This is a genomic window from Flavobacterium bernardetii (assembly GCF_011305415.1).
In the GTDB taxonomy this organism is placed as follows: Bacteria; Bacteroidota; Bacteroidia; order Flavobacteriales; family Flavobacteriaceae; genus Flavobacterium; species Flavobacterium bernardetii.
Genome location: NZ_JAANOQ010000001.1, coordinates 920,464 through 978,134, shown reverse-complemented (window position 1 = coordinate 978,134; position 57,671 = coordinate 920,464). Strand labels below are relative to the sequence as shown.

The window sequence follows — 57,671 nt, the reverse complement described above, 5'->3', positions numbered from 1 at the left end:
ATAATTTTATCTTTTAAAACTCGAGTACTTGAAGAATCTGTAATGATGTCAATTTCAAAATCGCAAGTTTTATCTTGTGAAAATGAGAGGTTACTTAATAAAAGGAATGCTGCTAATTTAAAGAATGTGTTCATTTTGGGTTTTTATATTTTATTGCAAATTAAAACAATTTTTTCGTCATTGATGTTGGTACTGAAAAAAGTATACACCTTTCCACCTTCAGCAATTTTATATTTCTTTCTAATTTCTTCTACGGCTAAAGGGAAATTACGTGTGGTAATATTCATTTTTTTGCCTTCTATGTGTTTCTTTAATTCTTCTTTTTTAAAGGGAATAACGGTTTCTACGATAAATCTTCTTCCAGGGAAATCTATCAATTTCATATTCGTGAACAAATGTGAATGTGGATGTAACTTGTCAATTCCCAGTGTTTTACTTAAATTATCAGAACAGCCCGATTTTAATAATGGCGCGTTTGGTTCGTATAAAAACATATTGGGTAAAGCAAATGAAGCGGGTGTATTTTGACCTAAAATAAAACTATTTGAATCTGTTTTTTCTTTTTGAATATTTATCGAAGTAATTTCAATTTCTCCAACATAATCTTTTTCTAAAATCCATAATAATTCTTTTACCTCGTTGTCTATGGCAATAATATGAATGGATTTGATGTGATTTAATTCGTTAATTCCAGCTGTAATATCTAAAATAGGTGCAGTTTTAATTATGATATTTTTACTTTTCGAAAAATATAAATCTAAATTAGCTGGAACATTTGGTAAGCAATCTTTTAATAAAAAAACTTTGCCTTTTATATCGCTTCTTCGACTCGGATCAATATAAATCCAATCGAAATTAGTTTTTGTATTGGATAGCACTTCAGTACTGTTTTCGCCAATGCATTCAATGTTTTTAACGTTTAGTTTTTCGTAATTGTGTTTGACAATAAATGAAAGTTCTGTGTTTTTTTCACAATGAGTAACTTTTTCAAACTTTTTCGAAAAATAATAACAATCTACACCAAATCCACCTGTTAAATCGATAATAGATTTTCCTGAAAGCAATTCTGATTTATATTTTGCTGTGATTTCTGAAGAAGTTTGTTCAATAGAAATACTTGGTGGGTAATAAATTCCATTAGTGGAAAACCAAGTGGGTAATTTACTTTTCGATTTGTTTTTAGAAACAATTTGATTAATCACTTCTTTCCAATCTACTTCAGGAAAAGGATTTTTAGACAATGCTAACTTTGAAATGTTGGCTTGTAACGAATTACTTATAAAGTCCTGAATTTCAGTTGTGAGTATGCTTAAATTCATTATAAACCTCTGGTTAAAATTTCAATAAAAGTATTTTTAGGATAAAATTCTTTTAAAACTACTTTAGCAGCTGTATAAAGAGGAACGGCAACTATCATTCCTACAATTCCAAGTAAAGTACCTGAAATAATAGTAACTAAAAATATTTCTAAAGGATGCGAATTTGTACTTTTTGAAAAAATTATTGGCTGACTGAAATTATTATCTATCAATTGCACAATGAAATAGCCAATAATCACATATAAAGTTGTTGGTAAAACTACAGTTTGAAAATCTTCGTTAATATGGCCCAACATGGTTAAAAACGCCGTCATTACTAATGCAATAATAGGTCCGATGTAAGGAATGATATTTAAAATAGCACCAAGTAAAGCAATGATAAAAGCGTTTTCTACTCCAAAAATCAACAATACAATTAAATATAATATAAAAACAATTAATAATTGCAATAATAATCCAATGGCATATTTAGCAAGCATATTTTTAATTCGCAATAAGGAAGCAATAATACGCCATCTATTATTATCGGGTAAAACAGCTCTTAAATTATCAGTAACTAATTTTTGATCATTTAAAATAAAGAAACAAATGAAAAATATGGAGAACAAAGCCATTCCGAAATTCCCAATAGAACCAATAATTGAGTTTAAAATATCTGTAATGAAGTTGAAATTAAAGGATTGTGTAATTTTCTGAACATTAAAATATTTTTCATAATTAATACCATATTCTTGTAGAGAAATATCTACATTATCTATAAAAACAGTGTAGTTTTTTTCTAAGGAATTAATATCAAGTAAGGATAAATTTTTACTTTGCCCTAAAATTAAGGGAACAAATAACATTATTATTCCAAAAATGATTAAAATAAAAAAGACTAACGAACAAACAATGGCTACTGTTCTGTTGAATTTAAATCGTTTTTGGAGAAAAAAACATATAGGTTCAGCAACAAAGCTTAACAATATTGCTGTGATAACATAGATAATAATAGATGAAATTGAAAACAAGAAATATCCACATATTAAAATTCCTAAAAGGATAAATATGGTTCTAAGCAAAGCGTTAGAAATGTCTTTTGATTTTATCATCGTTATTTTTTTCAAATATAAAAAATCCCGAATAGCTTTTCAACTATTCGGGATTAATTTATTGATTATATTTTTTTAAATACTATCTGAAAGAAGCTCTAGAACCACCAACGTTAAAAATAGCTAACATTCTAGTTTTTTGACCTCCAGAGAACATATACATTCCTCTGTCATCAGTGTAGTCCATGTAGTTCATGTACATTTCTAATGGTGTACCAGAACAAGTACTTCTGTGTCCAACTGCAGGAACTCCGCTATTTGCAGCATTGTGAACTGGAGTATCAGAAACTAAATCTGATCCACAAGTTGCATCACCCCAAATATGACGTAAATTCATCCAGTGTCCAACTTCGTGAGTTGCAGTTCTACCTAAGTTAAATGGATACGTTGCAGTACCAGTTGTTCCAACATATTTTCCATCACAAACTACACCATCAGTTGCAGATGCACCACCAGGAAATTGAGCATAACCTAAGATTCCACCACCAATTGTACAAACCCAAAAGTTAAGTTTTGTAGTAGGTGAAGTTGGATTTAAACCACCTTGAGTAGATTTTTTCATAGCGTCATTAGTTCCCCAAGAAGTCTTAGTAGTAGACTTTCTGATAACTTGGTCTAAAACGAAACGAATTCCAACATTAGCTCTTACACTGCTGTAAGGATTGTTTGCTGTATTGTAATCTGAGTTAGTTGCATTAAAATCTTTATTTAATACATCAATTTGTGATTGAATTTGAGCTAGAGAAATGTTTTCGGCAGTAGTTCTGTATAAAACATTTACAACTACAGGAATTTCTAAAACTCCGTTAACGATTCTACCTTGTGCAATTGCCTCAGCAGCTTTTAATTCAAACTCTTCCATTCTATTTGCTAAAGTTGGATCTGCAGCAAGTTGATTTTTCAAATGTTCATCTGAAAAACAGCCTCTTTTTCCAACGGTTTCTGCTAAATTTCCATCAGTAGTAGTGATAGAGTCTTCTTGTTTGTTACAAGAAAAAAGCAAACTTACAATAGCAAGTGATAAAACAATTTTTTTCATAAAAATTTAATTAATTGGTTAATTGGTTATGCAATATTAATTGTAAGAATTTTATTTTCAAAGAAAAAGTTTAATTTTTAGGGAAAATTCAATAAAAACACTAAAAAATAACAATTTCATCCATTTTAATGATATTTTTTTATTATTAATTTAATAAATTTTATCTTTATTTTTTGTGGAATACTAAATTTTAAAGTTTTAAAATTGATAATTTCATATTTTTGAATTCATTTTATTGAATTATATGTTAATTAATACAAAAATGAATCCTACTTTTTTAACAATTGTCTAAAATTATTTTTTTCTTACAAAAAAAAATCTCTTTAAAGTTATATGGGTTTAAGAAAAAGGCATAAACAATTCCAAATTGATATTTTCAATTTGAAAAAAATAGTATAAATTTTAAGTTTTTTTTTAAACTTAAAACACAATCAAGTTAATATCTCTATGTTCTAAATTAAACCAATCGGCTATTGGTTTGTTGGTTAAAATTCCATGATAAAAGTAAATTCCGTTTTTTAATCCTTTGTTGCAACGAATAGCAGCTTCAATTCCGCCGTCTTCTGCAATTTGAATCAGTATAGGAGAAATAATATTACTTATAGAAATACTCGCTGTTTTAGAATAACGCGAAGGAATATTTGGTACACAATAATGTATTACGTTACTTTTTATAAAAGTCGGATTTTCATGGGTGGTAATTTCTGAAGTTTCAAAACAACCACCAGTATCAATACTTACATCTACAATTACAGCACCTTTTTTCATATGATCCACCATAGATTCGGTAACCACAATTGGCGTTCTGTTTTTACCGCGAAGCGCACCAATAGCAACATCGCAACGACGAATCGCTTTTAAAAGTGCTTTATCATGAATCGTAGAAGTGAAAATTCGTTGGTTTAAAGTATTTTGTAAACGGCGTAATTTCGTAATCGAATTATCAAAAACTTTTACGTTGGCACCTAAACTTAAAGCGGTTCTTACAGCATATTCTGCGACAGTTCCAGCGCCTAAAATAACAACTTCGGTTGGTGGAACTCCAGTAATATTTCCAAAAAGCAACCCTTTTCCGTCATTATTATTAATCATTAATTCTGCTGCAATTAAAACCGAAGCTGTTCCTGCAATTTCACTTAACGATTTCACCGCTGGATAAGAACCATCGCTATCTTTAATGAATTCGAAAGCTAATGAGGTAATTTTCTTTTTGGTAATCGCTTCGAAATATTCCTTTTTTTGAGTTTTTAATTGAATGGCTGAAATCAGAATCGCTTCCATATTCATCATATCAATTTCCTCCAAAGTTGGTGGTTCGACTTTTAATATAATCGGACAAGAAAATATTTTTTTCGTATCATGAGTCACCTCAGCTCCAGCATCCGAATAATCTTTATCTGAAAAACTGGCGTTTTTTCCAGCACCACATTCTACCATTACGCGGTGTCCATGACTAACTAATGAACTTACAGCGTCTGGTGTTAAACAAATACGACGTTCTTGGTATGAAGTTTCTTTTGGAATTCCAATAAACAATTCACTTTTGTGTTTGGCAATTTCCAATTTTTCTTCTTGCGGAAGTAATTGTTTGGCTGAAAATGGAGAATAGATAGACATGGTTATTTCGAATTTGTAGCCAAATTAAGTAATTTTCTCAAATATGACAAATGTATAGTCATAAAGTTCTTAAGAAGTTTTTGAGAAAATATAAAAAAATAAAAATCAGCGTTTATCAGTTTTAATCTGCTAAATCCGTGTACCTATCTAATCATTTTTTAAAAGCAATTCTCTTTTTCCATTTGGTAAACTTCTAATTACAATCGATGCATGATCTAAAGGTAACAAATGCGGTACTTTTTCTGGCCATTCAATAAAACACCAATTTCCAGAATAAAAATATTCGTCAATTCCCATATCGTACGCTTCTAATTCATTATTTATTCGATATAAATCAAAATGATAAATAATTTCTCCAGTTTTAGACTCATATTCGTTAACTAATGAAAAAGTCGGACTACTAGAATTTCCTGTAACGCCTAATTCTTTAACTAATTCCTTAATTAAAGTGGTTTTTCCAACGCCCATTGTAGCGTGAAACGTAATTACTTTTTTTAAATTAGGTGTGGCTAATATGTCTTTGGCTACTTTATTTATTTCTTCTAAGGTAAAAGTTGCAGTCATTTTTTCTTTTATTTAATGGTGACTTCGAGAGCCTCAGTCACCATTTATTAAGATTTTATTATTTCGGATTTAAAACTATACATGGAATAATCATTTCTTCTAACGAAATTCCTCCGTGTTGATACGTATTTCGGTAATAACTTACATAATGATTAAAGTTGTTTACGTAAGCTAAAAAGTAATCGCTTTTTGCAAAAATATACGAACTGGTCATGTTAATCGAAGGTAAGCCAATTTTCTTAGGATCTTTTACAGCATAAACGTCTTTATCTTCGTAAGTTAAACTTCTACCGGTTTTGTATCGTAAATTTAAACTTGTATTTTTATCACCAATGACTTTTGATGGATTTTTACAATTAATCGTTCCGTGATCGGTTGTGATAATTAGTTTGAAACCCATTTGTTGCGCTTGTTGAATCATTTCTAACAACGGCGAATTTTTAAACCAACTCAACGTTAGAGAACGATAGGCTTTGTCATTTGAAGCAAGTTCTTTTACAACATCCATTTCCGTTTTGGCATGCGATAACATATCTACGAAATTGTACACAACAGTAGTTAAGTCGTTGTTTTTACATGCTTTAAAATTATCGACTAGTTTCTTTCCATCACGTAAATTGGTGATTTTATAGTATTCACTTTTAATATTTAAACCTAAACGTTTTAATTGTTCGTTTAAGAAATCGGCTTCATGTAAATTTTTTCCACCTTCTTCTGTATCATTTTTCCAATATTGAGGGAATTTTTTCTCCATTTCTAAAGGCAATAATCCTGAGAAAATCGCATTTCTGGCATACTGAGTCGCCGTTGGTAAAATAGAGTAGTAGTTGGCTTCTTTCTCCACTTTGTAATGATTAAATACAATGCTTTCAAAAATTTTCCATTGATCCAAACGTAAATTATCAATAACTACGAAAAGAATTGGTTTGTCTTTTTTACGAATTTCTGGCGCTACAAATTCACCAAATAATTTATGTGAAAGAATTGGTTTATCCGCTTTTTCATCGAACCAATCTTCGTAATTACGTTCAATAAATTTTCCGAATTGTAAATTGGCTTCTGCTTTCTGACTTTCCAAAATCTGAATTAAATTTTGGTCTTCAATAGTTTCTAATTCTATTTCCCAATACACTAATTTTCTGTAGAATTCTGCCCATTCGTCAAAAGAATTCACCATCGACATTTCCATGGCAATTTTTCTGAATTCCTTCTGATAATCTAAAGTTGTTTTTTCAGAAATTAAACGCGAATGGTCTAAGTTTTTCTTCAAACTCAATAAAATCTGATTAGGATTTACAGGTTTTATCAAATAATCGGCAATTTTACTACCGATAGCTTCTTCCATAATATATTCTTCTTCACTTTTTGTAATCATAATTACCGGTGTAGAAGATTTATATTCTTTCATTTCAGAAAGTGTTTCTAATCCCGAAAGTCCTGGCATATTTTCATCTAAAAAAACCACATCAAAAGCGGTTTCTTTATATAAATCAATTGCATCTTGTCCGTTATTGCAAGTAGTTACGTCGTAATTTTTCTTTTCTAAGAATAAAATATGTGGCTTTAATAAGTCGATTTCGTCATCAACCCAAAGTATTTTTATGTTGTTCATCGTGTCTCTGTTTTAAAAGTGCAAGTTACTATATGTTTAACGTAATTTTTCTTAAAAATTGTGTAAAAGTTTTATATTTGATGAAAATAGTATAAATAATTATTCTGATTTAAGTTAATTATTTTTACAAACTAATAAATTATGAAAAAACTTTTAACATATATTTTATTCTTTGCCGCTTTTAGTGCTTTCTCCCAATCTTTTCAATGGTTAAAACGAGGAGGTAGTGTAGAGAACCCATATGCAGATAATGAAGCTACTTACAGTATTGCTACAGATAGTGAAAAAAATTATTATGTATTATCAAAAGTAGCAATGAGTGGTTTAAATGTTGATGGTTATCCTAAAATTAATTTTGATAATCCAGGATCAACTCCAAAAGATGTAGTTTTAGCTAGTTTTGCTTGCGATGGCACTTATAGATGGAGTAAAATTTTTGGTGGCAGTGGAGATGAAACTATTAACTCAGTTGTGGTAGATAGCCAAGACAATGTGTATGTTGGAGGTAGTATGGGGGACTGTCATCCTTATCCTGGTACACCAACCGAGCCATATCCCTCACGTATTGATAGTGAGTATTTTTTTTCAAATACTGGTTCAGCTTGTTCCTTAACTTTTTTTGCTAAATTCAATAAAAATGGTGTTTTACAATATGTAAAACGACCTTCTCTACCTACACTTAATGGTAGTGGAAGTGGATGGACTTTTAACTTTCAGATGCAAAATGATATCATTTATTGGTATTTATGGTTGAAACCTGGTACTTACGCAGATGGTGGTTTTACTAATAGTAATACTGATTCATATACTCCTTATGTTTTAAAATATAATTTAGATGGCACATTTATTAGTGCGACTCAATTAGGTACAGTTCAAACTTATGATTCCTCGGTTGTAAAATATTATAGAAACCCTCACAATGGGTATTATTATGCTACTATAATTAAAGAAAGCTCTTTTAGCACTTTTTATATTAATGGACAGCCAATAGTGAATTTTGCGGCTTTGGTTTGTTATGACAACAATGGTACTTTTTTATGGAAACGCGAAAACACCTATACTGATTCAGGCTCAATGAAGTTTTTTGGTTTGGAATTTGACTCATTAAATAATATTTATATAGCGGGTGGAATCACTGGATTAAATATGGATTCCTTTTTAGGATTTAGTAATTCCTCGTTTGGAACTGCTTTTGTTATGAAAACGAATCCAACAGCTATAAGTTCTTTATGGGTGTCAAATCCTAATAATTCAGGTGGATTTGGAAGCTTTGCAGGTCTTTTAATAAATAATTCGGAAGTAGCATTTACAAGTGGTTTTGCAAGTTTATCTATGAATCTTACTTGGGGTAGCCAATCTATATCTGTTCCCGGAGCTAATCAGGGTTCAGATGTTTTATTAGCTCGTATTAATAGTGCAACTGGTGCTTGTTTGAGTTTGAATAAAATTACTAGTAATACACCTTCTACAGATTTTGGTGCTGCGATAGTAAAAGACGCTTCAGGTGATTATATAATTGGCGGTGGTTTTGGCGGTACATTATATGATGTAAACAATAACACTGTAGTCAATGAAGGTGGAGATTCTGATTTTTTTATTAGTAAATTTTCTACCCAAGCTTGTTTACCACTAAGTAGTGAAAGTTTTGAAGAAGCAAAAATGAACATTTATCCAAACCCAGTGCAAAATGTATTTACAGTTCCTGTAAAAGAAAACACTACTTATCAATTATTTACTCTAACTGGTGTTTTAATCAAACAAGGTAGCATTAATACAACTGAAAACACAATTTCAATTTCTGAATTTGCAAGCGGTTGTTATTTATTACACTTACAATCTGAAACAGGTAAAAGAGAAAGTGTTAAGGTGATTAAGGAGTAAGTAATTGTCATTTCGACGTAAGGAGAAATCACATAAAGTTAAAAAGTTTTCCTATGAATGAGATTTCTCCTTACGTCGAAATGACAAAGTTTGCGTTTAGTGTAATTTTTCTTAAAAATTGTGTAAAAGTTTTATATTTGATGAAGAAATTTATTTTTTATGTGTTTTCATTACAAACAAACAAAAGAAGGTTTAGTATTAGAAAAACAGTTTAATGCTAAGAAAAAACCAGGAATAAATATAGAACCTGTTGCCTATGTTAATGGTTTTGAACATCCTAAATCAGTTATTATTACAGATAAAAATCCAGATGTACTTGATCAGGGAATTTGGGGATTATTACCCAATTGGGCCAAAGATGAAAAGCATCAAGATTTCACATTAAATGCCAGAGTTGAAGATATTACAACTACTAATTCTTATAAAGACGCCATACAAAATAGATGTTTAATTGTAGCGGATGGGTTTTACGAATGGCAATGGTTAAATAAATCAGGAACCAAAAAAGAAAAATATGTAATTGAAATCGAAAATGAAAAGTCCTTTGCCTTTGCTGGAATTTATTGTTTTAATGAAAAATTAAATGCGCTTACTTTTTCCATGTTAACTACACAAGCTAATGCGTTAATGAGTGAAATTCATAATATTAAAAAAAGAATGCCGATAATTTTAAAGCCAAATGATGAAAAAGCTTGGTTAGCCGGAGCAAATTACAACGATTTTGCATTTCCGTATGAAGTAAATCTAAAAGCCACTTCTTTAGATGCTCAATTTAGTTTGTTTTAGATTTCGTTGTATTGAATTATTAATATTGTGGCTTATTTATTTTAAATAGGCAAAAGTTTTATATTTGATGAAAATAATCTTTATTATGAATTATAGTTTTTTATTAATTGGAATTATATGTTTGTTATTAAGTATTTGTCTTTTATTTACTAATAAATTTTATAAACGGAAGGAACGTGATATGATATGGGCTTCAGGTTCTAATTTTTATGGGAGTTCAATTGTTTTAGCAATTTTTGCAATATTAATATTGATTAATGAATTGAGAAAACTATTTTAACTAATAAGACTTAAACCAAATCATTAAAAAACATATTCTATTTTTTCTTACATTTGTTATACAAAAACATATTCTGTGAGCCAAATCAACAAATTAAAAATACTTAACGATCCTATTTATGGTTTTATAACCATTCCCAATACCTTAATTTACGATTTAATTCAGCATCCGTATTTTCAGCGCTTGCGACGCATTTCTCAAATGGGCATGTCGTATTTGGTGTATCCAGGTGCGCATCATACCCGTTTTCATCACGCTTTAGGTTGTATGCATATTATGCAAAAAGCCGTACAAACTCTTAAGTTTAAAGGTGTAGCTATTTCTGATGAAGAAGAAAATGCTTTATACGTTGCCATTTTATTACATGATATAGGTCATGGTCCTTTTAGTCACGCTTTAGAAAATAGTGTGGTAGAAGAAGTGCATCACGAAGAATTGTCGTTGTTGTTTATGGAGCAATTAAACGCCGAATTTGACGGAAAATTGTCATTAGCTATCCAAGTTTTTAAAGGCGAATACCATAGAAAATTCATGTTGCAATTGATTTCTAGTCAGTTAGATATGGACAGAATGGATTATTTAAAACGCGATAGTTTTTACACAGGTGTGAATGAAGGAAATGTAAATAGTGAGCGTTTAATTCAGATGCTAAACGTACAAGATGACGTTTTAGTAATGGAAGAAAAAGGAATTTATTCTATTGAAAAGTTCCTAATGGCGCGCCGATTAATGTATTGGCAAGCGTATTTACATAAAACCAGCGTTGTTGCCGAGTTGACTTTAACCAAAATCTTAAAACGCGCGAAAGAATTAGCTATAAAAGGCGAAGTGCTTTTCGGAAGTCCGTTTTTATTGTTTTTCTTGAATAACAAAATCGAATTAAATCAAATTGATAAAACGATCTTAGATAAATTTTCTAATTTAGACGATTATGATGTGTTGGGTGCGATTAAACAATGGCAATATCATGATGATTTTGTGCTGAGTTCATTAAGTAAAATGATCATCAATCGTAATCTACTAAAGATTGAGCTAAGCGAAGATAAAATAGATAAAATCAAATGGTTAGATTTAAAAGAAAAGTATGCAAAGCAATATAATCTTTCCGATAAAGATGTAGAATATTTTGTGTTTAAAGGAAAGATAAAAAACGAAGCTTACAGCAAATCATCAGAACCGATTCGCATCTTAAAAAAGGATAAAACTATTGAAACGGTTGTGGAAGCATCAGACCAAATGCATTTAAAAGCATTGTCTAAAACGGTAACCAAATATTTTATTTGTTATCCGAAAGTTATAGATTAAGGTTAATTTTTATATTTTTGCACAGATGAAATGGACAAAAATTAGTTTTTTTGTTAATGAAATAGAGAAAAAAAGCGAGTTCTATCTTATACAGATAGTAATTTTAAGCATAATAGATGAAATTTACAGCAGAACAAATAGCAGGCATTTTAGAAGGAGAAGTTATAGGAAATCCGAATGCTGAAGTATATAAATTATCTAAAATTGAAGAAGGAATTGAAGGTTCTTTGACTTTTTTAGCTAATCCAAAATATGTCAATTATATTTACACAACAGCAGCTACAATTGTTATTGTGAATAAAACTTTTGAAGCAGAACAAGAAGTAAAAGCCACTTTAATTAAGGTGGATGATGCGTATCAAGCTTTTTCAAAATTGTTAGAATATTACAATCAAGTAAAATTGATGAAGTCTGGAATAGAACAGCCTTCCATGATATCAGAAGGTGTTCAATACGGCACGGATTTATATTTGGGAAGCTTTTGTTATTTAGGCCAAAATGTAAAAATTGGGAATAATGTAAAAATATATCCAAATAGTTTCATTGGTGATAATGTGGTTATTGGAGATAATTGTGTTTTCTTTGCAGGCGTTCGAATTTATTCGGAAACGGAGATTGGAAATAATGTAACCATTCATTCCGGAACTATTATTGGTTCGGACGGTTTTGGTTTCGCACCACAAGAAGATGGAACGTATATTAAAGTACCACAAATTGGAAATGTAATCATTGAAGATAATGTGGAAGTAGGCTCATGTTCAACTGTGGATAGAGCCACACTAGGTTCTACAATTATTAGAAAAGGTGCCAAATTGGATAATCAAATACAAGTTGCCCATAATGTTGAAATTGGAGAAAATACTGTAATTGCAGCGCAAACAGGTATTGCAGGTTCTACAAAAATTGGTAAAAATTGTATGATTGGTGGTCAAGTTGGTATTGCAGGACATTTAGTAATTGGCGACAATATTAAAATACAAGCGCAATCTGGTATTGGTAAAAGCTTAAAAGATGGTGAAGTGGTACAAGGAAGTCCAGCCTTTAATTATGGTGATTTCGCAAAATCATTCGTACATTTTAAAAACTTGCCAAAAATTATAAAAGATTTAGAAGAATTAAAAAAAGATAATAAATAAAATCATGTTAAAACAAACGACTTTAAAAAGCGAAATTTCATTAACAGGTGTAGGATTACATACTGGTCAGGAAGTAACAATGACTTTTAAACCAGCACCAGTTAACAACGGATTTACATTTGTACGTATCGATTTAGAAGGTGCTCCAATTATCGAAGCCGATGCCAATTATGTAGTAAATACACAACGTGGTACTAATTTAGAAAAGTTAGGTGTAATGATTCAAACTCCTGAGCATGTATTAGCTGCTTTAGTTGGTTGTGATTTAGATAACGTAATTATCGAATTAAATTCATCAGAGTTACCAATTATGGATGGTTCTTCAAAATATTTTGTGGAAGCATTAGAAAAAGTAGGTTCAGTAGAACAAGAAGCAGAAAGAAAAGTATACGTTGTAAAAGATGTTATTTCGTATTTAGATGAAGCAACAGGTAGCGAAATTACTATCATACCAAGTGAAAGTTATTCGGTTACGGCAATGGTTGATTTCGGTACGAAAGTATTGGGAACTCAAAATGCCAACATGAAGAATATTTCTGATTTCAAATCTGAAATCTCAGCTTGTAGAACGTTTAGTTTTTTACATGAATTAGAAGCGCTTTTAAATAATGGTTTAATTAAAGGAGGCGATTTAAATAACGCAATTGTGTATGTAGATAAAGAAATTTCTTCAGAAACAATGACAAGTTTAAAGAAAGCTTTCAATAAAGAATCTATTTCTGTTACAGAAAACGGAATTTTAGATAATTTGACGTTGCATTTTCCAAACGAAGCTGCTCGTCATAAATTATTAGATATTGTGGGTGATTTGTCTTTAATTGGAACAAGAATTCAAGGTAAAGTGATTGCTAATAAACCAGGACATTTTGTAAATACTCAATTTGCGAAAAAACTATCAAAAATTATTAAACTAGAAGAGAAAAACAACATTCCAGTTTACGATTTACATAAAGAACCTGTTTTAGATATTCATGGAATTATGGATTTGTTACCACACAGACCACCATTCTTATTAGTAGATAAAATTTTAGAATTATCAGATACGCATGTAGTTGGATTGAAAAATGTAACTATGAACGAACCTTTCTTCGTAGGACATTTCCCAGGAGCACCAGTTATGCCAGGTGTTTTACAAGTTGAAGCTATGGCACAAACAGGAGGAATCTTAATTTTAAGTACTGTTCCAGATCCAGAAAATTACCTTACATTTTTTATGAAAATAGACAATGTAAAATTCAAACAAAAAGTTTTACCAGGCGATACCTTAGTGTTTAAATGTGAATTGATTACTCCAATCAGAAGAGGAATTTGTCACATGCAAGCTTATGCTTATGCGAACGGAAAATTAGTTTCAGAAGCAGAATTAATGGCACAAATTGTAAAAGTTAAAAACGATTAATTATGAATCAACCCTTAGCATACGTACATCCAGGAGCAAAAATTGCAAGAAATGTAGTTATCGATCCTTTTACAACCATTCATAATAATGTAGAAATTGGCGAAGGAACTTGGATAGGTTCTAACGTAACCATTATGGAAGGCGCTCGTATTGGTAAAAATTGTAATATTTTTCCAGGAGCCGTAATTTCTGCCGTACCACAAGATTTAAAATTTGGTGGAGAAGATTCATTAACTGTAATTGGTGATAATACTACAATTAGAGAATGTGTAACCATAAATAGAGGTACAGTTGCTGCAGGAAAAACAGTAGTTGGTAATAATTGCTTAATTATGGCAACGGCACATATTGCCCACGATTGTATTATTGGTGATAATGTAATTATTGTAAATGGAGTACTTTTAGGCGGACACGTAACTGTTGGGAATTATGCTGTAGTTGGAGGTTTATCTGCAGTGCATCAGTTTATTTCAATTGGAGATCACGCAATGATTTCTGGTGGTTCTCTATTACGTAAAGATGTACCACCTTTTTCAAAAGCAGCAAAAGAACCTTTGTCTTACGTTGGAATAAACTCAGTAGGATTAAGAAGAAGAGGCTTTTCGACTGAAAAAATTAGAGAAATTCAAGATATTTACAGAATCTTATACCAAAAAAACTACAATACTTCTCAAGCTATGAGTATTATTGAAGCAGAAATGGAAGCCACTACAGAAAGAGATGAAATTTTAGATTTTATCAGAAATTCTTCTCGTGGTATCATGAAAGGTTATACTGGAAGCGTATAAATTATTAAAAACATAAAATTAAAACAAACAAAATGGCAAGTACATCAGATATTAGAAATGGTTTATGTATAAAATTTAACCACGATATTTATAAAATTATTGAATTTTTACACGTTAAACCTGGAAAAGGACCAGCGTTTGTAAGAACAAAATTAAGATCATTAACTAATGGAAAAGTGTTAGATAATACTTTTTCAGCAGGTCATAAAATTGATGTGGTAAGAGTAGAAACTCAAACGTACCAATTTTTATATCCTGAAGGAAATGATTTTCACTTTATGAATATCGAATCTTTTGAACAAATTACCTTGAATAAAAACATTTTAGATGCACCAGATTTATTAAAAGAAGGTACAAATGTGATGGTTCAAATTAATACTGAAACAGATTTACCTTTATCAGTAGACATGCCAGCATCTATTATTTTAGAAGTTACATATACGGAACCAGGTTTAAAAGGAAATACAGCTACAAATGCAACAAAACCTGCAACTGTAGAAACTGGAGCAACAATAAATGTACCTTTATTTATTAATGAAGGTGATAAAATTAAAATTGACACAACCTCTAGTTCTTATATGGAACGTGTAAAAGAGTAATTGAAATAAATGAAATTTAACAAAACATACACCTTAAAACAAATTGCTGAAATCATCAATTCTAAGTATATTGGAACTGATGATTTTCCAGTTCGTGGTATGAATGAAATTCATGTGGTGGAACCTGGTGATATTGTTTTTGTAGATCATCCTAAATATTACGACAAAGCCTTGCAATCTGCGGCAACAATTGTACTTATTAATAAAGAAGTAGAATGTCCTGAAGGAAAAGCTTTATTGATTTCTGATGATCCGTTTAGAGATTTTAATGTGTTAACCAAATATTTCAGACCTTTTCAATTTTCAAATGTTTCTATTTCAGATTCAGCAAAAATCGGAGAAGGAACAAAAATTCAACCGAATTGTTTTGTTGGACATAACGTTCAAATCGGGAAAAATTGTTTAATTCATTCTAATGTTTCCATTTATGATAATACTGTAATTGGTGATAACGTAATTATTCACGCTGGAACTATTTTAGGAGCCGATGCTTTTTATTACAAAAAACGCCCAGACGGTTTTGATCAATTGCTTTCTGGTGGGCGAGTAGTGATTGAAAATAATGTTGGAATTGGTGCACTTTGTACAATTGACAAAGGCGTTACAGGCGACACAACTATCGGCGAAGGAACTAAAATTGACAATCAAGTTCATGTTGGACACGATACTGTAATCGGTAAAAAATGCTTAATCGCTTCTCAAACCGGAATCGCAGGTTGTGTAATTATTGAAGACGAAGTCACACTTTGGGGACAAGTTGGAACCACTAGCGGAATCACTATTGGAGCGAAAGCTGTAATTATGGGACAAACTGGCGTAACAAAATCTGTTGAAGGTGGAAAATCGTATTTTGGAACTCCAATTGAAGAATCAAGAGAAAAATTAAAACAACTGGCAAATATTAAACGAATTCCTGAAATCATACAAAAACTAAAATAATGACTCCAAAAGAAATTGTACAAGAATTATATGCTAATGATGGTTTAAGAAACAGAGATTTTTTAAATGATGTGCTACATGATAATGTGCTTTTAGAATGGCACAGTTCTGAAGGTTTATTAGTTAAAGATAAAAAATCATTATTAGATTTAGCTACAGAACTAAAAGACAATTTCTCTATTTTCAACTCAGAAATTTTACATTTAATATCTGAAAATGATTCAGTTTCAATTACTTTTAATCATTTTGGAGCAAGTATAGAAAATCAGAAAGATTTGATTTTAATCGGAAGATTTATCGCTATTTGGGAATTCGAAAACAATAAAATCATAAAAGGTTATCAAATTAGCCGACCAGCTTAAAAAAATATTTAAAAAAATTAAATTATTACTCGCAAAAAACTTACTTTTGCTCAACTTTTAAAAAACAAATAACATCATGAGTGTTTTAGTAAATAAAAATTCAAAAATTATAGTTCAAGGATTTACAGGAAGTGAAGGAACTTTCCATGCTTCTCAAATGATTGAATATGGTACAAACGTTGTTGGTGGAGTTACTCCAGGTAAAGGTGGAACTTTACATTTAGACCGTCCAGTTTTTAACACAGTAAAAGATGCTGTAAAAACTGCCGGTGCTGATACTTCAATTATTTTTGTTCCGCCAGCATTTGCTGCAGATGCTATTATGGAAGCTGCCGATGCAGGTATTAAAGTAATTATTTGTATTACTGAAGGAATTCCAGTTGCAGATATGATTAAAGCGTACGACTTTATCCAAGGTAAAGATTGTCGTTTAGTTGGTCCTAACTGTCCAGGTGTTATTACTCCAGGTGAAGCTAAAGTTGGTATTATGCCAGGTTTCGTTTTCAAAAAAGGAAATGTAGGTATTGTTTCTAAATCAGGAACTTTAACATATGAAGCTGCTGACCAAGTAGTAAAACAAGGTTTAGGAATCACAACTGCTATTGGTATTGGTGGAGATCCAATTATTGGAACTACAACTAAACAAGCTGTAGAATTATTAATGAACGATCCTGAAACAGAATGTATCATTATGATTGGTGAAATTGGTGGTCAATTAGAAGCTGATGCTGCGCATTGGATTAAAGCTGATGGTAACCGCAAACCAGTTGTTGGTTTTATCGCTGGAGAAACTGCTCCAAAAGGTAGAACAATGGGTCATGCTGGTGCGATTGTTGGTGGTGCAGATGATACTGCAGAAGCTAAAAAACGTATCATGAGAGAATGTGGAATTCACGTAGTAGATTCTCCTGCAGAAATTGGTAAAAAAGTAAAAGAAATTATGGGATAATATCCTGTATTTAAAATACATAGTAATAAAAGCTCCTTTTTATGGAGCTTTTATTAATTATATTAATCAAGTTCACAAAACAATTTTTTGCCTTTGTGAAAATTCAAACAATATCACTTAGCGCCTTTGTGTCTTCGTGGCAAATTAAAAAAAATGGAAAAAGAATTAAAAAAATACAAATCAACAAATAGTTTTTTATTTAATACAGATTTAAATTTAGAAGAAGTTTGTAATGCTCCAGATGGTGCAAGTGGTGTTTTCTTAGTGTACGATACAACTAACGAAGCAAAAGAACTAATCATGGTTGGTTCAACTGGAACAGTACAAAACGATGGAACTTTAAAAGTAAAAAGCGGTGGTTTGTACGATAAAATCGTAAACGGACACCAATTTGCTAAAACAGGAAGAAAATATTCTTGGCCAGCACAAATGAAAAAAGAAGAAATTGAATCTTTAGAAGTTGTTTGGTATGAAACATTTACTGAAAAAGTAAAAGGTATTCCAACATTTGTAGAAGCAACAGTTTTACAAAGTTATTTAGATGAAAATGGTGCACTTCCAAAATGGAATGTAGCTTTCTAAGTAATAAATAGATATGATAAATCCCGCTCTAAAATAATTAGAGCGGGATTTTTGTTTTTAATTAAAAGGGTTTGACCATTTTGTATTCGTGTAAACATCAGTTCCAGAAAGCGTTCTTAAAAACGCAATTACCGCATTTACTTCTGTTGCATTTAAGTTCAATTGTTGTCCAAATCCGCCTGGTGTTAATCTTGGGTCTAAATTGGTATTTCCTGGTGCAATTGTAATCGTACCATAATGTCCAATCGCCGCTTGAAGTGAAGTAATTACTCCAGTATGCATTATTTGTCCATTTAAAGTACCATCGACTTTTACTAAATCTCTTAAAGAAGGAGCTCTAGTATTGGTAATATCAATTCCAACACCTGAAATAGTTCCAATTATACCGTTGTTTCTAGAATTAGGATCAATATCAAATTCTGGAGCTCTATGACAGCCTGCACAACCAATTCCACCTCCAGTTCGCACACCAGATGCATTAAAAGCTGGAGGAGTTAAAAACAAATTTTTACCTTGATTTTCTTGAGCTGTAAAATTAGCAAAATTCACACCATCATTTGGGGCGCTTGCTCTTCCAATGTCATATTTAGAATCAAAAGATTGGATACTTCTTATGAATTGTGCCAAAGCAAATTGAATTTTAGTTTCCGTAATTTCTTCAGAACCATAAACAAATTTGAATAATTCTTTATAATAATCAACTGCAGATAACTTTATAATCAAATCATTAAAAGATAAATCTCCACCAGTGCCACTAAATCCCATTTCACCATGATCTTTAATTGGCATCGTAGTTTGAATTTCTAAACTTGCCGCTCTTTCATCCCAAAAGAATTTAGATTCCGTAGCAAATCGAGTATTAATCAATCGCATCGAATGTCTTCCTGTTGTTCCGTTTACTCCCGTACTAGCAACAACATTATCACCAAAAGCAACTTCTTGTTTATGACAACTTGAACAAGAAATAGTATTGTTTGCTGACATTTTGGTGTCATAAAACAAAACTCTTCCTAAAGTCGCACCTTTATCTGAAATTGCATTTAATCCGCTATTGTCTTTTGTAATATAAGCTGGGATGGTTTGATTAGCATAATTGGCTAAATTCTTCAAATCTACTGAGCTACCAAATTCTGCTTCAACCGCAGGATAAGTTGCTGTAATTTCAGTATAAGTTTCTTCATTAGTATCATTACAAGAAGATAAAGTAACAATAAGTACACAGAATTGTAAAATTTTAGTTAGTTTCATAAAAGTAAGTTTAGGTTGGTAAGGATTAGACTAACAAAAAACAAAAAGGTTTAATACAAAAGATGTTTTTTATTACTTTAAATTATTATTATATTTGACTTTTATTAGAAACTAAAAATTTAATTAATATAATATGAAATTATTAGAAGGTAAAGTTGCTATTATTACTGGCGCTAGTAGAGGAATTGGAAGTGGAATTGCAAAAGTTTTTGCACAAAACGGAGCAAATGTTGCATTTACATATAGTTCGTCTGCAGAATCTGCGTTGGCTTTAGAGAACGAATTAAACGCTTTAGGAATTAAATCTAAAGGATATAAATCAAACGCTGCTGATTTCAACGAAGCTCAAAAACTAGTTGATGATGTAATGGCTGATTTTGGAAATATCGATATTTTAATCAACAATGCCGGAATTACAAAAGATAATTTATTAATGCGTATGTCTGAAGAAGATTTTGACGCCGTAATGAATATCAACTTAAAATCGGTTTTCAATATGACAAAAGCAGTTCAAAAAATCATGCTTAAAAATCGTAAAGGTTCTATCGTAAATATGAGTTCTGTTGTTGGAGTAAAAGGAAATGCTGGTCAAGCCAATTACGCGGCTTCTAAAGCTGGTATGATTGGTTTTACTAAATCTATCGCATTAGAATTAGGTTCACGTAACATTCGTTGCAACGCTATCGCTCCAGGTTTCATTGAAACTGAAATGACTGCTAAATTAAACGAAGATGTAGTAAAAGGATGGAGAGAATCTATTCCATTAAAACGTGGTGGAACTCCAGAAGACGTAGCTAATGTTTGTGTGTTCTTAAGTTCAGATATGAGTGCTTATGTAACAGGACAAGTTATTAACGTTGATGGTGGAATGTTGACTTAAGATTGTAAAAAAGGTTTAAAAGTTTATATGGTTAAAGGTTTAAAAGGTTTTGTGTTGAAAAATTGTAAATATTAAATTGCAATGAGAATATTTAGTTTTGAAAAGTTAATAGCTTGGCAAAAAGGTAGAGAATTAGCAATTTTGATTTACAAAACAACTAAAAATTTTCCAAAAGATGAAATATTTGGTTTAACCAGTCAAATGAGACGTTGTTCCATTTCAATTGCATCAAATTTAGCGGAAGGCTCAGGAAGAAGCTCTATGAAAGATAAAGCCAGATTTTCTGAAATAGCTTATAGTTCTTCATTAGAGTTATTAAATCAAGTTATTTTAAGTCACGATTTTGAATATGTAGATGAAAATCAATACATTCAAATTAGAGAAAAAATTACAGAAGTAAATATGCTAATTGATGGCTTACATAAGTCACAAGTTTCAGCTATAAAATAATTTTCACACAATCCATAACCACAATACCTTTTAAACTTTTAACCATATAAACTCATAAACTAAATAAATGACAACAAGCACCATTCTTTTAATTCTACTTTCAGTAATTATTTCTGGAGCTGTTGCCTTTTACCAATATTTATTTAAAGCCGATAACCAAAACAAAACAAATTGGTTATTGGCTTTTTTGCGTTTTATTTCGGTGTTTTCTTTGCTTTTATTGCTAATTAATCCAGTAATTTCTAGAAAATCGATTGAAACTAACAAAATCCCACTTGCCATTGTCGCAGATAATTCTCGTTCAATATCCGAATTAAAAGCCAATGATGTAGAAAAAGAAGTATTCGAAAAATTAACTTCCAATTCAGCATTAAAAGAAAAATTCGAAATTCAAACGTATTCTTTTGATGAAGAGTTTTTTGCTGGTAAACCGCTAGATTTCAAAGGAAATCAATCTAATATTGACAATGTTGCTACGAATTTAAAGCAATTGAACAAAAATACTTTTTATCCTGTTGTTTTATTAACCGATGGAAATCAGACTATTGGAAACGATTATGTATATAGTTTTCAAGAAACAGCAAATGTTTTTCCAGTTGTTTTAGGTGATACAACCACGACTTTCGATATAAAAATAAATCAGCTTAACGCGAATAAATACGCATTTCTAAAGAATAAATTCCCAGTGGAAGTGTTCTTGCAATACAATGGAAGCAAAGCCATTTCAGCGAATTTTTCTATTGAAAAAAATGGTAAGAAAATCTCAAGTCAAGCTATTAATTTCGATAAAAAGATTAAAGTACAATCGGTTCAAATTTTATTAGAAGCGGATAGAGTAGGATTGCAAAAATATAAAGCAGTAATTTCTTCTGCAACGAAAGAAAAAAACACGTATAATAATGTCAAAAATTTCGCAGTTGAAGTAATTGATCAAAGAAAAGAAATCGCTATCATTTCGGATATTTCTCATCCCGATTTAGGTGCTTTAAAGCGCGCAATTGAATCTAACGCACAACGTAAAGTAACTTTGCTTAAAACGAATCCAGTCAGTGATTTAAAAAAATATAACTTATTAGTTTTATATCAACCAACAGCTTCTTTTAGAAAAGTTTTTGAGGCAAATAAAAACTTAAGAATAAACACGTTTACTATAACCGGAATGTCTACTGATTTTAATTTATTAAATCAAATGCAATCCGATTTAGAGTTCCGATTAACGAACAAAAAAGAAGATTTCACTTCGTCATTTTTGACTGGTTTTAATCTTTTTGCACAAAACGATATTCAGTTTGCTCAATTGCCACCGTTAGAAAATCCTTTCGGAAAAATTACGGAAAAAGGGAATTTAAATACTTTATTAACTGCCAAAGTAAACGGAATTGATGTTGGAAATCCTATCTTAACTTTTTCAGAAAAAGGAAACAGTAGAAGTGCGTATTTATTAGGAGAAAACTCTTGGAAATGGCGAATGGAAAGCCATGTTATCAATCAATCTTATGAAAAATACGATCAGTTTATTGATAAGATAATTCAATATTTATCTACAAATTCGGCTAAAAAATCACTTTTAGTAGAACATGAAAGTTTTTATAATTCTGGTGAAACGATTGAAATTTTCGCGCAATACTTCAATAAAAGCTATGAATTGGAAGAAAACGCCAATCTTTCTATCAACCTAACGAATAAAAACACGAAGTCGACCAAAAACTATAATTTCTCTAAAGCCAATAATGGTTATCAAGCTATTTTTGACGGTTTAGAACCAGGAAATTATGCGTTTAAAGTGAAAGAATCAACTAGTAATGCGAGTTATAACGGAACTTTTGAAGTGTTAGATTTCGATGTAGAAAAACAGTTTGTGAATCCAGATGTATCGAAATTACAACAATTAGCCAATCAGAATAAAGGAGAAGTTATTCATCCAAACCAAATCGATAAATTGATTCAGAAATTACTTGAAAAAGACACCTATTTACCTGTAGAAAAGTCACTTATCAAAAATTCACCACTTATTGATTGGATTTTTTTATTGATTATTTTAGCCGTATCTTTAACTACAGAATGGTTCACCAGAAAATATAACGGATTATTATAATATTATAAATTCACCTATGATTAGTTTAAAAAGTATTCAGACTGAAATCGACGCGAGTTATTTATATGGTATTTTAGTCGAAAAGGAAGAGGATGAAGCTGTTGCTGAAGTTTTTAAGCAAATGAGTGAAATTGAATACAGTCACGCTGTGGCTTTCATTCAAAAAAATAATCTAACGGAATCCGATTTGCCATTACCTTCATTTCGAGCAAAAACTATTAATTCTATTGGAAAAATTTTTGGTTACGATTATATTTTGGGTATTTTGTTAGATACTGAAAAAAGTATTTCAAATTCAGTTATTGGTGCCAGAAAAAAATATAGTTCTGCACAATCTATCTCTGATACAGCACACGTAACTATTTTAAAAAATATTCTTGAAAACAATACTAAAGTTTCAGGTTCTAACTTAGCACGTTTTGAAAAAAGACATCGTTCTGTTGGAGGAAATGCTTTAAGAGCTGCTGTTTTAGGAGGAAATGATGGTTTAGTTTCCAATTTTAGTTTGGTCATGGGAATTGCTGGCGCCACTAGTGGTCAAAGTGAAGTTTTATTAGCGGGTTTAGCAGGTTTGTTGGCTGGAGCTTTGTCAATGGCTTTAGGTGAATGGATTTCTGTGAAAAGTTCGCAAGAATTGTACGAAAATCAAATGCAATTAGAATTGGACGAATTAGAAGCAAATCCTGAAGGTGAAAGAAAAGAAATTGCTCTAATTTATATGTCGAAAGGAATTCCGCAAGAACAAGCGAATCAAATGGCAACAGAAATCATTTCAAATAAAGAAACTGCTCATGATTTTTTAATAAAAGAAGAATTAGGAATTAACTCAGAAGATTTAAAAGGTTCAGCAATGGAAGCAGCCATAACTTCTTTTGTGCTTTTTGCTATTGGAGCAGTAATTCCAGTAGCTCCATTTTTCTTTTTTGGTGGAATGAAAGCTGTGATTATTAGTACATCATTAAGTGCTGTAGGATTATTTTTAATTGGTGCTATCATAACTTTATTTACAGGAAAAAGTATTTGGTATTCTGGATTTAGACAAGTTCTTTTCGGATTATTAGCAGCAGCTATTACTTTTGGAATTGGTAAATTAATTGGAGTTTCTGTAATTGGTTAATTTTAACTTAATTTTTTAATGTTTTAGGTAAGATTTAACTAATTTTGTACAAGTGAAAAAGTATATAACTATATTTCTATTATTATGTTATATGTTTTCAATGACTGAATTACATCAGATTTTGAAAGCTCCATTGCTTGTGGAACATTATTACGAGCATAATGATAAAGAAGAATTATCAGTACTTACTTTTTTAGAAATGCATTATTTAAACGGAAATGTGAAAGATGCAGATTACGAAAAAGACATGAAATTACCTTTCAAAAGTTTCCAAGACAATCATCCAAATGTGGTTTTAAGTTTACCTGAAACTACTAATTTTTTCAATTTTATCGTTTATTCAGTTTCAGTACAAAAACCTTTTTGTTTTGAAAGTCAAGTAAATACATCCAGTTTTCTTACTTCTATTTGGCAACCGCCGAAAACTATTTTATCGTAATAAATTATATCACCTGCTATAGTTGATAATTTTATTATTCATATGTTTAAAATTTATTTTTTAGTTGTAACATATGTATCACCTTTTTAATTAATTGGTGTTTGCTTGCGCAAACTTTTTGTTATTGGTGATTTCATAAATTAAAAACATTCTCATGTTAAATAAAATAATAGAGCTTTCTGTAAAGAATAAACTCATCATTGCGTTATTTACCCTTGCATTAATAGCTATTGGTATTTACAATGTAAGAAAATTGCCAATAGACGCAGTTCCAGATATTACTGATAATCAAGTTCAAGTTATTACTATTGCGCCTTCTTTTGGAGCTACTGATATTGAACGTTTAGTAACTTTTCCAATTGAACAAGTCAATAACAACATTCCTGGATTAAAAGAAATTAGAAGTTTCTCTAGATTCGGATTGTCATTAGTCACCATAGTTTTTGATGACGATACAGATATTTATTGGGCGCGTCAACAAGTTTCCGAAAGGTTGCAACAAGTCCAAAGCCAACTTCCAAAAGGAATGGGAACTCCTGAATTAGGACCCGTTTCTACAGGTTTAGGAGAAATTTATCAATATGTTGTACGCCCAGAAAAAGGCTACGAAAAAAAATTCGACGCTACAGAATTAAGAACCATACAAGATTGGATTATTAAAAGACAATTATCTGGTGTAAAAGGCGTGGCTGAAGTCAGTAGTTTTGGTGGAAAACTAAAACAATTAGAAATCAGTATTCAACCAAATAAATTAAAAGCACACGGCATTACGATTAATGAAGTTTTCGATGCTTTAGAGAACAATAATCAGAATACAGGAGGAAGTTACATCGAAAAGAATGAAACGGCCTTATTCATTAGAACAGAAGGTTTACTGCAATCTAAAGAAGATATTGAAAACATCGCGCTAACTTCAAAAACTGGAAATCCTTTATTTTTAAAAGACATCGCAGAAATCAAAAACGGATTTGCTACTCGCTACGGCGCGATGTGTTATAACGATCAAGGCGAAGTTTCTGGAGCTATTGTGATGATGCTAAAAGGCGCAAACAGTAGCGAAGTTATCAAAAATGTAAAAGAACGAATTGCTCAAATTCAAAAAACACTACCAAAAGGTGTCATCATCGAACCTTTTTTAGATCGAACCAAAATGGTGAACAACGCCATCGGAACGGTTGAAAAAAACTTAATTGAAGGAGCTTTAATCGTAATTTTTGTTTTAGTACTTTTCTTAGGAAATTTTAGAGCTGGACTTCTAGTAGCTTCCGTAATTCCATTAGCGATGCTTTTTGCGATTATAATGATGAATTTATTCGGCGTAAGCGGAAATTTGATGAGTTTAGGCGCGTTAGATTTCGGTTTAATTGTCGATGGCGCCGTAATTATTGTCGAAGCCGTCATACATCAAATTTATTCGCATCATAAAAAGGAAAATGCCATTGCCTTAACGAAAGAAAATGTAGATCACGAAGTGGAATCCTCTTCTAAAAAAATGATGAACAGTGCCGTTTTCGGACAAATTATCATTTTAATTGTGTATTTACCTATTTTTTCACTTGACGGAATCGAAGGAAAAATGTTCAAACCAATGGCGCAAACAGTTGCTTTTGCTTTAATTGGCGCATTTATCTTATCACTAACTTATATTCCAATGATGAGCTCAATTGTGTTGAAAAACTTAAAACACAATCCAAATAATTTCTCTGAAAGAATGATGGCGTATTTGGAAAATATCTACCAAAAACGATTAGTTCAAGCGATTAACAACAAAAGAAAAATCATTATTTCAACAATTGTCGTGTTTTTTGCTTCGATTGTAGTGATGTCATTTTTAGGTGGAGAATTTATTCCAGCTTTGGAAGAAGGTGATTTTGCTGTCGATACAAGAGTTTTAACAGGAAGTAATTTAAATACGACAATGGCTTCGACACAAAAAGCCGCTAAAATCTTAAAAGACAGATTTCCAGAAGTTGAAAAAGTAGTGACTAAAATCGGTAGTGGTGAAGTGCCAACCGACCCTATGCCAATGGAAGCTAGCGATATGATGGTAATTCTGAAAGATAAAAGTGAATGGACTTCCGCTTCAACTTTCAATGAATTATCCGAAAAAATGAGCGAAGCTTTAAAAGATGTTCCCGGAATTACAGCCGGATTTCAATATCCAGTTCAAATGCGTTTCAACGAATTAATGACGGGTGCACGACAAGACGTTGTATGTAAAATATTTGGAGAAAATTTAGATACGCTTTCTATTTATGCTAGTAAAGTCGGAAAAATTGTAAAAACCATTCAAGGAACAAAAGATTTATACGAAGAACCAATCGGTGGAATGCCACAAGTGGTTATTAACTATAAACGCCCAATAATGGCGCAATATGGTTTAAGTGTAAATGAAATTAATAGAGTAGTGAATACCGCTTTTGCTGGGCAAACTGCAGGTTTACTTTTTGAAGGTGAAAAACGATTTGATTTGGTAGTGAAATTAAGTAATACAGAGAAAAAAGACTTAATTGACATCGAAAATCTATTAATTCCAACCAAAACGGGAACAACTATTCCGCTTTATGTTTTAGCTGATGTTAAAATTATTAGCGGTCCAAATCAAATTCAACGTGAAGATGCGAAAAGAAGAATTGTAGTAGGATTCAATGCCGATAGAGATGTACAAAGTTTAGTGGGCGAATTAGAAAAAGAAATCAATGCCAAAATTAAATTTCCACCAGGTTATTATATTACGTACGGCGGAAGTTTCGAAAACCTAAACGCTGCAAAAGACAGATTGATGATTGCAGTTCCTATATCTTTACTTTTAATCTTTTTGATGTTGTATTTTGCTTTCAAATCAGTTAAACAAGCCTTGTTAATTTATACGGCAATTCCTTTATCTACAATTGGTGGAATCTTATTTTTAGCCGCTCGCGGAATGCCTTTTAGTATTAGTGCTGGAATCGGATTTATCGCTCTTTTTGGTGTCGCCGTTTTAAACGGAATTGTGCTTATTGCCGAATTTAATTCGCAAAAAGCTAGCGGAAATTTAGATACTATTAAAGTTATTATGAACGGAACTAAAAAAAGATTACGACCAATTTTAATGACGGCATTCGTAGCTTCATTAGGATTCTTACCAATGGCAATCAGTAACGGTTCTGGTGCAGAAGTACAACGTCCGTTAGCCACTGTAGTAATTGGTGGTTTACTAATTGCAACATTTTTAACCTTGTTTATTTTACCGATTTTATACTTGGTATTCGAACAAAAAACAGAAATAAAAATGAATAAAAATATAGTAGTATCTGTTTTACTTTTATTAGGAACTTCGACTTCATTTTCACAAAATAAAATGACATTAGAACAAGCCTTAACCATCGGAATTTCAAATAATATTCAATTGAAAACCGAAAAACAAAAAGCGGAAGCCGCTAAAGTTTTAATTCGTTCTGCTAATGAAGTACCGAGTTTAAATTTAGTTGGAGAAATCGGTCAATTAAATAGTGCTTACACAGATAACAGGTTTGGCGTTTCTCAAAATATTAGTTTTCCATTTGTAAACGCTAAGAAAAAAGAATGGTTCGAAAAACAAGCTGAAATGGCTCAAATGAACTATAAATTTTCAGAAAATGCCATAAAAAAGGAAATTACGCAAGCTTTTTACGATTTAGTAGTGGTTTCAGAAAAAGAAAAAGTAATAAAACAAACGGATTCTATTTTCGCAGCTTTTATCCAAAAAGCTAATTTGCGATTGAAATATGGGGAAAGCAATGCTTTAGAAAAAAGTTCAGCGGAATTGTATATGGTAAAGATTAAAAATCAAGTCAAATTAATTCAGGAAGAAAAATTCAGAGTGGTGGCTCAGTTACAATATTTACTACAAGTCACTGAAAATATTGAACCGATTTATAAATCTGCCAAAATTGAAAATTTACCTTCACAAGATTTTGTTTCGAATAATGTTGCGTTGCAAATGTTAGCATTGGAAAAACAAGCTAATTCTTCAGTTTTAAAAATAGAGAAGTCAGCTTTAATTCCAGATGTTGCGGTCGGATATTTTAGTACAACCATGCAAGGAAATGGCGCAGATAATAATTTTTATGGGAAAAACGACCGATTTCAATCGTTTCAATTGAGTTTAGGAATTCCTGTTTTTAATTCGGCCAACAAAGCCCGACAAAAAGCAATTCAAATGAACGAAACCATTTTAACCGATAAAACAACGATGCAACAACAAGAATTGCAAAAAATATGGAATACATATGCAGTGAAACAAGCTAATAATCAAGAAGTTTTGACTTATTACGAAACGGTTGTTTTGCCAAATACCAATTCAATTATCGCAAATGCGAACAAACAAATTTTAAACGGAGATATCAATTTTATGGAATGGTCGTGGACAATGAACCAAGCGCTTGAAGCAAAATCAGATTATTTCGATAAAATTCAATCGTACAATAACAATATCATCCAAATCTTGTATTTCAATTAAAATTTAAATCGAAACAAATGAAAAATATATATTTAGTACTGATTTTGGCTTTAACCATAGCTTGTCAGTCGAAAAAAGAAGAAACAGCAACAGAAACTGCTGTTAAAGAAAATGTAGTGGAATTGACTAAAAATCAATTAGATAATTCGAAAATTAAAATCGGAAATTTAACAAATACTTCACTTTCAAGTACGATAAAAGTAAACGGTAAAATTACTTTAGCACCAAATGCAATGGCAAGTGTAAGTATGCCACTTGGTGGATATATTAAAACTATAAAAGTCATGCCTGGAATGGTAATTGGAAAAGGGCAAATTTTGGCGGTTATTGAAGACCAATCTTATGTGCAAATTCAACAAGATTATTTAACTACGAAACAGCAATTGGCTTATGCTTCAAAAGATTTTGCTCGTCAAAAAGAACTAAATTCCTCACAAGCCGTTAGTGAAAAGAATTTCCAATTGGCTGAAAGTGAATTCGCCAAACAAAGAATCACGTTAAAATCATTAGAAGAAAAATTGAAGTTAATTCATATCAATCCGACTTCATTAACTGCGAATACGATTTCAAAATCGGTAAATATTTATGCGCCAATTTCTGGAATGATTACTAAAATTGATGTAAACATTGGAAAATATGTGAATGCAACAGACATGTTATTTCAAATTATGGACAACCAAAGTATGTATGCGAAATTAAACGTATTTGAAAAAGATGCTGCTAATTTAGCCATCGGACAGAAGATTAAAGTCTATACAAATACACAACCAGATGTTTTTTACGAAACTAAAATTGAGTTTGTAAACAAAAGTTATTCCGATGAAAATGCCATTGAAGTGTATGCGAAAATTTCTAATACAACTAAAAAACTAATTCCTGGAAATTACATAAACGCTAGTATTCAAATAGATAATAACAATGCGTTTGTTTTAAGTAATGATGCGATTATAGATTTTGAAGATAAGAAATTCGTATTCGTACAAGATGCAAACAAAAATTCTTTCTCCATGCAAGAAGTTCAAATAGGAATTGTAACTGATAAAGTTTCAGAAATTAGAAATTATGAAACCTTACAAAACAAAAATGTAGTTATTAGTGATGCGTATACTTTGTTAATGGTTTTGAAGAATAAAGAAGAATAAATAATTTGAAAAAAAACAGATTTGTTACAATTACTTAATATATTTATACGGACAAGAACTTATAAAAACTAAATATCATGAACGACGCGCATTTACACATGGTAGTAAACCATTTTCCTATTATTGGATTATTTTTTGGATTATTAATTCTTTTATTCGGAATTATTAGGAACAATGGAACATTAAAATCAACCGCTTATATCATTTTTATTTTCTGTATGATTATGGGAAAAGTCTCTATGATGACAGGTGACAAAGCCGAACATGCTGTTGAAGAAATGGCAGGTTTTTCTCATGATTATATTCACGAACACGAAGAAGCGGCTGAACTTTTTATGAAACCGCTTTATGTTTTAGGTATAGTTTCTATTTTCGGATTTGTAACTGTTGCAAAAAAACGTAGCAGTGAAAAAATTGTTTCTATTTGTGCGCTATTAATTGCAGCAATTTGTCTATTTCTGTCTAAAGATGTTGGAACAACTGGTGGGGAAATCCGTCATACAGAAATTAGAGAAAACACTAGTAATAGTAATGCTTCGGAAGGAAATGCTGAGACTGAAACTACTGAAGATAAAGATTAAACAAATTATAAATTTTAAAAATAATTTGTTTAATTGAAATTAATCACATTATATTTGCACATTAATAAAACAAAAATGTTTACAAACTCTTTACATCATATCCATCATTTTTCCCACGCTCAAGCGAGGTAATTTTGATATGTGTGTAAAACAAATATAAATTACAAACCCGTTTGAGTCAAATCAAGCGGGTTTTTTTTATTCCTTCTCTTTTGGCTCAAACTCAATTTTAAAACAAAATGAGTAAATTAAAAATCGCCATTCAAAAATCAGGTAGATTAAATGAAGAAAGCATTCAATTGCTTAAAGACTGCGGAATTTCTATTTATAATGGAAACGATCAACTTCGTGTAACCGCATCCAATTTTCCTTTAGAAGTTTATTTTCTAAGAAATTCAGACATTCCTCAATATTTAATTGATGGTGTGGTAGATATTGCCATCGTTGGTGATAATTTACTTGTCGAAAAAGGAAAAAACATTCAAATTGCAGAAAAATTAGGCTTTTCAAAATGTAAAGTTTCTGTTGCAGTTCCTAAAAACTTCACGTATAATTCCATTCAAGATTTAAACGGATTACGAGTTGCAACTTCTTATCCAAATACTGTAAATCAATTTTGTGCCAAAAATGGAATTGAAGTGGATATTCACCAAATTTCTGGTTCAGTTGAAATTGCACCAAACATCGGACTTTCAGATGCTATCGTAGATATTGTTTCAAGTGGAAGTACGCTTTTCAAAAATGGTTTAAAAGAAGTAGAAGTCATTTGTTGGAGTGAAGCTGTTTTAGCGGTTTCTCCTTTAATTTCTGAAGAAACTAAATCCATTTTAAATAAATTACAATTCCGAATCCAAGCGGTTTTACGTTCTAAACAATCGAAATATATTTTAATGAATGTTCCTAATTCTAATATAGAAAAAGTTTCAAATATTTTACCAGTATTAAAAAGTCCAACTGTTGTACCTTTAGGAGAAAGCGGTTGGAGTAGTGTGCAATCCGTTATTGATGAAGAACAATTTTGGGATGTATTAGACAAACTTAAAGAAGCTGGCGCAGAAGGTATTTTAATTTGTCCAATCGAAAAAATGGTATTATAAATTATAAAAAAATCATTGCGCTCTTTGCGGTTAAATCAAACAAAATGAAAAAAATAAACAACCCAACAAGAAATACTTGGTCAGAAATTTTAAAACGACCAACACAATCCTTTGCTGATATTGAGGAAACGGTAAAAGGAATTTTTAAAGAAATCCAACAAAAAGGTGATGTAGCTGTACAAAAATATACGTCTTTATTTGATGGAAGCACTTCAGTAAATAGTTTAGTTACTAAAGAAGAAATGGAAGAAGCAAATGCTTTAGTTTCTAAAGAATTAAAAATGGCAATTGAATTAGCAAAAAACAATATTTTCAAATTCCACGAAGCGCAAAAATCACAAAAAATTGAAGTTGAAACGACTGAAGGTGTATTTTGTTGGCAAGAAAAACGTCCAATTCAAAAAGTTGGATTATACATTCCTGGTGGTTCTGCGCCTTTGTTTTCAACGGTTTTAATGTTAGCTATTCCTGCTAAAATTGCAGGTTGTACTGAAATTATTTTATGTTCGCCGCCAAATAAACAAGGAAAAATTAATCCAGCTATTTTATATGCAGCCAATTTGTGTGGTGTAACTAAAATTTTCAAAGTTGGTGGAATTCAAGCCATCGGAGCAATGACTTTCGGAACAGAAACCATTCCTCAAGTGTATAAAATATTCGGACCAGGAAATCAATTTGTAACCGTTGCCAAACAAGTTGCTACGCAATTTGGAGTGGGAATTGATATGCCAGCCGGACCAAGTGAATTGTTGGTTTATGCAGATGTAACGTGTGTTCCAAGCTTCGTAGCATCCGATTTATTGAGTCAAGCGGAACATGGATCGGATAGTCAAGTCGTTTTAGTTACGACAAATAAAGAAGTTTTAGAAGCGGTTGAAAAAGAAGTGTATTTGCAATTAGAAAAATTACCGCGTAAGGAAATCGCCGCTCAAGCTATTGAAAAATCGAAATTAATTTTAATAGAAAACGAACAGTTAGCTTTAGAATTAATCAACGAGTATGCTCCAGAACATTTTATTATTTGTTCTAAAAACGAAGAATTCTTCATTAACGGAATTCAAAACGCAGGTTCTGTTTTTATTGGAAACTTTACTCCAGAAAGTGCTGGAGATTACGCTTCAGGAACCAATCATACTTTACCAACAAATGGTTTTGCTAAAACCTACAGCGGTGTGAATTTAGATAGTTTTATGAAGTCGATGACCTTTCAGAAAATCACAGAAAAAGGCATTCAGAATATTGGAAAAAGTATTGAAATAATGGCGGAAGCCGAAGGTTTACAAGCGCACAAAAATGCAGTAACACTAAGATTGAATAAAGTAAATTAATATATTATTCTGACAATGGAAAAGTATTTAAAAGAAACGAAAATGGATTTAGATAAATTAATCAGAGATAACATAAAAACCATGCAATCTTATTCTTCTGCTCGTGATGAGTTTCAAGATGCTGAAGAAAAAATGATTTATTTAGATGCGAATGAAAATCCAAATGAAAATGGTATCAATCGCTATCCAGATACACAGCAAAAATCGGTTAAAAAATTGCTTTCTGAAATTAAAAAAGTATCAAAAAATCAAATTTTATTAGGTAATGGAAGCGATGAAGTATTAGATTTATTATTTCGTGCATTTTGTGAACCTAATAAAGATAATGTAATCACGTTGCCACCAACTTACGGAATGTATGGCGTGTTAGCGAATTTGAATGCTATAGAAAATAAAGAAGTTTTACTTAATGATGAGTTTGAACCGAATGTAGAACAAATTTTATCTGAAGTTAACGAAAATACAAAAATCATTTTTCTATGTTCACCCAACAATCCAACTGGAAATTCAATTTCAGATGAAAGTATCGTAACTTTACTTAAGAACTTCAATGGTTTAGTAGTTTTAGATGAAGCATATATTGATTTTTCTTCGAAAGAAAGTTGGCTAACTGAAATTAACGATTATCCTAATTTAGTCATTTTTCAAACCTTGTCAAAAGCATATGGAATGGCTGGAATTCGATTGGGAATTTTATATGCATCAATAGAAATTATTGCGGTTTTAAATAAAATTAAACCACCTTATAATGTAAATATTTTAACTCAAAATAAAGCGTTAGAAAAGTTAGAAAACACGAAAAAAATATTTAAACAAGTATCTGGTATTCAAATAGAAAAAGAGTTTTTATTTAAACAGTTACTTCAGGTTAAATTTATTGAAAAAGTATATCCTTCTGATGCTAATTTTATTTTGATAAAAGTAGATAATGCGAATAAAAGATATCAGCAATTATTAGAAAATGGTATTGTAATTAGAAACAGAACTACTCAACCATTATGTGAAAATTGTTTGCGAATTACTATCGGAACATCAGCTGAAAATTTAAAATTAATCAACACCTTAAAAGTATTATAATGGCAAAGAAAGTATTATTTATCGACCGAGATGGAACTATGATCAAAGAAGTTTCCGATTACCAAATTGATGCTTTTGATAAAATGTATTTCTATCCAAAATGCTTGTCGTTTTTAGGTAAAATTGCCAAAGAATTAGAGTATGAATTGGTTTTAGTTACCAATCAAGACGGATTAGGAACGGATATTTTTCCAGAAAGTACGTTTTGGCCAGTGCACAATTTTATTATGAAAACGTTTGAAGGTGAAGGCGTGTTTTTCTCAGAGGAATGCATCGATAAAAGTTTTCCAGCTGAAAATTCTCCAAACAGAAAACCAAGAACCGGAATGCTAACCAAATATTTTTCAGAAGACTACGATTTAATAAACTCTTTCGTAATTGGCGACAGATTAACAGACGTAGAATTAGCTAAAAACTTAGGTTCAAAAGCCATTTTTATCAATGATAATACCAATTTAGGAACCGCTGAAATTTCTCTTAATGAAACACAAATTGCAGAAACAATTGCCTTTGAAACAAACGATTGGGAAAAAATATACGAATTCTTAAAATTAGAAAACCGTTCGGCTTCAATTATCAGAAAAACGAATGAAACTGATATTTCTATTGCTGTCAATTTAGATGGAACTGGAAAAAGTAATATTAACACAGGTTTGCATTTCTTCGATCACATGTTAGACCAAATCGCACGTCACGGCCAAATGGATTTAGATATTCAAGTGAAAGGCGATTTACAAGTCGATGAACACCACACTATTGAAGATACTGCGATTGCTTTAGGAGAAGTTTTCGCCAAAGCTTTAGGAAATAAATTAGGAATAGAACGTTACGGTTTTTACTTGCCAATGGACGATTGTTTAGCCCAAGTTGCTATTGATTTTGGTGGAAGAAACTGGTTGGTTTGGGAAGCCGATTTCAAACGTGAAATGATTGGTCAAATGCCAACAGAAATGTTTTATCACTTTTTCAAATCGTTCACTGATGGTGCCAAAGCCAATTTAAACATCAAAGCTGAAGGAACCAACGAACATCATAAAATTGAAGTCATTTTTAAAGCTTTCGCAAAAGCCATAAAAGTAGCTGTTAAAAGAGATGTGGAGAAAATGATTTTGCCAAGTACAAAAGGAATGCTTTAAATTTTGTTTCAAGTTTCAAGTTATTTTTTGTTTAAAGTTAACTTGAAACCTGAAACCTGAAACCAAAAAAACAATGAAGATAGTAATTATAGATTACGGCGCTGGAAACATACAAAGTATTCAATTTGCCATAAAAAGATTAGGTTTTGAAGCTATTTTGTCTAAAAATCCAATCGAAATTCAACAAGCGGATAAAGTGATTTTCCCTGGTGTTGGCGAGGCGAGTAGTGCGATGAAAATGCTTGTAGAAAGTGGTTTAGATCAACTTATTCCAACATTAACACAACCGGTTTTAGGAATTTGTTTGGGCATGCAATTGATGTGTAATTCTTCTGAAGAAGGAAATACTAAGGGTTTAGGAATTTTTGATGTGAATGTTGTTAAATTTTCATCAGCTGTAAAAGTGCCACAAATGGGTTGGAATACGATTTACAATTTGAAGTCGAAATTATTTGAAAATATAGAAGAAAACGAATTCATGTATTTAGTACATAGTTTTTATGTTCCGAATTCAGATTTAGCGATTGCGAATACAAATTATGAGCTAGAATATGCTTCAGCTTTACAAAATAACAATTTTTATGGAGTACAATTTCATCCTGAAAAAAGCGGAAAATGGGGCGAAAAAATAGTAGATAACTTTTTGAATTTATAAAATGAACAATAATAAAATAAGAATTATTCCAGCAATTGATATCATTGATGGAAAATGTGTGCGATTATCAAAAGGAAATTTTAATACAAAAATTATCTATAACGATAATCCACTTGATGTCGCGAAATCTTTCGAAGATCACGGAATTGAATATTTACACTTGATTGATTTAGATGGTGCTAAAACAGGTAAAATTGTGAATCATAAAGTTTTAGAAACTATTGCTACTAAAACTAATCTAAAAATTGATTTTGGAGGTGGAATTAAAACTAGCGGTGATGTGAAAATCGCCTTTAATTCAGGAGCAAACCAAATTACAGGCGGAAGTATTGCCGTTAAAGATGCTGAAAAATTTATAAAATGGATTGAAAGATTCGGTGCAGAAAAAATGATTTTAGGTGCCGATTTTAATCCGTATGAAACAGGAGCAAAAATTGCAATTTCAGGATGGAAAAAAGAATCTCAAGAAGATTTATTGCCATTTATATTCAATTATTTGCAAAACAAAATTAGTTATGTGGTTTGTACAGATATCAGTAAAGACGGTATGTTAACAGGACCAAGTTTTGACGTTTATAAACAAATTTTGGAACACTGTAATACAGAAGAAAACACAAATCATATCAAATTAATCGCTTCTGGTGGAATTTCAGAATTTGACGAAATCCCTAAATTAGCCGAATTAGGTTGCGAAGGTGTAATTATCGGAAAAGCGATTTATGAAGATCGAATTTCGTTAAAACAGCTTGAAAACTATATAATTTCTAAATAATATGCTGACAAAAAGAATCATTCCTTGCTTGGATATTAAAAACGGAAGAACGGTAAAAGGAGTAAATTTTATAGATTTAATTGATGCTGGAAATCCTGTAGAATTAGCTAAAAAATATTCGGAAACTGGCGCTGATGAATTGGTTTTTCTAGATATTTCAGCAACGGAAGAACGAAGAAGTACGTTACTAAATTTAGTTCGAGAAGTTGCGGAAGCCATAAATATTCCATTTACGGTTGGAGGCGGAATTAATTCTGTTGAAGATGTTGAAAATTTACTTAAAAACGGAGCAGATAAAGTTTCTATAAATTCATCAGCAGTCAAAAACCCCGATTTAATTAATCAATTGGCGCAAAAATTTGGGAGTCAATGTGTAGCGGTTGCAATCGATGCCAAACGTATTGACGGAATTTGGAAAGTGCATTTGGTTGGTGGAAAACAAGCTACAGATATTAATTTATTCGATTGGGCTGTAGAAGTTGCGAATCGTGGAGCAGGTGAAATTTTATTCACTTCAATGGAAAATGACGGAACCAAAGACGGATTCGCCAATGAAGCTTTACATACGATTTCACAATTAGTAAATATTCCAATTATTGCTTCTGGTGGTGCTGGAAATATGCAGGATTTTGTAGATGCTTTCGAAAAAGGAAATGCGGATGCCGCTTTAGCAGCCAGTGTGTTTCACTTCGGAGAAATAGAAATTACAGAATTAAAACAATTTTTGAAAAAACAGAATATAGAAGTAAGAATATAGTTAACAACACAGATTAAAGAAATTATAAAAATTTTAAAAATTTCTCCAATCTGCGTTTAAAAAATCAGCATAAAACAAAAAAAAACTTAGCGACTTAGCGCCTTTGTGGCAAATTATTATGAATATAGACTTTACTAAAAACAACGGATTAATTCCTGCGATCATACAAGATAATGAAACTAAAACGGTTTTAATGTTGGGTTATATGAATCAGGAAGCTTTAGATACGACATTAGAAACTCAGAAAGTGACCTTTTTCAGTCGTTCTAAAAACAGATTATGGACAAAAGGCGAGGAAAGTGGTAACTTTTTAAACCTAGTATCAATTAAAAACGATTGCGATAACGATACATTGTTAATTCAAGTCAATCCAGTTGGACCAACATGTCACAAAGGTTCAGATACGTGTTGGCAAGAAGAAAACAATTCGAGTTATAGCTTTCTTTCAAAACTAGAAAACACGATTCAAGAACGAAAAGAAAACGCGACTTCAGAAAAAAGTTATGTAGCATCTTTATTCGAAAAAGGAATGAATAAAATTGCTCAGAAAGTTGGTGAAGAAGCCGTAGAAGTTGTTATTGAAGCTAAAGATAATAACGATGATTTATTCTTATCTGAAAGCGCCGATTTATTGTTTCATTACCTTATTTTACTGCAAGCCAAAGGTTTTAAATTAAATGATGTGGTGGAAGTTTTGAAAAGTAGAGAGAAATAAAAAGTTGGCAGTTTTCAGTTTTTAGTGTTCCATTTTTTTTATATTTACATAACAATTTAACACAAAACCTTTTAAACTCTTAACCTTCAAACTTTTAAACTAAAGATGAGATTTCATACTAGAAAATGGGTAAAACCCGAAGATTTAAACGCAAACGGAACCTTATTTGGAGGCCAATTACTAGCTTGGATTGATGAAGAAGCGGCGTTGTATTCCATCGTACAATTGGAAAATCCGAAAGTGGTTACGAAATACATGAGTGAAATCAACTTCATGAGCGCAGCCAAACAAGGCGATATTATTGAAATTGGTATTGATGTAGTGAAATTCGGAAATTCTTCATTAGTATTAAAATGTGTGGTTCGAAATATGATGACACGTGAAAAAATCATCACGATTGATAATATTACGATGGTAAATTTAGACGAAGAAGGAAAGTCAAAACCACACGGAAAAACACAAATTGAATTTATTGAAGATCGATTAGGAGGTTCTAAATAATATTTTTAGTAACGTCAGTTCGAGTGTTTTTGTGAAGTGAAACGAAACAAAAATGTATCGAGAATCTTTTTCTCTAAGTTTAAATTCTAACAAAATGCAAGTAAAACTTCATCATTACGACTTAAAATTAAAACACAATTTTAAAATTTCTCGTTTATCGTTTGATATAAAACCCACGTTAATTGTAGAATTAATTAGCGATGGGATTTCTGGTTTTGGAGAAGCAACAGAAAATGCGTATTACGAATTAGATAAACACAAAATTGCATCTGATATTACTGAAATCATTCCAATAATTGAAAAATCAGGGAATCTTTCTCCGGATGAATTCTGGAACATTTTAAATCCACTTTTAACTCATAATCGATTCGCTTTATGTGCTTTGGATATTGCTTTCCACGATTTATTTGCTCGAAAAAAAGGCAAAAAATTATACGAATTATGGAATTTAGATATTTCAAATAATCCATTAACAAATTATACGATTGGAATTTCTACCATTGATGAAATGGTTTCAAAAATGAAGGAAATGCCTTGGCCGATTTATAAAATCAAACTAGGAACTCCCAACGATATTGAAATTGTAAAAGTGTTACGAAAAGAAACCAACGCCATTTTCCGTGTCGATGCCAATTGCGGTTGGACAGTCGAAGAAACCGTAAAAAATGCTATTATTTTAAAAGATTTAGGTGTAGAATTTATCGAACAACCATTAAAAGCGGATGATTATTTAGGTCACGCTGAAGTGTTTAAACATTCCGTTTTACCCATAATTGCAGATGAAAGCTGTATTGAAGAAGAAGATGTTTTAAAATGTCACAACTATTTTCACGGTGTCAACATCAAATTAATGAAATGCGGTGGAATTACACCAGCTTTACGAATGATTGCACAAGCTAAATCTCTTGGATTGAAAACAATGGTCGGCTGTATGACCGAATCAACTATCGGAATTTCTGCGATTGCACATCTGTTACCTTTTTTAGATTATGTAGATATGGACGGCGCTTTATTATTGGAAAAAGATATCGCAACCGGAATTTCTATTGATTTTGGAAAAACGATTTATAGTTTGGAAAACGGAACAGGAGCGAGATTAATTAGCCAATAAATCAATGAGACAATTAGCCAATTAGGTTGATGTGTCAATTAAATAATCTGTGTAAATCAGTGAAATCTGTGTTTAAAATACTATTTTTATAATTCAAATATACTTAAAAACATGCTAACAAACTCAACCTTTGAATTTTTAGACTTACTGACAAAAAATAACAACCGCGATTGGTTTACCGAAAATAAAAAACGCTTTGAAGCCGAAAATAACTTAGCAAAAGCTTTTTTTACAGAAGTATTTTCAGAATTAGAAAAAATCGATAGTTTAGAAAAAATGCAAGTGTTCAGAATTTATAGAGATGTACGTTTTTCTAAAGATAAATTACCTTATAAAAATCATTTTTCTGTTGGGTTTTCTAGAACTAAGCCTATGCTTCGTGGCGGAATGTATTTGCATATTGAAAACGACGCCAGCTTTGTTGGTGGCGGATTTTGGGAACCTAACAACGAAGATTTATTACGAATCCGTAAAGAATTAGAATTAGACGCTTCCGATTTGAGAGAAATTATCGCTGATGATTCTTTCAAAAAAATCTTCGGAACTTTACAAGGTGAAGAATTAAAAACCGCTCCAAAAAACTTTGATAAAACACATCCAAATATTGATTTGATTAGAAAAAAACAATATTTATTGACGAGAAAATTTACAAACAAAGAAGTTTTATCACCAAATTTTAAAGAAGAAGTAATCGCCACTTTTGCTGCGATGCGACCATTTTTCAATTATATGAGTGATGTGTTGACTACCGATTTAAATGGGGAAAGTTTGTATTAGTTTTTTTCAAAACGAGTTATAGAATTCTTAATTTTTAAAATATAAGCGCCAGCTTGTAACTGAGTAACATTTATGTGATTAGTCTCAAATTTTCCTTTTAATACTTCTTTTCCAGTTGTGTCAAAAATTTGAAATTCTTCTAAAATTTCATCTGTTAATATATTTAATAATTCTGTAGTAGGATTTGGATAAATGGTATACGTTTTTTTTTGATTTGTTGGTATTCCTAATGTTGAAATTGGAATACTAGAAACTTGTCCACCAACAGTTGAAATAAAATAAATTGTATCATTATAAATAGTTATTCCATTTGGCCAAGAACTTGAAGTTAGTGAAACAAAGTTTATGAATTGATTACTATTTAAATCGTAATATGAAATTTTATCTGATTGACTTTCACATAAATAACAAATATTATTTTCGATTACAATTCCAGAGACATAATTTAAATTTTGTAAAATTATATTCAAACTATTATTTATAAGATTTATTTTATATAGTTTATTTGTAGTATTTGATGTAAAATATAAGTCATCTCCTTGAAGATTAAAATAATTAGGCTTATAACCAGTTAAATAGTCAGTTTTAATATCATTTGATAAGTTTATTTTAACAATTTTTGAATCTACATACTGACCAACATATAAAAAGTTGTTTTTAATGACCATTGGGCCATAAATGTCTGTGACTTCAATTGGAGTAGTGTCAGTAGCTAATAAATTTATTTTATAAATATGACTTGTTTGCTCTGTGGCGATAAATAAATCATTATTATGTAATAATAATTGCGTTGGATTACTTGTTAAAACTCTAAAAACTTCTGGAGATTGTGAGCTATTTCCAGTTACAGGGTATTTATAAATTGTTTTATTCGAAAAAGAACTAAAATAAATATTGTTTTCAAAAACTACTAAATTAGTAATCCCGTTATTTAATCCACTAAGTAAATTAGTTACTTGTGAATTTCCAATTGTAAAACAAAATAATAATAATGTTAAAAATTTAATTTTCATAAATACTTGATTTAAAGTTAATTTTAAAATTTTGAAAAAATTAGTATAACCATTTACTAGAAATTTTTTTCGAAAAATTATTTTGTTTTTAATACTTGAAATTCAATCCCAAAACATATAGTAATTATTTTTTCTTAATTCAAAAATAGAAGTGAATACAACTACAAATAAATACAAAAAAACATGTGTTGCTTATTTAAAACAAACGTATTTAATTGTAAATCAATGATTAAGATTTATATAAAAGCCATTAATATTGGAATAATTAATATTATCATTTAAAAAAATCCTTTGCAGGAAAATTCATACTACGATATTTGATCAAAATTGAGAACTATTGTTTTCTTTACGTATTATAGTCTTTCTCTTCGGTATTATAAAATTAATGAATCCGCATATTTTAATATTAGCTAAGTGTCAGTAAACTAATAAAGATAGTGCAGTTCAATAATTAAATATTCATAAGCTGTTTTCATCTTCTGCAAATAATTTAAATTTATATATAAAAGTAAATTAACAAGATTTGGAGGGTTTCTATTCGTAATGAATATATCTTGTTTTTCAGATGAATGAGACTATTAAGCAATTAATAAAAAATGAATTTACAAAAAAAATTATAATTCCTGTATGAATTTATAAAAAAAAAGTTTTATTTATAAAGTTTAAGACGAAATAAATAGATAAACTAAATAGTTGAAGTATAACAAATTACAACGGCTGTACATATTCCAAATCGTCCAAATTCGCTTTCGACATGAAAACGCCATAGTTCACAGAAACTTTGTTTTTCTCAATTTTTTCTATGGTTCCGATGGCTTTTCCATCTTTCATTCGAACTCGATCTCCAACTTTTAAAACCACAAGAGGTTTTTCTGGAACCAATTTGGCCTTAATTTTCTTTTCTTTTTTCTCGATGCGAATTTCTTCTACCTTAACTTTGACTTCTTCAATTACTTGTTTTTCAACAACTTCTTTGATTTTTTTCTCTTTAGCAGATATTTTTTTACGTTTCGAATTTTCAATTTCAACGACTTTCAAAAAATCACCAATTAAAGTCTTTTTATCTTTATTATTGAAATATTTCTCCGCAATATCATCAATTTTTTGACCCATGTAAATCAAACGCTGATTGGCATCATACAATTCCTGATAACGTTCTAATTTATCTTGAATTTTACTATTGATAGATTCCATTTTCTTGCTTTCTTCACGCGCTTTGGTTTCTTCTTCTTTCAAGGAAACAGAAGTTTTTTCCATTTTAGAACGCTCTTTTTGTAAAGTAGCAATCGTTTTATCAAAACGTACTTTTGTACCTTCAATTTTCTTTTTCGCACGATTAATTAATCCGTACGGAATTCCATTTTTCTGTGCGACTTCAAACGTAAACGAACTTCCTGGCTGACCCAAATGCAATTTATACATTGGTTCCAAAGATTTTTCATCGAATAGCATGTTGGCATTACTAGCAAAAGGCAATTCGTTAGCTAAGATTTTTAAATTCGTATAATGAGTTGTAATAATTCCGTAAGCTTCTCTGTCGTAAAATTCTTCTAAGAAAATTTCCGCTAAAGCACCACCTAATTCTGGATCGGAACCTGTACCAAATTCGTCAATTAAAAATAAGGTTTTATCGTTACATTTTTTCAAGAAATAATTCATATTCTTCAAACGATAACTATACGTACTCAAATGATTTTCAATAGATTGATTGTCGCCAATATCTGTTAAAATTCTATCAAATAAAAAGGTTTCACTTCGTTCATGAACCGGAATTAGCATTCCACATTGCAACATCAATTGTAATAAACCAATGGTTTTTAAGGAAATGGTTTTTCCACCAGCATTTGGTCCAGATATCACAATAATTCTGTTATTACTTTCTAATTCAATGGTTTGCGGGAAAGTGGGTTTGTTTTCGGCTTTGTTATTTAAAAGCAGGATAGGATGGAAGGCTTCTCTAAAAAACAAACGCTTTTCATCATTAATTTTTGGAAGAATTCCGTTAATTCTATTTGCATATTTCGCTTTTGCGGCAATCACATCAATATCGGAAAGGAAATCTTGATATTGTGCAATTAAGTTCGCATAAGGTCTGATTGTAGCAGAAAGTACGCGTAAAATTCGCATAATTTCTTCTCTTTCTTCAAACTCTAAATTGTTTAATTCTCGAGAATAAGTTAAAGTTGTTTCTGGTTCGATATACGCAATACTTCCTGTTTTAGAATTTCCTAAAATAGAACCTTTGACTTTCTTTCGATACATCGCTTGAACCGCTAAAACTCTACGATTATCTACAACAGTTTCCTTAATATCATCCAAATAACCTAAAGAATTAAAGTGCGATAAAGCCATTCCAAAACTCTGGTTGATTTTACCGCGAACTACATTAATACTTCTTCGGATATTGACTAAATCAGGAGATGCATCGTCTTTAATTTCACCATATTTATTGACGATTTCTTCAATAGATTTCGTAATAAAAGGTGTAAACTCAATTTCAGCTGATTTCTGAAATAATTCGGGATAATATTCCTTGAATTTCTTTAAAAACTTCAAGTATTCATTGGTAGATTTACTTAAATCTAATATTTTTTTAATCGCAGCTAATTCTAGAAAACTATCTTCAATCGCTAGTAATTTCAAGTCACTAGTTACCGTTTCGAAACCATGATTAGGTAAAGCGTTATTATTCGTAAAAGAAGAAACATATTCATTCGTATAAGCCAATTCTGAAAACAAGATTTCTTTGCTTTTGAAGGGCTGAATTTGAAGTGCTTTTTCCATTCCAATTTCTGTATTGCATCGGTCAGAAATGGTTTGTAAAATGGTATGAAATTCTAAATCTTTTAGTGTTTTATCGGTAATTGAAATCATTCTTTAATTCTAGTATATTCGCAAAGTTACAAAAGATAAAGTTTTTATATTTGTAAAAACTATAAATATGCTCGATAAAGATATTGATTTTTCTTGGAAACCATTTTTTGAAATAGAAACTCAAAAAGATTATTTTTTAAAATTAATGCAAGACGTTGAAAATGAATATAATACTTCTGTTTGTTTTCCGCCAAAAGAATTGATATTTCATGCTTTTTCAACATGCAAGTTAGATCATTTAAAAGTGGTTATTATTGGTCAAGATCCATATCATGGAGAAGGTGAGGCGAATGGTTTGTGTTTTTCGGTAAATGATGGTGTGAAAATCCCGCCTTCCTTAAAGAATATTTTTGCGGAAATTAATTCCGATTTTGATTCGATATTTTTACCAACAAACGGAAATTTAGAACGTTGGGCTGCACAAGGAATTTTACTTTTAAATGCAGGTTTAACCGTTAGAAAAGACGAAGCGAATAGTCATAAACACTTAAAGTGGAACTTGTTTACAGACGATGTAATTAATTACATTTCAGAAAATTATGAAAATGTTGTTTTTATGCTTTGGGGAAGTTTTGCACATAAAAAAGGTTTGAAAATTAATAGAGAAAAGCATTTGGTTTTAGAATCTGGACATCCATCTCCATTGAGCGCCAATAGAGGATTTTGGTTTGGGAACAAACATTTTAGTCAAGCCAATGACTATTTAAAAACTATTGGAAAAACCCAGATTGACTGGTAAGTTCAGGTTCTTGTAAATCTAAAATACTTAAAACTTCTTCACCTAAAAATGGTCCACCTGGATATCGTGCTGTATAATCTAAATTCAGCCAAATTTTTCCTCTTTCATCGCGATGAAAATAAATGGTTTTGTGTTTAGATTGTTTTGGAAATAACTCACTACTAATTAAATAGGTAGCAATTTCCAAGTCTTTTGCAGTTCCAATTAATAATTCGGGATACATATGTTTTCCTGTGTGAATCAATCGCATACTTCCTCCAATAGATTTAATCGCTGAACACATTAAAATAGCATGATCGTCGCAATCTCCAGAAAAATAAAGTAAACTTTCACTTCCGCTAGCAAAATATTCTTGACCTTTTGGATCGTTTACATAATTCCAACGCGCATTTATTTCTTTAAAAACGGCAAAATATTGAATTAATTTTCGATTCGCCACATAATTTGGAGTTTTTGTAAAATGCTTGTTGATAGCAAATAGAGCAAAATTTCTGACTTTCGAATTTAAAAAATCGACACTTTCATAAACTCTAGTTTTGTTTGGAAAGGGTTTCAATGTTTTTTGCTCTAAAACTGCTTCTTCTTTTTGCATTTGGTCGCTTAAGAAAATAATTTTATAGGCATTTATGACTTGAAAAAGCGTGTAGTTTCCTTGTGTAGAAGCAATTAAGAAGATTATAACATAAAGTGAAATGGAATATGCTATTTTCTTTCTGAATACTTTTAAGATAAAAACAAACAGTGATAGTAAAACTAAAAAAATTAAGATTTTATCAATTGGGATTTCTGCATCGAAATAAAAAATATTTTTTCTAAAATAGATGAAGATGGGAATGCAAATTAAAAAAGCTAAAGTTATAATACTGACATTTTCTCTGAGCTTATTTGCTGTAAGCCAAACGGAAATTTTATCGAAAAGAGATTTCAGAGAAAATGTCATTTTTTTATAACGAGAATTCGAATTTTTTATTGAATTCAAAAGTAGTTAAAATTTGTGCCAGAACTTAACTTGATTGCTTTTTTATGCTTTTTTTACGATTTGAGTAAATTCTGCTTTTTTTGAAATGATATTTAACTCGGAAAGTTTATTTTGAACTTTATCGAAAGTTTTCTCGTCTAAATTTTTCTGACTCCATTGTGTTTGCGTCAACCATTGCTGAATATCCTCTGATTTTTGGTTGTATCTCGTCGCTAAAGTTCTGTCGATACTTGGAATTTGTTTGAATTCTTCTGTTGTAGCGTTTATAATATCTAAAATCAACGCAACAACCGATTTATTTTCAGCTAAAAACTCATTTCTAACTGCAATAACAAAGCAAGGCCAAGGCGTTGGACATTCGCCAACACGTTTAAAAGTTCCATTATCGACTAAAGGTTTTGTAGTATATTTTTCCCACATGAAATAATCTGATTTTCCTTCTGATAAACTAGAAATCGCGCCATCTAAGTTGTTCACTATTTCAAATTGAATTTCGTTGGTTACCCAATCATTTTTTTGTGCATTAACAATACTCATCAAATGGGAACCAGAACCAAAACGACTAATAGCAGAAATTTTATTTTCTAAATCGGAAATAGTAGTATAATTAGCTTTTTCATCAACGTGAATTCCCCAAATTAAAGGCGATTTCACATAAACTTGCACTATTGAACTGTGTGGGTTTTCGGTTAAATCTTTAATAATTCCTTCGGTTAAAATAACGGCGATATCTGTTTCGTTATCACGAAGCATTTGACACATTTTACCCGTTCCTTCTGGAACATCTGTCCATTGTAAATCGATTCCGGCTTCATGGAATTCACCGTTTTCAATACACATTTGCCATGGTAAGTTGAAATGTTCTGGTACACCTGCTATTTTTACTAGTTTCATTTTTAGTTTAAGAGTTAGAAGTTTAAAAGGTTAAATGGTTTTGTGAATAGATTATTTTGAAAGCTTTTGAATACAATTTTCTCTAATTGCCCAAATTTCTTCAAAAGTTTTATTTTGATTGGTTTCAATAATCCAATTTTTTAAATATTCTTTGTGATAATTAACTTTATATTCTGCAACTTGTATTGGTTCTATTTCGATTTCTTCTAAAATATCATTTTCAATTTTATCATAAAAAGATTCTGAAGTGGTAACATCTAAAGGTATTCCATCAACTTTTAAATAACAATGTGCTTCTGGAAGGAAATCAATTTGTTTTTCAGATAGTAATGGAAATATTTTTGATGTATTTTCTTCATTCATCTTAAATATTCCGATGTATAATTTCACATTTGAAATATTGTTTTCGTTAGCAAAATCTTTTAAAAACGCATGTTTTGAACTACAAGTTCCTTTGTTTTCAGAAATAACTAACGAAAAATCATGACGATTTGCGTTTCTGCCGTATGGGATTTGTTTTACTCTTTCAATTAAATTCTCAAATTCTCTTTCGTTTTTTATTTTGAAAATTACTCCTTCTTGATTCTCAAAGTTAAAATCATCTTTTAATATCATTCCAATCTTTTCAAGAACTTTAATTGAACCGATATTTTCTTTCATTGCTCTTCCAACAATTCTTTGGATTCCTAATTTGTTAAAACCAAAGTCAATACATTTTCGTGCAGTTTCAGTAGCAAAACCCATATTCCAATACTTTTTATAAAAACGAAATCCAATATCGAATTCATCTTTATCTTGATCATATTTGAGCCCACACCAACCAATAAATTTTAAACTTTTTTTGTCAATTACTGCAAGTCGACCGACACCATATTTTTCAAATTGGTCATATTCATCAAGAAATTTTTTAGCAGATTCTATATTTTTAAATGGTTGATCACCAGTATATTTCAAAACATCTGGGTCAAGGTTAAGTAAATAAAAATCTTCTGCGTCAGTACTTGTAAGGTTTCGCAAAATGGTTCTTTCAGTTTCTATGTAAAACGTTTCAATCATAACATTAATTAATTGACTCTTTACTAATTTCTATAAAAAGGGGTTTTTCATTTGCCACCATTTCCAATTGATGCCATCTTCTGCAGTATATTCTTCCATAAATTGCATGCCATATTTTTCTAAAACATGATTGGAAGCGCCATTTTCAGCATGTGTGTAAGCATGCATTGTTTCAATTTTCATTTCGTTGAAACCATGATCAAACCAAGCTTTGGTAGCTTCAGATGCAAAACCTTTATTCCAAAATTTTTCGTTTAAACGATAGCCGTAATCATAAAAATTAGTATTCCCATTTTCAACATGATCGTTCACAAATTTAATGCCAGTCCAGCCAATTAATTCTCCAGTTTCTTTTAAAATCGTAGAAAATCTTCCGATTCCTCTTTCTTCATATTGTTTTTGAACCATTTCAATAGAAGCATACACTTCATCAATACTTTCCACAGGTTTTAACCATAAGTATTTGTGAACATTCGGGTTTTTGTCCATATCAAACAATTCTTCTGCATCTGATTTTTCAAATGGTCGAAGGATTAGGCGTGGGGTTTCTATAATTAAATTCATATTTTGGTACGCTGATTAAACGGATTCACAAAAGCGAAAACGCTGATTTATTTCATTTTTTAAGGTAAATAATCTCGGTGAAAACTCGTTGTTAAAATTACAATTAATTCAAAAAATCTTCCCATTTGCATTAAAAATAAAACTATTAAAAAGGAAACTATTTTTATTTGAATTTTAGGTATCAATAAGATCAAAGGAAAAAAACAATGAAAAACTAACATTAAGATATAGAATATTCCATATTTACCTGTCATTCTTTCATAATTAAAATTTTCATTAATAATATAAAGTGCAAAATCAAAAACACCAATGAAAATTAAAATAAAAGCAAATATTTTCAGGTATTCATATTCAATTAAGTTCTTTTTAAAAATTGAAATTATTGATAATACAAGAAAAATAAAAAAGGTATTAAATAGAAATATTCCTATTAGTTCATTGTATGTTTCAAAGATTGATTCCACTTTAAAATTCATAATTGTTTTTTAAACACAGATTTGAGAAATTTTAAAAATTAGAATAATTTCTTTAATCCGTATAGTTTTATTTTGCTTTTAAATTCGATATAACAATTCTATAGCCATCTGGATCTAAAATCATTTTCCCATTAGTATTCCAATATGGATTTTTAGATGCAATAAAATTGATGTTATTTTTAGAAATGTTTTCAATCAGTACATTATATTCTACTATGGTTTCAGGATAAAATACTAATATATCATCTTCATTAAAATTGAATGCAACGATTTCATCAGTTTGTGTGAATTCTAAATGCCAATCTAAGATTTGTTTTCCAAGAAAAATTCCATCATAGTTATTATGATTTTCAAAACTTCCTAGAACTTCAAAACCTAAAATAGTGGTATAAAATAGTTTAAGTTTATCTAAATCGTTGGTATGTCTGGCAAAGCGAAATTTCATATTTTGGTACGCGGATTAAACGGATTCGCTAAAGCGAAACGCTAATTTTACTGATTTTAATTAATTTTTTTACCTACTTTTATTAAATCGGAAAACTAATTTTATTGTTGCCTTTATCAGTTTTAATCTGCGTTTTTACAAAGTAAATCTGTTAAATCTGCGTACCAATTTTATCCAATCAATTTATCCAAAGTATAAGCAATTAGCTCATTAACTGTTTTTTCAGGGTTCGAACTAAATTCGCCAACCGCTCTGTTAGCAATAATAGCGTTTAACGACAAACAATTATGACCTAATAATTTTCCTAAACCATAAATGGCCGATGTTTCCATTTCTAAATTCGTCATACGTGTTCCGTTGTAATTGAAAGCATCCATTTTGCTATTTAATTGCGGATCTTGAATGTTTAAACGAACAACACGACCTTGTGGTCCATAAAATCCTCCAGCAGTTCCAGTGAAACCTTTGTGGAATTTATCCGAATAGATTTTATTTTCTAAAGCTTCCGCACAAGGCACAACAGTTGGGCGACCTTTTCTTAAATCCCAATTCGTTTGAGCGATGAAAGCATCTTCTAGTTCTGAAACAGAATGTTCTTCGATTAAATAGGAGCGAAGCATGTTGTCTAAACCAATTGCATATTTACTCATAACCCAGCTGTCAACGGGAATATCAGCTTGTAAAGAACCAGAAGTTCCAATACGAACAATGTTTAAAGCGGTGTGATTTTCTTTGATTTCTCTAGTGTTTAAATCGACATTCACTAAAGCGTCTAATTCATTGAAAACGATGTCAATATTATCAGGACCAATTCCAGTAGATTGAACGGTTAAGCGTTTTCCTTTATAGATTCCAGTTTCTGTTTTGAACTCTCTTTTTTGAGTCGAAAATTCAATACTATCGAAATGTTGCGTGATTTTTGATACACGTTCCTGATCACCCACAAAAATAATATCGTGCGCAATGTTCTCAGGTTTAAGATTTAAGTGATATACACTTCCATCTGGATTTAATATTAATTCTGATGATTTTATCATGTCTATTGCATTATGCTTTAGGCTATAAGCTTTAAGCAATTATTAATTTATCCTCCAACACGTTTGGTTTTGAAACCTTTGTCTTGAAGCATTTTCATTATTTTATCTCTATAATCGCCTTGAAGAATGATGGCTCCATCTTTAAAACTACCGCCAACGCTCAATTTTGTTTTGATTTCTTTAGCAAGTATTTTAAAGTCTTCGTCAGTTCCTTCATAACCTTCAATGATTGTAGTAGCTTTTCCTTTACGTTTTTCGTACTTACAAATCATAGGCTCTTTTTGAACGTATAATTCGTGTGCTGCTTCTTCCGTTTCTTCTGGTTCATTAGAAGGAACGTGGTCTGGGAATAGGTTTTTTAGTTGGTCTTGTAAATCCATTATCTATTTTGTTTTGTAACACAGATTTGAGAAATTTGAGAAATCATTAAAATTTTAAAATTTATTTTTTTTGAAATTGTTGGTGAATATTTTTCTGATAAATTGTGGATCTTTTCCAAAATTTAAAAGAATTCCAACTTCACAACAAGTTGCTTTTAAATAATTTAGAATTTGACTTTGGTGAACTTCTAAAAGATATTCTACTGTTTTTAATTCAATAATTACTGAATTATTTACGATGATATCTGGAACGTATTCTCCTACTAAATCATTTTTATAATAAACATTAATCTTTTTTTTGTTTTCAATCTCAAAACCATTCTTTTTTAGTTCAATAATCATAGCGTTATGGTAGACTTTTTCAAGGAATCCATAACCTAATTCATTGTAAACATTATAATAAATCCCAATAATTTGTTTTGTTAATTCTTGATGAGGGAAATTTTTCATTTTTTTTAAGGCGTTTAATTTTTAATAAAAACAAATAAAAGATTTCTCAAATTAATCAAATTTCTTAAATCTGTGTTTTAAATCTGTTTTAATCTGCGTTTTACGAAGTAAACTCGTTTTATCCGCGTCCTAAATGTTGCTAATATGGCGTATAGTTCTAAGCTTTTAAACAAAAAACCAAACCCCAATTTTACTTGGAATTTGGAATTTTTATTTTAGAATTTTATGAATTATTATTTCTTAATCAATCCTAATTCTACTAATCTTTCATGTAAAAAATCACCAGCGGTAATGTCTTCAAAAGATTTTGGATTATTTTCATCAATACATTCTGGTAAACAATCTAAATTCATGTCACTAACAGGATGCATAAAAAATGGAATAGAAAAACGTGAAGTTCCCCATAATTCTCTTGGTGGATTTACCACTTGATGAATCGTTGATTTTAATTTATTGTTGGTATGACGTGCTAACATGTCTCCCACATTAATTACCATTTCATCTGGTTCTGCGATTGCATCAATCCATTGTCCTTCATGGTTTTGTACTTGTAAACCTTTACCTTGAGCACCCATTAATAAAGTAATCAAGTTGATGTCACCATGAGCTGCAGCACGAACTGCACCGTCTTTAGGTTCATCTGTAATTGGTGGGTAATGAATTGGTCTTAAAATACTATTTCCGTCAGTAATATACTTGTCGAAATAAAATTCATCTAAACCAAGGTGAAGTGCTAAAGCTCTTAACACATAAACACCTGTTTTTTCAATCATTTTGTAGGCTTCTTTACCAGTACTATTGAAGTTTGGTAATTCAGAAACGGTTACATTGTCTGGATATTCTCCTGAGTATTTTGATCCTTCTGAAACGTATTGTCCAAAATGCCAAAACTCTTTTAAATCTCCAGCTGAACGACCTTTAGCGTGTTCTTTACCAAAAGAAACATAACCTCTTTGACCTCCAATCCCTGGAATTTCATATTTTTCTTTAGTTTCAACTGGTAAACTGAAGAAATTTCGCACTTCAGCATATAAGTTTTCAACCAATTTGTCATCTAAAAAATGACCTTTTAATGCTACGAAACCTATGTCTTCGTATGCTTTTCCGATTTCATTTACAAATTTTTGTTTACGTGTCGGGTCATCCGACAGGAAATCACGTAAGTCTACACTTGGAATTTTTTGCATTATAAAAAATTATTTGTTTTCCAACTCAGATATTGAGCTGAATTCTTACTTATACAAATATAAAAAAATATTTATTTTTTAGGTAAAATTGTTGAAAAGAAAATTGTTAACAAATAGAATTAGTTTGAAAACACGTAGTTTAAAATATTGGCACCCATTTTTAAAGCTTTTTCTCTGATAGTCAAAGGGTCGTTGTGAACTTCTGGACTTTCCCATCCATCTCCTAAATCACATTCGAAAGTGTATAAGAGTGCTAATCGGTTTTCGATGAAAATCCCATAAGCCATGGGTTGTTTGTTATCGTGCTCGTGGATTTTTGGTAATCCATTTGGGAAAGAATAAGGCGCTTGAAAAATTGGATGTGTTTTCGGAATTTCAATTAGTGCATTATCAGGATATAATTTTTTAAGTTCTTTTCTAATGTATTCATCCATTCCATAATTGTCATCAATATGTAAAAATCCTCCAGCATTTAAATAATTTCTAAGATTTTGAACATCGTTATTGCTAAAAACAACATTTCCATGACCTGTCATATGAACAAAAGGATATAGGAATAATTCTGCGCTACCTACATCTACAGAATTGACTTTTGTATTCAATTTCGTATTGATGTTTTGATTGCAAAAGGTAACTAAATTTGGTAAAGAAGTTGGATTGGCATACCAATCGCCACCACCAGAATATTTCAAAACAGCAATGTCTTGGGAAAATCCCAAATTCCAGACTAATAAAATTCCAAAAACTAAAAGTTTATTCATTTTTCAATACAATTGTATGGCAAGCTACTAAAGCAGCGGTTTCAGTTCTTAATCTTGTGGTTCCCAAAGTTACAGGAATAAAATTATTTTCTAAAGCTAATTTGATTTCTTTTGTGGAAAAATCGCCTTCTGGACCAATTAAAATAGTAACAGGTTTGTCTTTTTCAATTTCTTTTGAGAATGATTTCTTATCTGTTTCTTCACAATGTGCAATAAATTTTTGTCCATCATGATTTTTTTTAATGAATTCTGAAAGTGTTATCGCTTCATTTATTTTCGGTAAATAATATTGATTAGATTGTTTCGTTGCTGATTGAATAATTTTTTCTGCTCTATCAATTTTGTAAATTTTTCTTTCCGAATGTTCACAAATAATTGGTGTAATTTCATGAATACCGATTTCGGTAGCTTTCTCTAAAAACCATTCCATTCTGTCGTGCATTTTGGTTGGAGCAACGGCGATATGTGTATGAAAAGTAGACGGTTTAAAAAACTGTTCTTCAATGATTTTTACTTCACATTTTTTTTCTAATCCTAAAATTATTTCAGAAATAAATAAATAACCTAATCCATTCGTAATATGTATTTTATGTCCTTCTTGTTTGCGTAAAACTTTAATGATATGTTTGCTTTCTTCTTTGTCAAAAGTAAACGTTGTATCACCTGATTTTATTTCGGAATTATAGAATAATTGCATAGTTTTTAAAATTCAATTCTTGCTTTAGAAACGACATCAGATGTGCTGAAATTTTCTTCTAAAAAGTTATAATAACCTACAATTCCAATCATTGCAGCGTTGTCTGTTGTGTATTCAAATTTTGGAATATAAGTCTTCCATCCGTATTTTGATTCGGCTTCTTTTAGTGTGTTTCTTATTCCTGAATTCGCGGAAACTCCACCACCAATTGTAATTTGGTTGATACCTGTTTCGGCCACAGCCAATTTCAATTTATCCATTAAAATTTCAATAATGGTATATTGAATAGAAGCACAAATATCGTTTAAATTTTCGGCGATGAAATTTTCATTTTCAGCTACTTTTTTCTGAATAAAGTATAAAATATTAGTTTTTAAACCGCTAAAACTAAAATTCAAACCATCCACTTTTGGTTTCGTAAAAGGAAAAGCTTTTGGGTTTCCTAATTGTGCATATTTATCAATCAAAGGTCCGCCAGGATAGGGAAGTCCTAATATTTTAGCACTTTTATCAAACGCTTCACCAACAGCATCGTCAGTTGTTTCACCAATAATTTCTAAATCGAAAAAGCTTGAAACTTTAATTATTTGCGTGTGACCTCCCGAAATAGTTAAAGCAATAAACGGAAATGTTGGTTTATCATATCCTTCTTCGTCTATAAAATGAGCCAAAACGTGCGCTTTCATGTGATTGATAGCAATTAGAGGAATATTTAATCCTAAACTTAATGATTTGGCAAAACTTCCTCCAACTAAAAGTGAACCCATTAATCCTGGACCTTGGGTGAAAGCAATACAATTTAATTCTTCTTTTGTAATTCCGGCTTTTTTGATCGCCATTTCCACTACAGGAACTATATTTTGCTGGTGTGCACGAGAAGCAAGTTCAGGAACTACACCACCATATTCTTCATGAACTTTTTGTCCAGCCACAATATTTGACAACACTTTATCATTGCATAAAACTGCGGCAGATGTGTCGTCACATGAGCTTTCTATAGCTAAAGTGTAAATATTTTTAGAATTTGTGATACTAGGCATGAAATTTGGTATAAAACAATTGTAAATGTCCTACAAAATTGCTTATTTTTGTTGCTATAAGCAAATAAAAATAGATTTGTTTTTCAAAATTAAATAAATAATATATCAAATCGGTAAAAAAAATATTTGTTCGTTCCATAATTGGAATATTACTTTTGTTGCTTATAGTAGCCATACTATTGGCCTTACCTGTTGTTCAAACTGAAGTTGGAAAATATACAACTGATTGGTTAAAAGAAGAGTATAAAGTTGATATTACTGTTGAAAAAGTAGCAATCAATCCGTTTGGTGGCGTAAAATTGAAAGGTGTTCTAACAAGAGATCATCATGGTGATACTTTATTTTATTTTAACAGAATTAATACTTCTATTTTAAGTTATAAAAAGCTATTTGATAATGGTCATCCCTATTTTGGAGATTTATTAGCAGATGGATTAAACTTAAAAATCAAACAATACAAAGGTGAAAAAGAGACCAATTTAGATAAATTTGTAGCTGCTTTTGATGACAATTCTGGAAGACCTTCTTCAGGAAAATTCAGATTAAAAATCAATTCTATTGCGTTACAAAATAGTCGTTTTAGATATATTGATGAAAATCTAAAAACCCCAAAATTACTGGACTTTACTAATCTTAATGGACAATTAGATGACTTTTTCGTAAAAGGCTCTAGTGTGTACTCTTATGTTTATAAAATGTCGTTTAAAGACCATAGAGGTTTAGTAATGAAAAACTTAACTTCTGATTTCACCTATACCAAAAAGAATATTTTATTAAACGAATTAGAATTAGAAACGGAAAATTCTTCGTTTAAAGGAAGAACTGAATTGCGTTACGACAGAAAAGATTTCAAGGATTTCAATAATAAAGTAATTTTCGATTTAGACATAAAAGAAGGAAAAATTTCGAGTAATGATTTAAATTTCTTTTATCCAGAATTCGGAAAAAATCAGAAATTTTATATTGATTCTCATATTTTAGGAACTTTAAACGATTTGAAATTTAATAATTTAAAATTCAACGATTTAAATGATAATGAAGTAGTCGGAAATCTTCAATTGAAAAATCTTTTCGGAAAAGGCGATCAGAAATTTTACATGAAAGGAAGTTTTGATAGATTAACCGCTAGTCAGGCAAGTGTAAGTAAGGTTTTGCCTAATCTTTTAGGAAAAAATTTACCGAAGCAGTTACAAAAATTAGGTCGTGTTGATTTAAAAGGAGATGTAGAAATGACTCAGAAATGGGTGATTGCTGATGTCGATTTGTTTTCGAAATTAGGTCATGTGATTGGTGATTTCAAAATGGATAAATTAGACAATATTGATCGTGCGACTTATGACGGACAATTTGAATTAGATAATTTCGATTTAGGTGCTTTTCTTGATGAGAAAGATTTAGGAAGAACTTCAGTGGTTTTAGATATTAATGGAACTGGTTTTTCTAAAAAATATTTGAACACTAAAGCGAAAGGAAATATTGGTCAGTTTAAATATAACGGCTATACGTATAGAAATATAGATGTAGATGGAACGTTCAAGATGCCTTATTTTAAAGGTTCTTTGAACAGTAAAGATCCAAACTTAAAAATGACTTTCGATGGTTTAGTTGATTTAAGTAAAAAGAAAAAAGAATACGATTTTGATGCCAAAATTGCATATGCGGATCTTAAAAAAACAAATCTGTATACCAAAGATGCTAAATCTATTTTCTCTGGAAATATTACAATTAAAGCCAAAGGAAATACATTGGAAGATTTGGCTGGAGTTGTAGAATTAGAAAATATCTCTTATGCCAATCAAAAAGCAGATTATTCTTTTGATAATGCCTATATTTCTTCTTCTTTTGATAGTGAAAATGTTAGAACAATTACTTTAAACTCGTCAGATATGATTGACGGACAAATTGTTGGAAAATATCAAACGAAACAAATTAGAAAAATTGTAGAAAACGCGGTTGGTAGTTTATATGCCAATTATTCACCCCATAAATTATCAAAAAATCAGTTTTTAGATTTTGATTTTACGATTTATAACAAGATTTTTGAAGTTTTTTATCCAGATGTTACTATTGGAGAAAATACTCGTGTAAAAGGAAAGATAAATGCCGATGATGGTTTGTTTCAATTTGATTTTAAATCGCCATTTGTAAATGCTTTCGAAAATAAATTTAACGGAATTAAAGTTGATATTGATAATAAAAACCCATTATATAATGCTTATATTGAGTTAGATAGTTTAAATACTAAAAATTATAAAATCTCAGAATTTAGTTTAATTAATTTAACGTTAAACGATACTTTATTTGCTAGAACGGAGTTTAAAGGCGGAGCAAAAGGCGAAGATAAATTTGACTTGAACTTGTATCATACTATTGATGAAAATAAGCAATCTGTAATTGGATTCAAAAAATCTGATATTACCTTCAAGAATTTCCAATGGTATATTAATGAAAAAGAAACTAAAGGAAATACTGT

At 30.6% G+C, this 57,671-nt stretch carries 55 protein-coding genes (2 of these 55 only partly in view); 32 read left to right on the top strand and 23 right to left on the bottom strand.

Annotation, left to right across the window (positions count from 1 at the left end; translation table 11 throughout):
* The 7 genes from G6N05_RS04770 to porX all read right to left on the bottom strand — a co-directional run.
* Positions 1 to 134 carry the 5' portion of a hypothetical protein gene (locus tag G6N05_RS04770; protein WP_166125398.1) on the bottom strand. The gene continues 448 nt to the left of window position 1, outside the view, so the window shows 134 of its 582 coding nt (coding positions 1-134); it begins with the start codon at positions 132 to 134; the stop codon falls past the left edge of the window.
* Positions 135 to 143: 9 nt separating this feature from the next.
* Positions 144 to 1,319 carry a THUMP-like domain-containing protein gene (locus G6N05_RS04765; protein ID WP_166125397.1) on the bottom strand — a complete coding sequence of 392 codons (1,176 nt, stop codon included), beginning with the start codon at positions 1,317 to 1,319 and terminating at the stop codon, positions 144 to 146.
* Positions 1,319 to 2,410 (bottom strand): AI-2E family transporter, encoded by a 1,092-nt coding sequence (locus G6N05_RS04760; protein ID WP_166125396.1) that lies wholly within the window; start codon positions 2,408 to 2,410, stop codon positions 1,319 to 1,321. The genes G6N05_RS04765 and G6N05_RS04760 overlap by 1 nt, the downstream gene beginning before the upstream one ends.
* 82 nt (positions 2,411 to 2,492) lie before the next feature.
* A complete protein-coding gene (locus G6N05_RS04755; RefSeq protein ID WP_166125395.1) occupies positions 2,493 to 3,449 on the bottom strand; it encodes a zinc metalloprotease in 957 nt (318 codons plus the stop codon).
* Between the two features lie 420 nt (positions 3,450 to 3,869).
* Positions 3,870 to 5,066: an alanine dehydrogenase gene (locus G6N05_RS04750; RefSeq protein WP_166125394.1), complete on the bottom strand. Its 1,197-nt coding sequence runs from the start codon at positions 5,064 to 5,066 to the stop codon at positions 3,870 to 3,872.
* Positions 5,067 to 5,213: 147 nt separating this feature from the next.
* Positions 5,214 to 5,630, bottom strand: coding sequence for a tRNA (adenosine(37)-N6)-threonylcarbamoyltransferase complex ATPase subunit type 1 TsaE (gene tsaE / locus G6N05_RS04745; RefSeq protein ID WP_166125393.1), 417 nt, complete (start codon positions 5,628 to 5,630; stop codon positions 5,214 to 5,216).
* Positions 5,631 to 5,688: 58 nt separating this feature from the next.
* On the bottom strand, positions 5,689 to 7,242 hold the full coding sequence (gene porX, locus G6N05_RS04740) for a T9SS response regulator signal transducer PorX (protein ID WP_166125392.1): 1,554 nt from the start codon (positions 7,240 to 7,242) through the stop codon (positions 5,689 to 5,691).
* A 141-nt stretch (positions 7,243 to 7,383) separates the two neighbouring features.
* On the opposite strand from porX, the gene G6N05_RS04735 reads away from it, so the two are divergent.
* The 11 genes from G6N05_RS04735 (at position 7,384) to G6N05_RS04685 (ending at position 18,248) form a co-directional block, all read left to right on the top strand.
* Positions 7,384 to 9,123: a T9SS type A sorting domain-containing protein gene (locus tag G6N05_RS04735; RefSeq protein WP_166125391.1), complete on the top strand. Its 1,740-nt coding sequence runs from the start codon at positions 7,384 to 7,386 to the stop codon at positions 9,121 to 9,123.
* Positions 9,124 to 9,282: 159 nt separating this feature from the next.
* Positions 9,283 to 9,909 carry an SOS response-associated peptidase gene (locus G6N05_RS04730; RefSeq protein ID WP_166125390.1) on the top strand — a complete coding sequence of 209 codons (627 nt, stop codon included), beginning with the start codon at positions 9,283 to 9,285 and terminating at the stop codon, positions 9,907 to 9,909.
* Between the two features lie 355 nt (positions 9,910 to 10,264).
* The gene (locus G6N05_RS04725; RefSeq protein ID WP_166125389.1) at positions 10,265 to 11,494 is read left to right on the top strand and encodes an HD domain-containing protein; all 1,230 of its coding nucleotides are present in this window, start codon (positions 10,265 to 10,267) and stop codon (positions 11,492 to 11,494) included.
* A gap of 116 nt (positions 11,495 to 11,610) precedes the next feature.
* Complete coding sequence (gene lpxD / locus G6N05_RS04720) at positions 11,611 to 12,630, top strand: UDP-3-O-(3-hydroxymyristoyl)glucosamine N-acyltransferase (RefSeq protein WP_166125388.1); 1,020 nt, start codon at positions 11,611 to 11,613, stop codon at positions 12,628 to 12,630.
* Positions 12,631 to 12,634: 4 nt separating this feature from the next.
* Positions 12,635 to 14,029, top strand: a complete 1,395-nt coding sequence (locus tag G6N05_RS04715; RefSeq protein ID WP_166125387.1) for a bifunctional UDP-3-O-[3-hydroxymyristoyl] N-acetylglucosamine deacetylase/3-hydroxyacyl-ACP dehydratase — start codon at positions 12,635 to 12,637, stop codon at positions 14,027 to 14,029.
* A gap of 2 nt (positions 14,030 to 14,031) precedes the next feature.
* On the top strand, positions 14,032 to 14,817 hold the full coding sequence (lpxA, locus tag G6N05_RS04710; protein WP_166125386.1) for an acyl-ACP--UDP-N-acetylglucosamine O-acyltransferase: 786 nt from the start codon (positions 14,032 to 14,034) through the stop codon (positions 14,815 to 14,817).
* A gap of 32 nt (positions 14,818 to 14,849) precedes the next feature.
* Positions 14,850 to 15,416 carry an elongation factor P gene (gene efp, locus G6N05_RS04705; protein WP_166125385.1) on the top strand — a complete coding sequence of 189 codons (567 nt, stop codon included), beginning with the start codon at positions 14,850 to 14,852 and terminating at the stop codon, positions 15,414 to 15,416.
* Between the two features lie 9 nt (positions 15,417 to 15,425).
* A complete protein-coding gene (locus tag G6N05_RS04700) occupies positions 15,426 to 16,355 on the top strand; it encodes a UDP-3-O-(3-hydroxymyristoyl)glucosamine N-acyltransferase (protein WP_166125384.1) in 930 nt (309 codons plus the stop codon).
* Positions 16,355 to 16,717: a nuclear transport factor 2 family protein gene (locus tag G6N05_RS04695; RefSeq protein WP_166125383.1), complete on the top strand. Its 363-nt coding sequence runs from the start codon at positions 16,355 to 16,357 to the stop codon at positions 16,715 to 16,717. Before G6N05_RS04700 ends, G6N05_RS04695 begins: the two co-directional genes overlap by 1 nt.
* Before the next feature lie 76 nt (positions 16,718 to 16,793).
* Positions 16,794 to 17,666, top strand: coding sequence for a succinate--CoA ligase subunit alpha (sucD, locus tag G6N05_RS04690; protein ID WP_166125382.1), 873 nt, complete (start codon positions 16,794 to 16,796; stop codon positions 17,664 to 17,666).
* 153 nt (positions 17,667 to 17,819) lie between these two features.
* Positions 17,820 to 18,248: a hypothetical protein gene (locus G6N05_RS04685; protein WP_166125381.1), complete on the top strand. Its 429-nt coding sequence runs from the start codon at positions 17,820 to 17,822 to the stop codon at positions 18,246 to 18,248.
* A gap of 57 nt (positions 18,249 to 18,305) precedes the next feature.
* Here G6N05_RS04685 and G6N05_RS04680 read toward each other — a convergent pair whose 3' ends face one another.
* Complete coding sequence (locus G6N05_RS04680) at positions 18,306 to 19,496, bottom strand: cytochrome-c peroxidase (protein WP_166125380.1); 1,191 nt, start codon at positions 19,494 to 19,496, stop codon at positions 18,306 to 18,308.
* A gap of 133 nt (positions 19,497 to 19,629) precedes the next feature.
* Here G6N05_RS04680 and fabG point away from each other — a divergent pair, with 133 nt between their 5' ends.
* The 19 genes from fabG (at position 19,630) to G6N05_RS04585 (ending at position 40,606) form a co-directional block, all read left to right on the top strand.
* A complete protein-coding gene (gene fabG / locus G6N05_RS04675; RefSeq protein ID WP_166077196.1) occupies positions 19,630 to 20,376 on the top strand; it encodes a 3-oxoacyl-[acyl-carrier-protein] reductase in 747 nt (248 codons plus the stop codon).
* An 81-nt stretch (positions 20,377 to 20,457) separates the two neighbouring features.
* Positions 20,458 to 20,826 carry a four helix bundle protein gene (locus G6N05_RS04670; protein WP_166125379.1) on the top strand — a complete coding sequence of 123 codons (369 nt, stop codon included), beginning with the start codon at positions 20,458 to 20,460 and terminating at the stop codon, positions 20,824 to 20,826.
* A 67-nt stretch (positions 20,827 to 20,893) separates the two neighbouring features.
* Positions 20,894 to 22,921 carry a hypothetical protein gene (locus G6N05_RS04665; protein WP_166125378.1) on the top strand — a complete coding sequence of 676 codons (2,028 nt, stop codon included), beginning with the start codon at positions 20,894 to 20,896 and terminating at the stop codon, positions 22,919 to 22,921.
* A gap of 16 nt (positions 22,922 to 22,937) precedes the next feature.
* Positions 22,938 to 24,038, top strand: coding sequence for a VIT1/CCC1 transporter family protein (locus tag G6N05_RS04660; RefSeq protein ID WP_166125377.1), 1,101 nt, complete (start codon positions 22,938 to 22,940; stop codon positions 24,036 to 24,038).
* A gap of 100 nt (positions 24,039 to 24,138) precedes the next feature.
* Entirely contained in the window at positions 24,139 to 24,477 is a 339-nt protein-coding gene (locus G6N05_RS04655) for a hypothetical protein (protein WP_166125376.1), read from the top strand.
* A gap of 154 nt (positions 24,478 to 24,631) precedes the next feature.
* Positions 24,632 to 28,957 carry a CusA/CzcA family heavy metal efflux RND transporter gene (locus G6N05_RS04650; RefSeq protein WP_166125375.1) on the top strand — a complete coding sequence of 1,442 codons (4,326 nt, stop codon included), beginning with the start codon at positions 24,632 to 24,634 and terminating at the stop codon, positions 28,955 to 28,957.
* A gap of 17 nt (positions 28,958 to 28,974) precedes the next feature.
* Positions 28,975 to 30,099: an efflux RND transporter periplasmic adaptor subunit gene (locus G6N05_RS04645; protein ID WP_166125374.1), complete on the top strand. Its 1,125-nt coding sequence runs from the start codon at positions 28,975 to 28,977 to the stop codon at positions 30,097 to 30,099.
* A gap of 77 nt (positions 30,100 to 30,176) precedes the next feature.
* Positions 30,177 to 30,680, top strand: a complete 504-nt coding sequence (locus G6N05_RS04640) for a hypothetical protein (RefSeq protein ID WP_166125373.1) — start codon at positions 30,177 to 30,179, stop codon at positions 30,678 to 30,680.
* Positions 30,681 to 30,919: 239 nt separating this feature from the next.
* Entirely contained in the window at positions 30,920 to 31,777 is an 858-nt protein-coding gene (gene hisG / locus G6N05_RS04635; RefSeq protein WP_166125372.1) for an ATP phosphoribosyltransferase, read from the top strand.
* A gap of 44 nt (positions 31,778 to 31,821) precedes the next feature.
* On the top strand, positions 31,822 to 33,105 hold the full coding sequence (gene hisD, locus G6N05_RS04630; RefSeq protein ID WP_166125371.1) for a histidinol dehydrogenase: 1,284 nt from the start codon (positions 31,822 to 31,824) through the stop codon (positions 33,103 to 33,105).
* 15 nt (positions 33,106 to 33,120) lie between these two features.
* On the top strand, positions 33,121 to 34,182 hold the full coding sequence (gene hisC / locus G6N05_RS04625) for a histidinol-phosphate transaminase (protein WP_225875124.1): 1,062 nt from the start codon (positions 33,121 to 33,123) through the stop codon (positions 34,180 to 34,182).
* On the top strand, positions 34,182 to 35,318 hold the full coding sequence (gene hisB, locus G6N05_RS04620) for a bifunctional histidinol-phosphatase/imidazoleglycerol-phosphate dehydratase HisB (RefSeq protein WP_166125370.1): 1,137 nt from the start codon (positions 34,182 to 34,184) through the stop codon (positions 35,316 to 35,318). Before hisC ends, hisB begins: the two co-directional genes overlap by 1 nt.
* A 73-nt stretch (positions 35,319 to 35,391) precedes the next feature.
* A complete protein-coding gene (gene hisH / locus G6N05_RS04615; protein ID WP_166125369.1) occupies positions 35,392 to 35,973 on the top strand; it encodes an imidazole glycerol phosphate synthase subunit HisH in 582 nt (193 codons plus the stop codon).
* Positions 35,974 to 35,989: 16 nt separating this feature from the next.
* Positions 35,990 to 36,745, top strand: a complete 756-nt coding sequence (locus G6N05_RS04610) for a 1-(5-phosphoribosyl)-5-[(5-phosphoribosylamino)methylideneamino]imidazole-4-carboxamide isomerase (RefSeq protein WP_166125447.1) — start codon at positions 35,990 to 35,992, stop codon at positions 36,743 to 36,745.
* A gap of 1 nt (position 36,746) precedes the next feature.
* A complete protein-coding gene (hisF, locus tag G6N05_RS04605) occupies positions 36,747 to 37,502 on the top strand; it encodes an imidazole glycerol phosphate synthase subunit HisF (RefSeq protein WP_166125368.1) in 756 nt (251 codons plus the stop codon).
* 118 nt (positions 37,503 to 37,620) lie between these two features.
* A complete protein-coding gene (hisIE, locus tag G6N05_RS04600; protein ID WP_166125367.1) occupies positions 37,621 to 38,217 on the top strand; it encodes a bifunctional phosphoribosyl-AMP cyclohydrolase/phosphoribosyl-ATP diphosphatase HisIE in 597 nt (198 codons plus the stop codon).
* A 105-nt stretch (positions 38,218 to 38,322) separates the two neighbouring features.
* On the top strand, positions 38,323 to 38,718 hold the full coding sequence (locus tag G6N05_RS04595; protein WP_166125366.1) for an acyl-CoA thioesterase: 396 nt from the start codon (positions 38,323 to 38,325) through the stop codon (positions 38,716 to 38,718).
* A gap of 94 nt (positions 38,719 to 38,812) precedes the next feature.
* Entirely contained in the window at positions 38,813 to 39,829 is a 1,017-nt protein-coding gene (locus G6N05_RS04590) for a dipeptide epimerase (RefSeq protein ID WP_166125365.1), read from the top strand.
* Positions 39,830 to 39,940: 111 nt separating this feature from the next.
* Positions 39,941 to 40,606, top strand: coding sequence for a DUF2461 domain-containing protein (locus G6N05_RS04585; RefSeq protein ID WP_166125364.1), 666 nt, complete (start codon positions 39,941 to 39,943; stop codon positions 40,604 to 40,606).
* Here the strand turns inward: G6N05_RS04585 and G6N05_RS04580 are convergent.
* Positions 40,603 to 41,619: a T9SS type A sorting domain-containing protein gene (locus G6N05_RS04580; protein ID WP_166125363.1), complete on the bottom strand. Its 1,017-nt coding sequence runs from the start codon at positions 41,617 to 41,619 to the stop codon at positions 40,603 to 40,605. The genes G6N05_RS04585 and G6N05_RS04580 overlap by 4 nt on opposite strands.
* A 708-nt stretch (positions 41,620 to 42,327) precedes the next feature.
* A complete protein-coding gene (locus tag G6N05_RS04575; protein ID WP_166125362.1) occupies positions 42,328 to 44,493 on the bottom strand; it encodes an endonuclease MutS2 in 2,166 nt (721 codons plus the stop codon).
* A 67-nt stretch (positions 44,494 to 44,560) separates the two neighbouring features.
* Here G6N05_RS04575 and G6N05_RS04570 point away from each other — a divergent pair, with 67 nt between their 5' ends.
* Positions 44,561 to 45,232: a uracil-DNA glycosylase gene (locus G6N05_RS04570; protein ID WP_166125361.1), complete on the top strand. Its 672-nt coding sequence runs from the start codon at positions 44,561 to 44,563 to the stop codon at positions 45,230 to 45,232.
* Here G6N05_RS04570 and G6N05_RS04565 read toward each other — a convergent pair.
* From G6N05_RS04565 to tsaD, 13 genes are all read right to left on the bottom strand, one after another.
* On the bottom strand, positions 45,204 to 46,172 hold the full coding sequence (locus G6N05_RS04565; protein ID WP_166125360.1) for a transglutaminase: 969 nt from the start codon (positions 46,170 to 46,172) through the stop codon (positions 45,204 to 45,206). The two genes, G6N05_RS04570 and G6N05_RS04565, sit on opposite strands and share 29 nt — an antisense overlap.
* Positions 46,173 to 46,253: 81 nt before the next feature.
* Entirely contained in the window at positions 46,254 to 47,105 is an 852-nt protein-coding gene (locus tag G6N05_RS04560; protein ID WP_166125359.1) for a substrate-binding domain-containing protein, read from the bottom strand.
* A 51-nt stretch (positions 47,106 to 47,156) separates the two neighbouring features.
* Positions 47,157 to 48,161: a GNAT family N-acetyltransferase gene (locus G6N05_RS04555; RefSeq protein ID WP_166125358.1), complete on the bottom strand. Its 1,005-nt coding sequence runs from the start codon at positions 48,159 to 48,161 to the stop codon at positions 47,157 to 47,159.
* 30 nt (positions 48,162 to 48,191) lie between these two features.
* Positions 48,192 to 48,725, bottom strand: a complete 534-nt coding sequence (locus tag G6N05_RS04550) for a GNAT family N-acetyltransferase (protein WP_166125357.1) — start codon at positions 48,723 to 48,725, stop codon at positions 48,192 to 48,194.
* 59 nt (positions 48,726 to 48,784) lie between these two features.
* The gene (locus tag G6N05_RS04545; RefSeq protein ID WP_166125356.1) at positions 48,785 to 49,201 is read right to left on the bottom strand and encodes a hypothetical protein; all 417 of its coding nucleotides are present in this window, start codon (positions 49,199 to 49,201) and stop codon (positions 48,785 to 48,787) included.
* A 67-nt stretch (positions 49,202 to 49,268) separates the two neighbouring features.
* The gene (locus G6N05_RS04540; protein ID WP_166125355.1) at positions 49,269 to 49,646 is read right to left on the bottom strand and encodes a VOC family protein; all 378 of its coding nucleotides are present in this window, start codon (positions 49,644 to 49,646) and stop codon (positions 49,269 to 49,271) included.
* 170 nt (positions 49,647 to 49,816) lie between these two features.
* Complete coding sequence (locus tag G6N05_RS04535) at positions 49,817 to 50,683, bottom strand: nucleoside phosphorylase (protein WP_166125354.1); 867 nt, start codon at positions 50,681 to 50,683, stop codon at positions 49,817 to 49,819.
* 47 nt (positions 50,684 to 50,730) lie between these two features.
* The gene (locus tag G6N05_RS04530; RefSeq protein ID WP_166125353.1) at positions 50,731 to 51,063 is read right to left on the bottom strand and encodes a translation initiation factor; all 333 of its coding nucleotides are present in this window, start codon (positions 51,061 to 51,063) and stop codon (positions 50,731 to 50,733) included.
* Between the two features lie 54 nt (positions 51,064 to 51,117).
* Entirely contained in the window at positions 51,118 to 51,513 is a 396-nt protein-coding gene (locus tag G6N05_RS04525; protein ID WP_166125352.1) for a GxxExxY protein, read from the bottom strand.
* 233 nt (positions 51,514 to 51,746) lie between these two features.
* Complete coding sequence (locus G6N05_RS04520; protein WP_166125351.1) at positions 51,747 to 52,700, bottom strand: isopenicillin N synthase family dioxygenase; 954 nt, start codon at positions 52,698 to 52,700, stop codon at positions 51,747 to 51,749.
* 119 nt (positions 52,701 to 52,819) lie between these two features.
* Complete coding sequence (locus G6N05_RS04515; protein WP_166125350.1) at positions 52,820 to 53,461, bottom strand: DUF4159 domain-containing protein; 642 nt, start codon at positions 53,459 to 53,461, stop codon at positions 52,820 to 52,822.
* Positions 53,454 to 54,158, bottom strand: coding sequence for a 16S rRNA (uracil(1498)-N(3))-methyltransferase (locus tag G6N05_RS04510; RefSeq protein ID WP_166125349.1), 705 nt, complete (start codon positions 54,156 to 54,158; stop codon positions 53,454 to 53,456). Before G6N05_RS04510 ends, G6N05_RS04515 begins: the two co-directional genes overlap by 8 nt.
* Positions 54,159 to 54,163: 5 nt before the next feature.
* Positions 54,164 to 55,198 carry a tRNA (adenosine(37)-N6)-threonylcarbamoyltransferase complex transferase subunit TsaD gene (gene tsaD / locus G6N05_RS04505; RefSeq protein WP_166125348.1) on the bottom strand — a complete coding sequence of 345 codons (1,035 nt, stop codon included), beginning with the start codon at positions 55,196 to 55,198 and terminating at the stop codon, positions 54,164 to 54,166.
* A 104-nt stretch (positions 55,199 to 55,302) separates the two neighbouring features.
* On the opposite strand from tsaD, the gene G6N05_RS04500 reads away from it, so the two are divergent.
* Positions 55,303 to 57,671 carry the 5' portion of a translocation/assembly module TamB domain-containing protein gene (locus tag G6N05_RS04500; protein ID WP_449404051.1) on the top strand. It continues 2,143 nt past the right edge of the window, so the window shows 2,369 of its 4,512 coding nt (coding positions 1-2,369); the start codon lies at positions 55,303 to 55,305; the stop codon falls past the right edge of the window.

Bases quoted from the DNA above. Each gene is read 5' to 3' on its own strand.
- G6N05_RS04760 (WP_166125396.1), bottom strand. From the start codon at position 2,410: ATGATAAAATCAAAAGACATTTCTAACGCTTTGCTTAGAACCATATTT.
- G6N05_RS04700 (WP_166125384.1), top strand. From the start codon at position 15,426: ATGAAATTTAACAAAACATACACCTTAAAACAAATTGCTGAAATCATC.
- G6N05_RS04510 (WP_166125349.1), bottom strand. From the start codon at position 54,158: ATGCAATTATTCTATAATTCCGAAATAAAATCAGGTGATACAACGTTT.
- G6N05_RS04550 (WP_166125357.1), bottom strand. From the start codon at position 48,725: ATGAATTTAATTATAGAAACCCCACGCCTAATCCTTCGACCATTTGAA.
- G6N05_RS04530 (WP_166125353.1), bottom strand. From the start codon at position 51,063: ATGGATTTACAAGACCAACTAAAAAACCTATTCCCAGACCACGTTCCT.
- lpxD (WP_166125388.1), top strand. From the start codon at position 11,611: ATGAAATTTACAGCAGAACAAATAGCAGGCATTTTAGAAGGAGAAGTT.
- fabG (WP_166077196.1), top strand. From the start codon at position 19,630: ATGAAATTATTAGAAGGTAAAGTTGCTATTATTACTGGCGCTAGTAGA.
- G6N05_RS04715 (WP_166125387.1), top strand. From the start codon at position 12,635: ATGTTAAAACAAACGACTTTAAAAAGCGAAATTTCATTAACAGGTGTA.
- G6N05_RS04515 (WP_166125350.1), bottom strand. From the start codon at position 53,461: ATGAATAAACTTTTAGTTTTTGGAATTTTATTAGTCTGGAATTTGGGA.
- G6N05_RS04735 (WP_166125391.1), top strand. From the start codon at position 7,384: ATGAAAAAACTTTTAACATATATTTTATTCTTTGCCGCTTTTAGTGCT.
- G6N05_RS04670 (WP_166125379.1), top strand. From the start codon at position 20,458: ATGAGAATATTTAGTTTTGAAAAGTTAATAGCTTGGCAAAAAGGTAGA.
- G6N05_RS04755 (WP_166125395.1), bottom strand. From the start codon at position 3,449: ATGAAAAAAATTGTTTTATCACTTGCTATTGTAAGTTTGCTTTTTTCT.
- porX (WP_166125392.1), bottom strand. From the start codon at position 7,242: ATGAACAACATAAAAATACTTTGGGTTGATGACGAAATCGACTTATTA.
- hisB (WP_166125370.1), top strand. From the start codon at position 34,182: ATGGCAAAGAAAGTATTATTTATCGACCGAGATGGAACTATGATCAAA.
- lpxA (WP_166125386.1), top strand. From the start codon at position 14,032: ATGAATCAACCCTTAGCATACGTACATCCAGGAGCAAAAATTGCAAGA.
- G6N05_RS04560 (WP_166125359.1), bottom strand. From the start codon at position 47,105: ATGAAACTAGTAAAAATAGCAGGTGTACCAGAACATTTCAACTTACCA.
- G6N05_RS04685 (WP_166125381.1), top strand. From the start codon at position 17,820: ATGGAAAAAGAATTAAAAAAATACAAATCAACAAATAGTTTTTTATTT.
- G6N05_RS04655 (WP_166125376.1), top strand. From the start codon at position 24,139: ATGACTGAATTACATCAGATTTTGAAAGCTCCATTGCTTGTGGAACAT.
- G6N05_RS04640 (WP_166125373.1), top strand. From the start codon at position 30,177: ATGAACGACGCGCATTTACACATGGTAGTAAACCATTTTCCTATTATT.
- G6N05_RS04520 (WP_166125351.1), bottom strand. From the start codon at position 52,700: ATGCAAAAAATTCCAAGTGTAGACTTACGTGATTTCCTGTCGGATGAC.
- G6N05_RS04570 (WP_166125361.1), top strand. From the start codon at position 44,561: ATGCTCGATAAAGATATTGATTTTTCTTGGAAACCATTTTTTGAAATA.
- hisIE (WP_166125367.1), top strand. From the start codon at position 37,621: ATGAATATAGACTTTACTAAAAACAACGGATTAATTCCTGCGATCATA.
- hisC (WP_225875124.1), top strand. From the start codon at position 33,121: ATGGAAAAGTATTTAAAAGAAACGAAAATGGATTTAGATAAATTAATC.
- G6N05_RS04590 (WP_166125365.1), top strand. From the start codon at position 38,813: ATGCAAGTAAAACTTCATCATTACGACTTAAAATTAAAACACAATTTT.
- sucD (WP_166125382.1), top strand. From the start codon at position 16,794: ATGAGTGTTTTAGTAAATAAAAATTCAAAAATTATAGTTCAAGGATTT.
- G6N05_RS04765 (WP_166125397.1), bottom strand. From the start codon at position 1,319: ATGAATTTAAGCATACTCACAACTGAAATTCAGGACTTTATAAGTAAT.
- G6N05_RS04585 (WP_166125364.1), top strand. From the start codon at position 39,941: ATGCTAACAAACTCAACCTTTGAATTTTTAGACTTACTGACAAAAAAT.
- hisG (WP_166125372.1), top strand. From the start codon at position 30,920: ATGAGTAAATTAAAAATCGCCATTCAAAAATCAGGTAGATTAAATGAA.
- hisF (WP_166125368.1), top strand. From the start codon at position 36,747: ATGCTGACAAAAAGAATCATTCCTTGCTTGGATATTAAAAACGGAAGA.
- G6N05_RS04525 (WP_166125352.1), bottom strand. From the start codon at position 51,513: ATGAAAAATTTCCCTCATCAAGAATTAACAAAACAAATTATTGGGATT.
- G6N05_RS04680 (WP_166125380.1), bottom strand. From the start codon at position 19,496: ATGAAACTAACTAAAATTTTACAATTCTGTGTACTTATTGTTACTTTA.
- G6N05_RS04535 (WP_166125354.1), bottom strand. From the start codon at position 50,683: ATGATAAAATCATCAGAATTAATATTAAATCCAGATGGAAGTGTATAT.
- G6N05_RS04595 (WP_166125366.1), top strand. From the start codon at position 38,323: ATGAGATTTCATACTAGAAAATGGGTAAAACCCGAAGATTTAAACGCA.
- G6N05_RS04730 (WP_166125390.1), top strand. From the start codon at position 9,283: ATGTGTTTTCATTACAAACAAACAAAAGAAGGTTTAGTATTAGAAAAA.
- G6N05_RS04645 (WP_166125374.1), top strand. From the start codon at position 28,975: ATGAAAAATATATATTTAGTACTGATTTTGGCTTTAACCATAGCTTGT.
- G6N05_RS04750 (WP_166125394.1), bottom strand. From the start codon at position 5,066: ATGTCTATCTATTCTCCATTTTCAGCCAAACAATTACTTCCGCAAGAA.
- hisD (WP_166125371.1), top strand. From the start codon at position 31,822: ATGAAAAAAATAAACAACCCAACAAGAAATACTTGGTCAGAAATTTTA.
- G6N05_RS04565 (WP_166125360.1), bottom strand. From the start codon at position 46,172: ATGACATTTTCTCTGAAATCTCTTTTCGATAAAATTTCCGTTTGGCTT.
- G6N05_RS04580 (WP_166125363.1), bottom strand. From the start codon at position 41,619: ATGAAAATTAAATTTTTAACATTATTATTATTTTGTTTTACAATTGGA.
- tsaE (WP_166125393.1), bottom strand. From the start codon at position 5,630: ATGACTGCAACTTTTACCTTAGAAGAAATAAATAAAGTAGCCAAAGAC.
- G6N05_RS04660 (WP_166125377.1), top strand. From the start codon at position 22,938: ATGATTAGTTTAAAAAGTATTCAGACTGAAATCGACGCGAGTTATTTA.
- G6N05_RS04665 (WP_166125378.1), top strand. From the start codon at position 20,894: ATGACAACAAGCACCATTCTTTTAATTCTACTTTCAGTAATTATTTCT.
- tsaD (WP_166125348.1), bottom strand. From the start codon at position 55,198: ATGCCTAGTATCACAAATTCTAAAAATATTTACACTTTAGCTATAGAA.
- G6N05_RS04545 (WP_166125356.1), bottom strand. From the start codon at position 49,201: ATGAATTTTAAAGTGGAATCAATCTTTGAAACATACAATGAACTAATA.
- G6N05_RS04695 (WP_166125383.1), top strand. From the start codon at position 16,355: ATGACTCCAAAAGAAATTGTACAAGAATTATATGCTAATGATGGTTTA.
- G6N05_RS04650 (WP_166125375.1), top strand. From the start codon at position 24,632: ATGTTAAATAAAATAATAGAGCTTTCTGTAAAGAATAAACTCATCATT.
- G6N05_RS04555 (WP_166125358.1), bottom strand. From the start codon at position 48,161: ATGATTGAAACGTTTTACATAGAAACTGAAAGAACCATTTTGCGAAAC.
- efp (WP_166125385.1), top strand. From the start codon at position 14,850: ATGGCAAGTACATCAGATATTAGAAATGGTTTATGTATAAAATTTAAC.
- G6N05_RS04540 (WP_166125355.1), bottom strand. From the start codon at position 49,646: ATGAAATTTCGCTTTGCCAGACATACCAACGATTTAGATAAACTTAAA.
- G6N05_RS04575 (WP_166125362.1), bottom strand. From the start codon at position 44,493: ATGATTTCAATTACCGATAAAACACTAAAAGATTTAGAATTTCATACC.
- hisH (WP_166125369.1), top strand. From the start codon at position 35,392: ATGAAGATAGTAATTATAGATTACGGCGCTGGAAACATACAAAGTATT.